The following is a 42,265-nucleotide window of genomic DNA, read 5'->3' as shown; positions in this document are numbered from 1 at the left end:
TCAAACTCTCCGTAGATGAATTCGATACATGGCCGAGAACCGCGAGCTGACACTCGCGACATCATCAACCAAAGGAATCCCAGCACCATCCCACCCACACAAGAGCAGAACAGTGCACGGGGTATTACTTGGCACTGACTTTCGGCACGCTGTTGAGTTCTCAAGGAACGGACGCGCTCGTACTCGGCCCTTTTCAGGGTCTCGTTCGAGGCGGTGTCCCGACTGTACACCGAGCTCCGCAACAGTGGGCCCGCGGGGGGCGCTTCCGGCGGTTGACCAGGCTGGCGGCCCGGTCCGTTCTCGCTTGGTGCAGAGAGGACAGTACACGCCTCGGAGGGGTCGTGCACGGGGGGTACCCGTGGCGCCCCTCACGCTCCCCGGGCGCCTCAGGACGCCCCCGTCGTCCCGCCTGCGGGAGTGCCGGGCGGGGCCGGTCAGAGCACGCCCCGCGGGCGGAACTGGACGCTCACCCGCGGGCCGACCGGCTTGGACGTCTTGGGGATGCAGTGCTCCCAGGTGCGCTGGCAGGAGCCGCCCATGACGACCAGGTCCCCGTGGCCGACGGGGAAGCGCAGGCTCCCGCCGCCACCGACCGGCCGCAGCATCAGCGGGCGCGGCGACCCGAAGGACACGATCGCCACCATCGTGTCGGCCGAGCGCCCCCGGCCCAGCCGGTCGCCGTGCCAGGCGACGCTGTCGCGGCCGTCCCGGTACAGGCACATCCCGGCGCTCACGAACGGCTCACCCAGCTCGGCGCCGTAGTGCCGGTCGAGCGCGGCACGGGCCGCTCCGATGAGCGGGTGCGGCAGTTCCTCGTCGCCGCCGTACCAGCGCAGCAGGCGCGGGACGGCGACCTCCCGGTCGTACATCCGGCGCCGATCGGCCCGCCAGCCGATGTCGCCGAGCAGCACCTCGAGGACGGCCTCGGAACCGGTGACCCAGCCGGGCAGGTGATCCACCCAGGCGCCGCGCGACAGGTGGTGGCGCTCCACCCGGCCGGCCAGCCCGGTGAGCGCCGGCTCCTCTACCAGGTCCCACATCGAGGGCTGGCGCGCTAGCGACATGGACAGAGGCTACGCCATGTTTCGCACAGCTGTTCGAAACCCTGTGGATTCAGGCGGCGAGCGCCAGCGCGAAGGGCAGGACGCGGGAGGCGCCGGCGAGCCGGAGCTCGCGGCCGGCCACGGTCATCGTCCAGCGGGAGTCGGCCAGGTCGTCGACGAGCAGCACCGGCACGGGGCCGAGCCCGCCCAGGCGCTCGCGGAGCTCCGACCCGACCACGAGTCGCTGCCACACGCCCGCCAGGCGGAAGGCGCTGTTGCCCCCGGGACCGCCGGTCGGGCCGCCATGGGCCAGGGACAGCTCGCCCAGGTACGGCAGGCGACCCAGCCGTGCCATGCCCTCCGCCAGTCCGGTCACCAGCCGGGGGCGGCGCCGCGAGGGGACCGCCACGACGGCGGCCGGCCGCTCGGCCCAGTCCCAGGCCCCCAGCACGCGGGCGCACGCACGGAGGAGCTCGTCGTCCGGGGGGACGTCGTTCACCGATCGCTGCACCGGCACGTCGAAGGCCGCGTCCGGGTCCTCCTCGAAGCCGGGCGCCTCGAGGTCGAGCGTCACGGTGCCGCCGACGCCGTCGTCCCCGAGCAGGGTGCGCAGCCGCTGGCCCCAGCCGAGGTCGGTGAGGCGGGCGACCGCCCGCCCGGGGTCGAGCTGCTCGGCCGGGACGATCTTCCCCTTCACCGACACCCCGAGCCGGTCGGCGCCGGTCGGCCACTGGGCGCGCGGCGGGAGCTCGACGCCGGGCCGGTCGAGCGCCGCGGACGCCGCGTCGGCCGCACCCGCGGGGATCTCCGTGGAGTACCAGGGACCGGCGCACACGTCGCAGCGGCCGCAGGGCGCGGCGGTCGGGTCGTCGAGCGCCTCCTGCAGGAAGGCCATCCGGCACTGCGCCTCGTCGACCGGCCGGGCGTAGGTGATCATCGCCCGCTGCTCGGCTTCCCGGGTGCGCGCGACCCGGCCGTAGCGGTCGGCGTCGTACACCCACGGCCGCCCGGTGGACCGCCAGCCGCCCTGCACCCGCTCCACCGCGCCGTCGACGGCGAGCACCTTGAGCAGCAGCTCCAGCCGGGACCGGCGGACGTCGGCGACCGTCTCCAGCCGGGCCACCGACCACGCCTGGCCGTCGGCCATCGCGGAGAGGACGGCGGCCGCGTGGTCCTCCCGCGGCATGGAGGAGGTGGCGAACCACTGCCAGATGGCGAGGTCCTCCGGGCCGGGCAGCAGCAGCACGTCGGCGTGCTCGACGGCGCGGCCGGCGCGGCCGACCTGCTGGTAGTAGCTGACCGGCGACGACGGTGCCCCCAGGTGCACGACGAAGCCGAGGTCGGGCTTGTCGAAGCCCATGCCCAGCGCCGAGGTCGCGACCAGCGCCTTGACCCGGTTCTCGCGCAGCGCCTCCTCCGCGTCCTTGCGGTCGGCGTCGTCCAGCCGGCCGGTGTAGGCGCGCACCTCGTGCCCGGCCTCGCGCAGCAGCGTCGCCGTCTCCTCGGCCGCGGCGACGGTCAGCGTGTAGACGATGCCGCTGCCCGGGAGGTCGCCGAGGCGGGCGGCCAGCCAGGCCAGGCGGGCGCGGTCGGTGGGCAGCCGCAGCACGCCCAGGCGCAGCGAGTCGCGCGCCAGCGGGCCGCGCACCGTGGTCACCTCGACGCCGCCGGCGCCCAGCTGCTCGGCGACGTCGTCGACCACCCGCTCGTTGGCGGTGGCGGTGGTCGCCAGCACGGGGGTGCCGGCGGGCAGCGTGCCGAGCAGGTCGCGGATGCGGCGGTAGTCGGGCCGGAAGTCGTGACCCCAGTCCGAGACGCAGTGCGCCTCGTCGACGACGAGCAGTCCGCAGCGGGCGACCAGGCCCGGCAGCTGCTCCTCGCGGAACCGCGGGTTGGTCAGCCGCTCGGGGGAGACCAGCAGGACGTCGACCTCGTCGGCGGCCAGCCGGGCGGCGACGTCGCCCCACTCGGTGACGTTGGAGCTGGAGATCTCCACGGCCCGGATCCCCGCCCGTGCGGCCGCGGCCACCTGGTCGCGCATGAGCGCGAGCAGCGGGCTGACCAGCAGGGTGGGGCCGGCGCCCCGGCGGCGCAGCAGCGCGGTGGAGACGAAGTAGACCGCCGACTTCCCCCAGCCGGTGCGCTGCACGACCAGCGCCCGCTGCGAGCGCTCGACCAGCGCGGCGACCGCGGCGTCCTGGCCCTCGCGGAACTCCGCGTCGGGCCGGCCGGTGAGCTCGCGCAGCACCGCCAGCGCCTCGGCGGCCACGTCGGACGTCGGCGGGGCTGTCGTCATGCGCCCGACAGTAGGCACCGACGCCGACATCCCGCGGCGCCGCTGTGGACGGCGCGAGAGAGGATGGGGTCGATGCCGCCTCGCCGTGACCCGAAGCCGGACCAGACGCCGCCACCCGACAACCACGTCCACACCGGGTGGTCGTGGGACACCGCCACCACCTCGACGATGGCGCGCGCCTGCGAGCGGGCCGTCGCGCTGGGGCTGCCGGCGATCGCCTTCACCGAGCACCTCGACTTCACCGTCTGGGATCCCGACGACCGCGCCACCGACGAGGGGCTGGTCGAGCGGCACGCGAGCCGGCACGCGGAGATCGACGTCGAGGGCTACTTCGCCGAGCTGGAGGAGGTGCGCGACCGCTTCCGCGAGCTCCGCATCTGGTCGGGCGTGGAGGCCGGCGAGCCGCACCTGTTCTCCGCGAGCATCGCCGCCCACCTGCGCCGGGGTCCGGTGGACCGGGTGCTCGGCTCGCTGCACTCCCTGCCGCAGGGCACCCGTCTCTACGGCGTCGGCCACCTGCTCTGGGAGGACGCCGACGGCACGATGCGGCGCTACCTCGCCGAGGTGGTCCGGATGATCGAGGGCAGCGACGTCTTCCAGGTGCTGGCGCACGTCGACTTCCCGCGCCGGTACTGGCCCGGCGGCACGCACCGGTACGTCGAGAAGGACTACGAGGAGGAGTACCGGGCGGTGTTCCGCGCGCTCGCCGGGACCGGCCGGGCGCTCGAGGTCAACACCAGCAGCCCGCTGGCCTCGGTCGACCAGGTGCGCTGGTTCCGCGAGGAGGGTGGCGAGGCGATCAGCTTCGGCAGCGACGCCCACCAGCCCGGCGCCGTCGGCCAGCGGTTCGACCTCGCGGTGGACGTCGTCGAGGCGGCCGGCTTCCGCCCGGGCCGCGACCCGTTCGACTTCTGGCGGCGCTAGCCACCGTCGGCGAGCCAAGCACCCACAGCTGCACGCCGGCACTGCCCTCCTTCACGACGGCGCAGTCCTGGCCGTGCTCGCGCACCTCGTACTTCGCGGGGTCGAGGCTCGTCGACCACACCTCCAGCCGGCGGTCGGTGACGTCGCTGAAGGCGGCGCGGACCTGCTCGGGGGTCGCGCGGGTCTCGAAGTCGAAGCGGACCAGCACGGGGGCCTCCTCGGGGGAGGACGCCGATCGTGCTCGCCGGGACGAGGCGGACGACAGGGTCGTCGGTCGCCGGATACTTCAGCGCTGAGCAAGTTCTCGCTAGGGTCGCCGGGATGACCCTCCCGCGCCGCGCCGTCGTCGCGCTCGGCGGCAACGCCATGACCGGCCCGGACGGGTCGGCGACCCCGGGCGCCCAGCGCGCGGCCCTCGCGGTGGCGGCCGGCCACGTGGCCGAGCTGGTGGCCGCCGGCGTCGAGGTGGTGCTGACCCACGGCAACGGCCCGCAGGTGGGCAACCTGCTGGTGAAGAACGAGCTCGCCGCGCACGAGGTCCCGCCGGTCCCGCTGGACTGGAACGTCGCGCAGACCCAGGCCACGATCGGGTTCACCCTGGCCGACGAGCTCGACGCCGCTCTGGCCGCCCGCGGGCTCCGGCAGCGCACCGCCGCGCTGGTCACCCGCACGCTCGTCGACGCCGCCGACCCCGGCTTCGCCACGCCCACCAAGCCGGTCGGCCGCTTCCTGCCCCGCGAGCAGGCCGAGCGCTTCATCGCCCTCGGGCAGACGTGGGAGGACCGCGGCCCGCGCGGCTGGCGCCGGGTGGTCGCCTCCCCCGAGCCGCTGTCGGTCGTCGACGGTCCGGCGATCCACGCGCTGGCCGCGGCCGGCTTCGTCGTCGTCTGCGCCGGCGGCGGCGGGGTGCCGGTCGTCGACGACAGCACCGATCACCCCACCCACCCGGCGCTGCGCGGCGTCGAGGCGGTCATCGACAAGGACCTGACGGCGGCCGTGCTCGCGCGCGACGTCGCCGCCGAGGTCCTGGTCGTCGCCACCGACGTCCCGCACGTGATGGTCGGCTACGGCACGCCGGACGCCCGGCCGCTGGGCCGGGTCACCCCCGCCGAGCTGCGCGCCCACGCCGCGGCCGGCGAGTTCGCCCGCGGGAGCATGGCCCCGAAGGTCGAGGCCGTCCTGCGGTTCGTGGACGGTGGCGGCGGCCGCGCCGTCGTCACCTCGCTCGAGCACATCACCGACGCCGTCACCGGTGACGCCGTCGGCACCGTCGTGCAGGAGGACCCTCCTGCCCCCCACCGCTCGCAGGCTCGCGGCGGGGCCCTGCAGGAGGGCCGCACAGCCCCGAACACAGAGGAGAAGTGAGCGAATGCCCGCACCCATCGAGGTCCGCAAGGTCCCCCTGCACAACGTCAGCGACGCCTCCGAGCTGGCCAAGCTCATCGACGAGGGCGTGATGGAGGCCGACCGCGTGGTCGCCGTGATCGGCAAGACGGAGGGCAACGGCGGCGTCAACGACTACACGCGGATCATCGCCGACCGCGCCTTCCGCGAGGTGCTCCTGGAGAAGGGCAGCCGGTCGAAGGAGGAGGTCGGGGAGATCCCGATCGTCTGGTCGGGCGGGACGGACGGCGTCATCAGCCCGCACGCGACCATCTTCGCGACCCTGCCCGAGGACGCCGTCGAGAAGACCGACGAGCCGCGGCTGACCGTCGGCTACGCGATGAGCGACGTGCTGCTGCCCGAGGACATCGGCCGCATCTCCATGGTCGAGAAGGTCGCCGAGGGCGTGAAGCGGGCCATGGAGGCCGCGGGCATCACCGACCCGGCCGACGTCCACTACGTGCAGACCAAGACGCCGCTGCTGACCATCGAGACCATCCGCGACGCCAAGAGCCGCGGCCAGGACACGTACTACGACGAGCCGCACGGCTCCATGGACCTGTCCAACGGCACGACGGCCCTGGGCATCGCGGTCGCGCTCGGCGAGATCGAGCTGCCGAAGCAGGAGCAGGTCATGCGCGACCTGTCCCTGTACAGCGCGGTCGCCTCCTGCTCGTCGGGCGTGGAGCTGGACCGGGCACAGATCGTCGTCGTCGGCAACGCGCGCGGGCACGGCGGCAACTACCGGATCGGCCACTCGGTGATGACGGACGCGTTGGACCAGGACGGCATCTGGGACGCCATCCGCCAGGCCGGGCTCGACCTGCCCGAGCGCCCGCACGTCAGCGACCTCGGCGACCGGCTGGTCAACGTCTTCCTCAAGTGCGAGGCCGATCCGACCGGCTACGTGCGCGGGCGGCGCAACGCGATGCTCGACGACTCCGACGTCTTCTGGCACCGCCAGATCAAGGCGACCGTCGGAGGCGTCGCGGCCTCGGTCACCGGTGACCCGGCGGTGTTCGTCTCCGTGGCCGCGGTGCACCAGGGCCCCTCGGGCGGCGGCCCCGTGGCCGCGATCGTCCGGGCCTGAGGCCGTCGCGATCACGGGCTCGTCGCCGCAGGCGCGCGCAGACGCGTCGGCCGGAGCGGCGACGAGCCCGTGATCGCGGGGAGCCGGGCCCCGACGGACTCCTCCGTCACAACCGCCCCAGCCGCCTGCGCGTCGCCGAGCGCCTCCCCGGTCGGGCCACCGCGCGGGCTACCTTCGGCGGCCATGACCTCGGTTCGCACCGTCGCCAGGAGGGCCGCCGACCCGGTCCTGACGCGCATCGCCCACCGCGCCGCCGCCCTCACCCCCCGGCCGGTCGCCGAGCCGCCGGACGACGTGACGGTCGAGCTGCTGCACGGTCCGGCCGCGCGGCTCAACGACCGCCGCGTCACGCGCGGGCAGATGGCCGACCTCGCCGCCCAGGTGGCCGCGGTGGCCGGTGTCGAGGACCCGGCCCCGCACCTGGCGCAGGCCTACCGGCTGCTCGCGCACCTGGAGAGCGGGGGGATCGGCCGCCTGGCGGGTACCACGAGCAACATCCTCGGGAAGCTGACCACCGCGCCGCTGCTGCTCGGTGCGGGGCCGCAGGCCCGGGTCCTGGAGATCGGCACGCTCTTCGGCCTCTTCGCCGCCGGGCTGCACCGCCAGCTCCTGCGCTACGGCCGCGAGCACTCGCTGGTCGTGGTCGACCCGCTGGAGGCCGTGCAGCTGCAGCCCGAGCGCCCCCGGGCCACCGACCCGAGCGGCACGCCGGTGACCGAGTCGACGGTGCGGGCCAACCTGCGCTTCGCCGGCGTGGACCCCGCCGCCGTGACCGTCCACCGCGGCGTCTCGACCGACCCGGCGGTGCGCGGGACCGTCGGCGGCCCCTACGACCTGGTGGTGATCGACGGCGACCACTCCCGCGAGGGCGTCGCCGCGGACCTCGCCTGGGTGGAGACCATCGCCGCCCCTGGCGCCGTCGTCGTCATGGACGACTACGGCGACCCCGGCTGGCCGGGGGTGTCGCAGGCCCTCGACGACCACCTCGCGGCCGGGTCGTCGATGCAGTTCCTGGGCGCGGTCTCCACCTCGGCCTTCCTCCGGATGCCCTGACGCCGACGCGGGCGGCAGGGAGACCCGCCGCCCGCAGGATCAGCGGGAGTAGTACTCCACGACCAGTTGCTCCTCGCAGACCACCGGCACCTCCTCGCGGGCCGGGGTGCGCTCCACCCGGCACACCAGGTCCCCGATCGCCACCGACAGGTAGGCCGGCGGGTCGGCGTGCGCGCCGGAGGAGGCGACGACGAAGGGCTCCTTGGTGCGCGAGCGCGCCGCGACCTGCACGAAGTCCCCCGGCCGCAGCCGGTAGGAGGGCCGGTCGACGCGCCGGCCGTTCACCAGCACGTGCTGGTGGGTGACGAACTGCCGCGCCTGGTAGATGGTGCGGGCGAACCCCGCGCGCAGCACGGTGGCGTCCAGCCGCGACTCGAGGTCCTGGATCAGCGCCTCGCCGGTCTTGCCGCCGGACCGCCTGGCCCGGTCGAAGGCCCGCCGCAGCTGCGTCTCACTGATGTCGTACTGCGCCCGGAGGCGCTGCTTCTCCAGCAGCCGGGTCGAGTAGTCGCTGGCCTGCTTGCGCTTGCGGCCGTGCTCGCCGGGCGGGTAGGGCCGGCGCTCGACGTACTGCACGGCCTTGGGGGTGAGCGGCAGCCCGAGCCGGCGGCTCAGCCGGATCTTGGGACGAGGAGTGTTCACGGGACCTCCGGTTTGGTTAGGCTCACCTTACTACCGGTCGACAGTCGCGAGGGAAGCCCATGGACGCACGCCAACCGACCCGGACCCCGCAGCGGGGCGCCGGCGCCCCGAGCCCGGCCGAGCGGGCCCGCACGGTGGCGACCTGCGCCACCGCCTGCGTGCACGCCCTGGGGCAGGGGACGGCGCCGCTGCTCGCCGCGACGACGACGGCGGGCGGCGAGGTGCTGCTGGTCGTCCCGCGGTCCGGCGGCCTGGCCGACGCCGTCCGGCGGTCCCCGCTGGGTGACCTGCCGGCCCGGCTCACGGTGACCCGCCGCTCCGCGCTCCCGCTGCGCGACCCCGTCCGCGGCCGGCTCGAGCTGGCCGGCTGGCTGACGCCGGTGGCGCCGCCGGCGGAGGCCACGCTCGTCCTCGACTTCGCCGAGGCCTGCGCGGCCGACGTCCTCCTCGACGTGGGCCTGACCGCGACCCTGCTCCGGTTGGACGTGGCGGAGGTGCTGCTGGAGGAGCACGGCAGCTGCACGCCGATCGAGCCGGAGGACTTCGTCGCCGCCCGCCCCGACCCGCTGGCCGTCGACGAGGCCGACCTGCTCGGCGAGCACGCCGGACCCCTGGCCGAGCTGGGCGCGCGGGTACGGCTGTGGGCCGGCGAGGACGACGGTGTGCACCTGCTCGGCCTCGACCGCTCCGGCGTCCTGTTCCGGGTCGAGTGCCCGGCCGCCCACTACTACGACCTGCGGGTCCCGTTCCCGGCGAACGTGACGGACCGGTCCGGCGTGGGGCCGGCGCTCGCGGAACTGCTCCGGTGCGCCCCGGCTTGAGCTGACGCGGCCACGGCCCGGCGGCAACTACCCTCGCCGTCGACGCGCGCCGACCGGCCGCAACCGGTCCGACGAAGGAGCCGCGGTGATCACCCGCACCACCGCGCGCACCCACGCCCTCCCGTCCGGAGCCCTGGCCGCCGTCGCCGCCGCCGACCTCCTGCTCGGCCGCGACCAGGTGCTCATCGGGCTGGCGGTGGTCTCCCCGATGGTCGCCGCGACGGTGCTCGGCCGCCGCGCGACCGCCGGCTACGGGGCCCTCGCCGTGCTCGCCGCCGTCCTGCTGGGCGTCTTCGACGAGCAGTACACCCAGGGCATGCTGGCCGCCCAGGTCGTCCGCATCGTGGGCGTGGCCGTCGGCGCGGTGGCGGCGGTGGCCGCGTCGGGGCTGCGCCAGCGCCGCGAGGGCCGGGCCCGGGAGGCGGCGGCGAGCGCGGCCGCCGACCGGGCCGTCATGGAGCTCGCCGAGACGCTGCAGCGCAGCCTGCTCACCGCTCCCCCGCAGCTGGCCCGGGTGGCCACCGCCGTCCGCTACCGGCCGGCCACGCGGGGTGCCCACGTGGGTGGCGACTGGTACGACGCCTTCGCCGTCCCCGACGGGACGACGCTGCTGGTCATCGGCGACGTCGCCGGGCACGACGCCGTCGCCGCGGCGGCCATGGCCCAGGCGCGCGGGCTGCTGCGCGGCCTCGCGCAGTCGGTGGTCGGGTCGCCGGCCGCCGTCCTGTCCGCGCTGGACCGGGCGCTGCACGACCTCGGCATCGGCGCGCTGGTGACGATCACCGTCGCGACGGTCGACGAGCGGTCGGCCGACGGCGTGCACCTGCGCTGGTCGAACGCCGGTCACCCGCCGCCGGTGCTGATCGGCGCCGACGGCCGGGCCGACCTCCTGGAGCGGCCGGTCGAGCGGCTGCTGGGCGTCGAGCCCTGCGGCGCTCGGGCCGACCACGGCCTGACCCTGGGCGTGGGCGACACCCTGCTGCTCTACACCGACGGGCTGATCGAGCGCCGCGGCGCCTCCCTGGACGCCGGCCTCGCGGCGCTGCTCGAGCAGGCGCGCCGGTCGGCGGGCCGGCCGCTGGAGCAGCTCTGCGACGACGTGCTGGCGGGGTTGCCCGAGCACGCCGAGGACGACGTCGCGCTGCTGGCCGCCCGCGTGCGCGGCTGAGCGTCCGCAGCCGGCCGGCCGGGGTGCTCAGCCGGCTGCCCGGGACTCCTGCGCCAGCGCCGCCAGCGCCTGCTCGAAGCACTCCCGCGGCGGCTGCACCAGCCCGGCGCCGACCTGCCCGGTGCCGGCGACCCGCCCGGCCATGCCGGTGTTGATCTGCGGCAGCCACCCGGTGCGGGCGACCGAGACGACGTCGATGCCCGTCGGGGAGCCGCGGAAGCCGAGGATCGGGATGGCCATCGCCGGGTTCTCCGCGAGGGTGAGCTGGTACATCCGCTCGGTCGTGGCCAGCGCGTCGGGCACGGTGCCGCCCACGAAGCGGACGATCGCCGGCGCCGCGGCCATCGAGAACCCGCCGACGCCGTAGGTCTCCATGATCGCGGAGTCGCCGATGTCGGGGTTGGCGTCGTCGGGGCCGTAGTCGCCGAGGAACAGCCCGACCGGCGTCTGCGCCGGCCCGGTGAACCAGCGGTCGCCGGTGCCGGCGGTCCGGATGCCGAACTCGGTGCCGTTGCGGGCCATGACGGTGACCATCGTCGAGCCGGGGACGTCGCCGGCGGCGTCCATCGCCAGCTTGGCCGTCGGCATGCCGAGGTTGAGGAAGAAGTGCTCGTTGCCGCCGATGAAGCGCAGCACGGCGGCGACGTCGGAGGACGGGGCGTCCACGCCGACGACGGCCGGGGAGAGCTCGCGCAGCGCCATCAGCGACCCGGCGCGGTTGCGGTTGTGCCCCTCGTCGCCCATCTGCAGCATCTGCGCGAGCACGGCCTTGACGTCCAGCGGGTCGCTCATCGACCGCACGGCGGCGGCCAGCACCGGCCCGAGGACGTCGCGCATCCAGGCCAGCCGGGTGAGCACCTCCTCGCTGAAGGCGCCCATCCGCAGCACCTTGCCCAGGCCCTCGTTGAGGTTGCAGTACGCCTTCCCGCCCTGGACCGGGTCCGCCAGGCACCACATCCACATCGACGGGCTGGTGACGCCGGCCATCGGGCCCACCGCGGAGTGGTGGTGGCAGGGGTCGAGGGCGATCTCCCCGGCGGCGAGGAGCCGCTCGGCCTCCTCGACCGTCGACGCCCAGCCCTCGAAGAGGGTCGCGCCGATGAGGCCGCCGCGCAGCGGGCCGCTGGCGTCGGACCAGGCGATCGGGGGCCCGGCGTGCAGGATCGTGCGGTCGGGCAGGCCGAGCACCTCGCGGGCCGGGCGGACGTCGGTGAGCACCGAGCCCGCGGCGAGCACCCGCTCGACCGCCGTCCGGTTGGCCGCGGCCCGGCGCGGGTCCAGGGCCAGCTGCGCCAGGTCGTCGGCGTTCCCGAGGCCCGGCGGGCGCCAGTCGACGTCGTGCACGTCGGCGCCCTGGGCGCGCAGCGCACCGGAGAAGACGTCGACGCCGGCGGCCACGACCGCGGGCGGGCCGGACAGCAGGTCGGCGAGGCTCATGCCGCCGCTCCGATCAGGTCGAGGGCGAACCGGGTGGCCGCGGCGTTGGAGGCGAACACGTGCGCGCCGGCCGCGGCGAGGGCGTCGGCCTGACGGCTCCAGCCCTGCGGGTCGGCCTCGGTGCCGACCAGCGCGACGACCACCGGCAGCGTCGTCCGCGCGCGGGCGGCGGTGAGCGCCGGGGCGAGCGCGCCGGCCGGGTCGGGGTCGGCGCCGTACCCGAGGACGACGTCGAGCAGCAGCACCGCGGGCTCGCCGGCCGCCGCCAGCCCGGCGACGGCCTCCAGCCGCAGCGTCGGGTCGATCATCGGGTGGGCGCGGCCGACGGTCAGCGCGTCATCGCCGAAGTCGACCACCACGTGCCCGCGGGCGGCCAGGTCGGTGCCCAGGTCGAGCTCCGGCCGCAGCGGGGTGTTCGACCGGACGTCGCCCAGCAGCGGGGCCGCCAGCAGCATCGCCTCGTCGGCGAGCGTGCCGCCGGAGTAGAACCCCTTGAGGACGGCGCCGGGCAGCGCGGCCTCCGCCGGCCCGGGGCGCGCGGGCCACCGCGGAACGGCGACGCCGAGGTCGCCCAGCAGCGCCTCGACGGCGGCGGTGAGGTCGGGCGACTGCGCCGACAGCGCCGCGGAACGGACCGGCACCGACAGCCCGGCCGCGGCCTCCTCGACGCGAGCGGCCACCGACGGCGCCGGCGGCTTGGACACCAGCAGCACCCGCTCGGTGGCCGGGTCGGCGTCGAGCGCGGCGAGGGCGTCGAGCGTGGCCAGCCCGCCGACGGCCTCGGACAGGTCCCGGCCGCCGACCCCGAGCACGTGCGACACCCCGACGCCGGCCATGTCCAGCAGGCAGGAGACCTGCTGGGCGCCGGTGCCACTGGCCGCCACCAGCCCGACCGGCCCGCGGCGGACGACGTTCGCGAAGCCCAGCGCGAGCCCCGACACGATCGCCGTCCCGCAGTCGGGGCCCATGACCAGGACCCCGGCCTCGTGCGCGGCCCGCTTGAGCGCGACCTCGTGCTCGACCGGCACGCCGTCGGAGAAGACCAGGACGCTCTGCCCGGCGGCGATCGCGTCAGCCGCCTCGGCCACCGCGTACGGCCCGGGAACGCTGACGATCGCGAGCGCCGGGCCCGCCTCGGGCAGCGCGTCGAGCCCCGCTCCGACGGTCCGGGCCGGGATCGCCTCGGCCGCGCCGGTGGACCGCTGACGCTCGGCCAGGGCGGCGTCGACGGCGGCCACCGCGGCGGCGAGCGCGGCGTCGTCCTCGGCGTGGATCCCGACGAGCAGCTGCTCGGGGGTGGCCGGCTCCTCGGGGGCGAGCCCCATGCCCGCGGCGAGCTCCAGGTTCAGCGGCGTCGCCATCGCGACCACCACCGCGGTGACCCCGTCGCGGGCCCCCACGTCCCGGCTCACCTGCATCAACCGCACGGAATCGGCGTAGACGCCGCTGCGGAGCACGACGGACCGGACACCGGAGCGGGGCGGTGGGCTCACGGACCGAACGCTACCGCCGGGAGTTGCTCAGCGGTGAGGCATCTCGGCGATAACGATTTAGCGGTGAGCTACTTCCGCTCCCCCACCGGGCGGGTGTCAGATGGTCCCTCCCGGGTGCGGCGAGAGGCGCCTGCCCCGGATCCCACGGGAACGAGCACGTGAAGGAGAGCCGTCCAATGGCGTTCGGCTGGAAGCTCTACGGAGACGGGAAGACCCCGCCGCTGGGCGAGGCGGTCGCCCCCGACGAGCGGCTGTCGTGGCCGCGCACCGCCGGCATCGGCGCCCAGCACGTGGTCGCCATGTTCGGCGCCACCTTCGTCTTCCCCCTGATCATGGGGTTGGACGCCAACCTCGCGATCATGATGAGCGGCATCGCGACGATCGTCTTCCTGCTCATCGTGAAGAACCAGGTGCCGAGCTACCTGGGCACCAGCGCCGCCTTCGTCGGCGGGGTCGCGGCCATCAGGCTCAACGGCGGGGACTCCAGCGACGTCGTCGGCGCCCTGCTGGTCGCCGGCGTCGTCCTGGCGCTGGTCGGCCTGCTGATCCACTTCTCCGGGCTCGGGCTCATCAACACGGTCCTGCCCCCGGCGGTCACCGGCGCGGTGGTCATGCTGATCGGCTTCAACCTGGCGCCGGTCGCCGCCACCATCTACTGGCCGCAGGACCAGTGGGTCGCGCTCGCCACGATGACCTTCGTCATCGTCGCCTCCCTCGCGCTGCGCGGCTTCATCGCCCGCATCTCGATCCTGCTCGGCCTGGTCTTCGGCTACCTGCTCTCCGTGCTCCTGGACGCCACCTCGGGCCAGATCACCTCGTTCGACCCGAACACCCCCGACGGCTCCGAGACCACCCGCGACCGGATCAGCTTCGACGCCGTGGGCGACGCCGACTGGTTCGGCCTGCCCGACTTCACCGCACCGTCCTTCTCGCTCAGGTTCAGCCTGCTCGTGATCCCCGCCGTGATCGCGCTCGTCGCGGAGAACGTCGGCCACGTCAAGGCGGTCGCGGAGATGACCAAGCGCGACCTCGACCCGGTGATGGGCAGGGCGGTCTTCGCCGACGGTGTCGGCACCGTCATCGCGACCTCCGTGGGTGGCTCGCCGACGACCACCTACGCCGAGAACATCGGCGTCATGGCCGCCACCCGGGTCTACTCGACGGCCGCCTACTACGTCGCCGCCGCCGTCGCGATCCTGCTCGGCCTGATCCCCAAGTTCGGCGCGCTGATCAGCATCGTCCCCGGCGGTGTGCTGGGCGGGATCACCGTCGTGCTCTACGGGATGATCGGCCTGCTCGGGGCCAAGATCTGGAAGGAGAACCGGGTCGACTTCGCCAACCCGATCAACCTGGTGCCCCTGGCCGCGGGCATCATCATCGGCATCGGCAACGTCACGCTCGACTTCACCGAGGACTTCTCGCTGACCGGCATCGCCCTCGGCTCGATCGTCGCCGTCGCCGCCTGGCACATCGCCCGCGCGCTGGCGCCGGCGGACATGAAGGCCGCGCTCACCCGCGAGGGCGCCCACCCGGCCGCCGGCAGCACGTTCGGCCACGGCGACGAGGTCTCCCCCGACCCGTCGTCGGTGGACGAGGTCGGCCGGCCCGGCGTCACCGGGTCGGCCACGCCGCGGAAGGGGTCCCGCAACCGGTGAAGCCCGCGCCCTTCCGCTACGCCGACCCCGGCTCCCTCGACGAGGCGCTCGCCGTCCTCGCCGACGAGGGAGACGGCGCCAAGGTGCTCGCCGGTGGCCAGTCGCTGCTCCCGCTGCTGTCGATGCGGCTGGCCGCGCCGACCACCCTGGTCGACATCAACCGGGTCCCGGGCCTCGACACCGTCGAGGCCACCGGGGACGGCGTGCGGGTGGGGGCGCTGGTCCGCCACGCGGGGCTGCTCGCCGATGCCGCCGCCGCCCGGGTCCAGCCGCTGCTGGCCCGGGCGACGGCTAACGTCGCCCACCCGGCCATCCGCAACCGCGGGACGACGGTGGGCTCCATCGCGCACGCCGACCCGTCGGGCGAGATGACCTCGGTGCTGGCGCTGACCGACGGGACGGTGACCGTGGCGACGCCGTCGGGCCGCTCGAGCGTCGGCTGGCGGGACCTGTTCGTCGGGCCCCTGGAGACCTCGGTGCACGGGCCGGCGGTCGTCGTCGACGCCTTCTTCCCGGCGCTGCCGGAGCGCTCCGGGACCGCGTTCGCCGAGATCGCGCGCCGCAAGGGTGACTACGCCGTCTGCGGCGCGGGCGTCGTCGTCACCCTGTCCGAGGACCGCACCGTCGAGCGCGTGACGGCGTCCTACCTCTCGGTGGGCCTGGTGCCCGAGGTGCACGACCTGACCGAGGCGGTGCACGGGCAACCGGCCGACACCGCGGACTGGGCCGCCGCGGGTGAGCTGGCCCGCTCGCTGGTCGACCCCGACGGCGACCTGCACGCCAGCGCCGACTACCGCCGCCTGCTCGTGGGCGTGCTCACCGAGCGGACACTGGCCACGGCCGTGACCGAGGCACTGGAGAGGACCGCCGCATGACCTCCGTGGACACCGAGCGCTCGATCACCGTGACGGTCAACGGTGTTCCACGTGAAGCCACCGTGCCGGTGCGCCGGCTGCTGTCGGACGCGCTGCGCCACGACCTCGGGCTGACCGGCACCCACGTCGGCTGCGAGCACGGCGTCTGCGGCGCGTGCACGGTGCTGGTCGACGGGGCCCCGGTGCGCTCGTGCCTGGTGCTCGCCGTCCAGGTGGACGGCGCCGCGGTGACCACCGTGGAGGGGCTGGCCCGCGACGACCACCGGGGCGGGCAGGTGCTGCACCCGGTGCAGGAGGCGTTCCGCGAGTGCCACGCGCTGCAGTGCGGCTTCTGCACGCCGGGCTTCCTCGTCACGATCGCCGCCGGCCTCGAGGCGCGGGACGGGTCGGCGGAGATCACCGACGACGAGGTCGAGGAGATCGTCGGGGGCAACCTCTGCCGCTGCACCGGCTACGCCAACATCAAGAAGGCCGTGAAGCACGCGGCCGCCGCGATGGCCACCGACCGCCACAGTGGCCACTTCGGCGGAGGGGACGGCGCCTGGTGACCACGAAGCTGTTCGGCGAGCCGGTCCGCCGCCGCGAGGACGCCCGCCTCATCACCGGGAAGGGCCGCTACCTCGACGACATCGGGCACGACGCCCTGGCCGCCGCCTTCGTGCGCAGCCCGCACGCGCACGCCCGCATCGTCGACATCGACGTCGAGGCCGCGCTCGAGGTCGAGGGCCTGGTCGCGATCTACACCTACGAGGACCTGACCGGCCCGATGGCCGAGCCGCTGCCGGTGCTCATCCCGCACCCGCAGCTGCACGCGCCGCGCACCGGCTACCCGCTGGCCGACGGCGAGGTGAACCACGTCGGCGAGCCGGTGGTCATGGTCGTGGCCACCGACCGCTACGTCGCCGAGGACGCCGCCGAGCGGATCGTGGTCACCTACGAGGAGCTGCCGGTCGTCGTCGGGGTGGACGCCGCCCGCGCGGCTGCCGCCGCCGTCCACGACGAGATCCCCGACAACGTCGCGGCGCGCCACCACCAGGAGACCGGGGACGTCGAGGCGGCACTGGCCGGCTCCGCCCGCACGCTGAGCTTCACCCAGTACATCGAGCGCAGCGCCTGCATGCCGCTGGAGGGCAAGGGCGTGCACGCGCGGTGGGACCCGGCGGACTCGTCGCTGCGGGTCTACTCGAGCACGCAGGCCTCGACGTCGGTCCGGGCGGCGATCGCGGCGAAGCTGGAGCTGTCGCTGGACGCCGTCGAGGTGATCGCGCCCGACGTCGGCGGCGGCTTCGGCGTGAAGATCGTGCACCCGTGGCCGGAGGAGCTGCTGGTGCCGATGGCCGCGATCAAGCTGGGCCGCGAGGTGAAGTGGGCCGAGGACCGGCGGGAGCACTTCATCGGCAGCGCGCACGAGCGCCAGCAGCGCCAGGAGATCACCGTCGGGTTCGACGACGACGGGCGGATCACCGCGCTGGACGTGCACGCCTGGCACGACAACGGCGCGTACACGCCCTACGGGATCATCGTGCCGATCGTGACCGCGACCCAGCTGGTCGGGCCGTACGCGATCCCCGTCTACCGGGTGGTCGTGGAGAGCGTCTACACGAACACGGTCATCGTGACGCCCTACCGCGGGGCCGGGCGGCCGCAGGGCTGCTACGCGATGGAGCGGACGATGGACCGCATCGCCGACGCGCTCGGCCTGGACCGGGCCGAGGTGCGGCGGCGCAACCTCATCCAGCCCGACCAGTTCCCCTACGACCACCACCTGACGTTCCAGGACGGCCGGCCGGTCATCTACGACTCCGGCGACTACCCGGGGCTGCTGGACAAGCTGACCGCGCTGGTGGACTGGCCCGGGATCGAGGAGCGCCGGGCCGAGGCCGCCACGCGCGGAAAGCTGCTGGGCGCCGGGATGGCGCTGTACGTGGAGGGCACCGGACCCGGGCCGTACGAGGGCGGGCACGTGCAGGTGCTGGGCAGCGGCAAGGTGCTGGTCGCCACGGGCCTGACGTCGCAGGGGCAGGGCCACGAGACGTCGTTCGCGCAGATCGTCGCCTCCGAGCTCGGCGTCCCGATCGAGGACGTCGAGGTCACCACCGGCGACACCCGCCGGTTCCCCTACGCCGTGGGGACGTTCGCCTCCCGGGCCGCGGTGATGAGCGGCAACGCCATCGCCCTGGCCGCCCGCGGGGTGCGGGAGAAGGCGCTGCGGATCGCCGCGGAGGTGCTGGAGGCCGACCCGGGCGACCTGGAGATCGTCGACGGCGTGGTGGGGGTGAAGGGCACCCCCGGCGCCACGCTGCCGCTGCGCACGGTCGCCGTCCTGTCCAACCCGCTGCGGTACGCCTTCGACGAGGCGGCCAAGCAGGCGACCCAGTTCGCGCGGGCCGGGTCGGACGACAAGCCGCCGGTGGCCCCCGGGGACGCGCCGGGGCTGGAGCACCGCGACTACTACTCGCCGATCCGCTCGACGTTCGCCTCGGGCGCGCACGCCGCGGTGGTGGAGATCGACCCGGCCACCTGGGAGATCGACGTCGTCTCCTACGCGGTCGTGCACGACTGCGGCAACGTGGTGAACCCGATGATCGTCGAGGGTCAGGTGCACGGCGGGGTCGCGCAGGGCGTGGCCGGGGCGCTGTACGAGCGGATGGCCTACGACGCCGACGGGCAGCTGCAGAACGCCTCGTTCATGGACTTCCTGATGCCGTACGCCTCGGAGGTGCCCGACGTGGCGATCGACCACCAGCAGACGCCCTCGCCGCTGAACCCGCTGGGCATCAAGGGCGCCGGCGAGGCCGGCGTCATCCCCGGGACGGCCGCGATCGCCTCGGCGATCGAGGACGCGACGGGACGGCGGATCGCGGCGATGCCGATCTCGCCGACCGAGCTGTACGACGTGATGCGCTCCCCGGATGCGGAGCTGACGGCGGCCGCGGGCCGCAGGACGGGAGTGGGTGCGTGAAGCTCGACGGGTCGGCGGTGCTGCAGGGGACGCCGGAGCAGGTGTGGTCGGTCATCACCGACCCGGCGGTGCTGGCGCGGACGATCCCGGGCTGCGAGTCGCTGGAGCTGACCGGCCGGGACGAGTACCGGATGAACGTCTCGGTCGGGGTCGGCGCGATCCGCGGGACCTACGCCGGCGAGGTGCGGCTGACCGACCAGCAGCGGCCGACGTCCTACGTCATGCACGCCTCGGGCGCCGGAGCGCCGGGCAACGCGCGGGCCAAGGTGCTCATCTCCCTGGCCGGGGACGGCGACGGCGGGACGACGACGCTGACGTACTCGGCGGACGCCGTGGTGGGCGGGCCGGTGGCCGGTGTCGGGCAGCGGATGATCACCGGCGTCGCCAAGCGGATGGCCGGCCAGTTCTTCTCGGCCGTCGACGGCGAGCTGACCGGCGCCGCTCCGGTCCCGGCGGCGGAGGAGCCCCGCGCGACCTCGGCGGCGGTGAGCTCGACGACCGCTCCGGCCGCGGAGGGCGCTCCCGCGGGGACGTCGGCGGCGCCGCAGGTCTTCGCCGGCCGCGCCGCGCCCGCGGCGCCGGCCGGCACCACGCTGGACCTCCGCTCGTTCCTGGTCGGTGCCGCGTCCGGTGGGCTGCTCACCGCGTGGGGCGTCGCCCTCGGCTACCTCCTCGGCCGCCGCCGCTGACCCGGCCGGGCGGGACGGCGGAACGGTCCTGCCACTGTGCAGTTGTCCACCACACGGCGCACGGGCGAGGTGGAGATGTGCACACCCATGGGACGCCGGCGCGCCCTTGACCCGAAAGGCTAAGGATCATAGCTTTGTGGCTATGGACATTAGCTACCTGACCGTCGACGGCCGCCGCATCGCCGCCGAGGTGCGCGGGGCCGGGCCGCTCGTCGTGTGCTCGCCGGGGATCGGCGACACGCGGGATGCGTTCGGACCGCTCGCCGACCGGCTCGTCGCGCACGGCTTCCGCGTCGCCCTGCTCGACCTGCGCGGCCACGGCGACAGCGACACCGGCTTCCCGCGCCACGGCGACGAGGCCACCGCCGACGACCTCCTCGCCGCCGTCGACGCGTTCGGCGAGGACGGCGGGCCGGCCTTCCTGGCCGGCGCCTCGCTCAGCGCCGCCGCCGCCGTCGTCGCCGCCGGACGCCGGCCCGAGGCGGTCACGGGCCTGGTGCTCCTCGGGCCGTTCCTCCGCAACGGCGCCGGACCGCTGGCGCGGCTGGGACTGCGCGTGCTGCTGACCCGGCCGTGGGGGCCGGCGGCGTGGCGGCTGTACGCGGCGAAGCTCTGGCCGGGGCTCGGCGAGGAGGCGCGCACCCGCGCGGCACGGACGACCCGGCTGCTCACCCGGCCCGGGCGGTGGTCCGCCTTCGCCGCCACCGCCCGCACCGACCACGCCGTCGTCGCCCCGTGGATCCCGCGGGTCACGGCGCCGTCCCTCGTGGTCATGGGGGAGGCCGACCCGGACTGGAAGGACCCGAGGGCCGAGGCCGAGTGGGTCGCCGGGCAGCTCGGCTCCGAGGTGCTCGTGGTCCCGGGGGTCGGCCACGCGCCGATGCTCGAGGCCCCCGACGCCGTGGCGCCGCGGGTCCTCGCCTTCCTGGAGGGAGCCGCCGATGCCCCGCGCCGGCCTTGACCCCGACGTCGTCGTGCGCCGGGCGGGCGCGCTCGTCGACGCGCACGGGATCGACGCCCTCACCCTCGCCCGCCTGGCCGGGGAGCTGGGGGTCGCGGCACCGAGCCTGTACAAGCACGTCGGCGGGCTCGACGACCTCCTCGACCGCATGGCCGTGGCCGCCACGGCCGAGCTCGCGGCCCGCCTGGGCGCCGCGTCCCGGGGCCGGGCCGGACGGCGCGCCCTGGAGGCGATCGCCGAGGAGTACCGGCGCTTCGCCCGGGAGCACCCCGGCACCTACCCGCTGACCTCCCGTCCCCGGGACACCGACGCGTGGACGGCGGTCGCGGACGACGCCCTGGCCGCCGTCGCCGCCGCGCTGTCGGGCTACGGCGTCGGGACCGGCGACGTCCACCCCATCCGGGTCGTCCGCTCGGCCCTCCACGGGTTCGTCGACCTCGAGCGCACCGGCGGCTTCGGCCTGCCCGCGTCGGTCGACGAGAGCTTCCGGCACCTCGTCGACGCCCTCGACACGACGCTGCGCAGCCTCGGCGGGCGGGCGGGCGGACCGGCGGAGGGCGGCGGTCAGGCCAGCGAGTCGTACACCGCCTCGACGTAGGCCTGGGCGCGGTTCGAGCCGAGGATCCCGGGCGCCATCGCGTTCATCACGTAGCTGATCGTGAGCCGGCGGTCGAGGTCCATGACGGCCAGCGAGCCGCCCCAGCCGCCCCAGAAGAACGTCCGCCCCGCCGGCACGTACGGCACCACCGGCGAGCCCAGGCAGTAGCCGATCCCGAACCGGAACGGCTCGCCGAGCACCAGGTCGACGCCGTCGGACTGCTGCCGGAACACCAGGTCGATCGTCTCCGGCGAGAGCAGGCGCACCCCGCCGGCGGACCCGCCCAGCGACAGCACCCGCAGCACGTCCAGCACGCCGCGCGCGTTGGAGTGGCCGTTCAACGCACCCAGGTCGGCGGCCCGCCACTCCGGCGTCGTCGTCGCCTTCACCGACATCGTCGGCGCGGTGAACGTCCGCACCGAGATCGAGTTCGGGTCGATCTCCCCGGCCGGCTCGACCGGCGGCGGCGCGACCACCGGGGCGATCCGGTCCCGGTCCCGCTCGCGGGCGCCGACCTGGAAGTCCGCGCCCAGCGGGCCGGCGATCTCGTCCCGCACGAAGCCCTTGAACGTCTTGTTGGTGATCCGCCGGATCACCTCGCCGACGAGGAATCCCTGGTCGGCGGCGTGGTAGCCCGACGCCGTGCCCGGCTCCCACCACGGTCGCTGCGCCGCGAGCCGCTCGGTCGCCGAGGGCCAGTCGTACATGTCGCGCACCGAGAACGGCTGCTCCCACCCGGAGACGCCGGAGGTGTGCGACAGGACGTGCCGCACCAGCACGCCCTTCTTGCCGTTCGCGCAGAACTCCGGCCAGTAGTCGCCCACCGGCGCGTCGACGTCCAGCTCGCCGCGCTCGACCAGCACCAGCGCCGCCAGCGCCAGCACGCACTTCGTCGTGGACCAGACGTTGGTGATCGTGTCCTGCGTCCAGGGCGTCGTCCGCGCCTCGTCCCGGTAGCCGCCCCAGACGTCGACGACGGTCTCGCCGTCCAGGTCGACCGCGACCGACGCCCCCAGCTCGTCCTCGTCGAGGTGGCGCGCCAGCGCGTCCCGCACCCCGGTGAACCTGTCGTCCCACGTCCCGTGCACCTCTGCCACGAGGACCTCCTACCCCGATCCTGCTGTTCAACCGCCCGTAACCTCCTACCGCATGAGCGCCCGTCCCACCGCCCTGGTCACCGGCGCGAGCTCCGGCATCGGCGCGGCCTTCGCCCGGCGGCTCGCTGCCGACGGCTCCGACGTCGTCCTCGTCGCCCGCGACCGCGAGCGGCTGGAGGCCCTCGCCCGGCGGCTGCGCGACGACCACGGCGTCGCGGCCGAGGTCCTCGTCGCCGACCTGGCCGACCCCGCCCAGCGGCGCCGGGTCGAGGCGCGCCTGCGCGACGGCGAGCCGGTCGACCTGCTGGTCAACAACGCGGGCTACGCGACGCCGGGCGAGTTCGCCGACACCCCGCCCGAGGCGCTCGCCGCCAACCTCGAGGTCAACGTCGGCGCGGTGCTCGCGCTGACCCGCGCGGCGCTTCCGGGCATGCAGCAGCGCGGCAGCGGGGCCGTCGTCAACGTCTCGAGCGTCGCCGGCTTCCTGCCCGGCCGCGGCTCGGTCTACGGCGCCGGCAAGGCCTACGTGACCACCCTGTCGCAGAGCCTGGCCCTGTCCGCCGCCGAGCACGGCGTCCGCGTCATGGCCCTGTGCCCCGGCTACACGAGGACGGAGTTCCACCAGCGCCTCGGCCAGGAGCGCTCCGGGCCGGCCTGGCTCTGGATGGACGCCGACCGCGTGGTGGACGACGCCCTCGCCGACCTCGCCCGCGGCCGGGTGCTGTCGATCCCCGGTGCGGTCTACAAGGGCATCTACGCGGCCACCCGCATCGTGCCGCCGAGCCTGGTCCGCCGGCTCGCCGCGCGGTCCGCCCGCGGGCGCGGCTGACGCCCGAGCCGGGCGTTGTCCCTGCGGCGGCCGTACCCGGCCGCCGCACGGCCGGTTCCGGGACAACGCCCGACGGGTCGCCGACCTCCCTACCCGCTGGTGACCTCCTGCGGGGCCGCCGCCGGACGCCGGGCGCGCAGGAGCAGCAGGATGCTCGTGGTGAGCACCCACAGCATCATGAGGACGAACGCCGGGAAGGCGGCCCAGCCCAGGCCGGCCTCGTCGATGTCGGCCTGGAAGACCCCGCCGAGGCTCACGAGGAGCAGCACGGACACCACGGCCGCCCACCAGCCGATCCAGCGCGGCAGGGCGCGCGTGCCGACGATCGCCGCCGCCGCCCCGAGGAACAGGGCCGCCGCGGCGGGCACGCCGGCGAAGCCGACCCAGTCGTTCAGCACCGCCAGGGTCGTGAAGACGGCGGGGTCCTCGGCGATCTCGGCGGTCCCGGTCACCAACGCCAGGTAGAGGCCCTCGGAGACCAGGATCGTGGCGACGAACACCGCGCCGGCGATCGCGACCACCGCCGAGAACAACCCGGCGCGGCCCTCCGCCCGCCGCAGCCTGCTCCACAGGCCGGACAGGAACAGCAGGAACGCGACGTCACCCAGGAAGCCCAGCAGCAGCGACCACTGGTGACCGGTCCGGTCGGCGGCGACGTCGGCGGCGATCGCCGCACCACCCTCGTCGGCCATCGGCGTCCCCGGGGTGAAGAAGCTCGCGACGACGAGGACGAAGAACACCAGCCCCGCCACCGCCGCGACCAGGTCCCAGGTGTGGTCCCTCGCCGGCGTCCCGTCGTGCCGTGGGTCGATCCCGGCCGCGCCCGTCGCGGCGGTCTCGTTCGTGCGGTCCATGACCATCCCCTTCCGTGCTGTCAGGACCAGCTCGCCGGGTGTCTTCCGGCCAGGCGAGTGTGGACCCGCGCGGAGGAGGTGGCGGCGTTCCGTGCGCGCCGTCTCGACGCGCCGGCGTCAGCCCGCCCGGAGTGCCGGGTAGTCGGTGTAGCCCTCGGCGCCGTCGGCGTAGTAGAGGTGCGGCCGCTGCTCGTTCTCCGGGTGGCGCCCGGCCCAGCGCTCGACCAGGTCGGGGTTGGCGAGGGCGGCCCGGCCCACGGCGACGACGTCGGCGTGCGCGCTGTCGATCAGCGCGACCGCCTCGTCCCGCGTGGTGACCGAGCCGAAGCCGCTGTTGGCCATGAGCGGTCCGCCGAAGCGCCGGCGCAGCTCCTGCACCAGGTCGCCGGCGGGCTCGCGGTGCAGCACGGAGAGGTAGGCCAGGCCCAGCGGGCGCAGCCGGTCCAGGAGGTGCCCGTACGTGGCGAGGACGTCGTCGCGGTCGGGCTCGAGGGCGTCCTGGATGCCGTGCTCGGGGGAGATCCGCAGGCCCACCCGGCCGGCGCCGATCGCCTCCGCCACGGCGGTGACCACCTCGACGGCGAAGCGGGCCCGGTTCTCCGGCGAGCCGCCGTACCCGTCCTCGCGCCGGTTGGCCGCCGGGGACAGGAACTCGTGCAGGAGGTAGCCGTTGGCGCCGTGCAGCTCGACGCCGTCCAGCCCGGCCTCGACGGCCCGCCGCGACGCGTCGACGAAGGTCTGCACCCGCTCGCGCACCTCCGCGGTGGTGAGCGCGTGCGGCACCGGGTAGGGGTGCTTGCCGCTCGCGGTGCGGGCGACGCCGCCGATGGCGATCGCGCTGGGCGCCTCGACCCGGCGGCCGCCGTTGATCTCCGGGTGGGTGACCCGGCCCCCGTGCATCACCTGCATCACGATGCGGCCGCCGCGGGCGTGCACGGCGTCGGCGACGCGCCGCCAGCCGGCCACCTGCTCCTCGGTGACGATGCCGGGCTGACCCACGAAGGCCTGCGACTCGTGCACCGGGTAGGTCCCCTCGGTGACGATGAGCCCGAGCCCGGCGCGCTGCGCGTAGTGCTCGACGACCAGGTCCCCGGGGACGCCGAGCGGGCCGGAGCGCATCCGGGTCAGCGGGGCCATCGCCACGCGGTTGTCCAGCTCGAGGTCGCCCAGGGTCACGGGTGAGAAGAGGTCCACGGGAGGTTGTGACGACCAACCGACGGAGGGCATTCCGGAACGCGACCGGCATCACGCCCGGCCCTCAGCGCAGCGGGGTGGGCGGCTCGTCGCGCGCCGACCGCCGGCGGCGGTGCGTCTTGGCGCCGTACATGGCCCGGTCGGCGCGGGCGACGAGCTCGTCGGCGCTCTCGCCGGGCTGCCCCACCGCCGTCCCGATGCTCACGCCCAGGTGCAGCGTCCCGTCCGGCCCGGCGAACGGGAGCGCCAGGCGGGCGGCCACCCGCTGCGCCAGTCCCGCCAGGTCCGCCGCGGTGGCCGCCGGCCACACCACCACGAACTCGTCCCCGCCGAAGCGGGCGACCAGCTGGCCGACGTCGACGAGGCCGGCCAGCCGGCCGGCGGCCTCGGTGAGCACGCGGTCGCCGACGGCGTGCCCGTGCTCGTCGTTGACCGCCTTGAACCCGTCGAGGTCGCAGAAGAGCAGGCCGCAGGGCTCGCCCGCCGCCTGGCGCGCCCGCAGGACGTCGAACAGCACGCCCCGGTTGGCCACCCCGGTCAGGGGGTCGGTGTCGGCCCGCCGGGTGAGACGGGCCTCACGCTGCCGGTCGGCGGTCACGTCCACGCCGACGCACGCGACCGCGTACGGCCGCCCCGCGGCATCGGTGAGCACGGTGTTGCGCATCGCGACCCGCCGTCGCTCGCCCGAGCCGGTCAGCCAGTCGCCCTCCTGCGGGTGGGCCACGCCGGTGTCCATGGCCCGCGCCACGGCGTCCAGTGCCAGCTCGACGTGCTCGGGGACGACGTAGACGTCGGTGAACCGCCGACCCAGCAGCTGCGCCGGCGGGCGCCCGGTGAACCGCTGCAGCGCCGGGTTGACCAGCAGGAGCCGGCCCTCGCCGTCCACCACGCACAGCAGCGCCTCGGTCGACTCGGCGACGGCACGGAGCAGCCCGTCGTCCATGCCGCCGTTCCCGTCGGGGGAGGCGGGACGGGTCGACACCAGGGCGCCTCCCACTGGCTCCGGAACGGGCGCGGCCGGTCGCGCCCGGTCCCGGGAGGCTAGCTCCGCGCCGCCCGACCTGCAGCGTTCCGGTACGGATCCGGCTGCACCGGCTGCTCCCGGCCGTCGCCGACCAGCGTCCCGCCGGCCACGATCGCGGCCTGCGGGTGCCGGTCGGGCACCTCGGGCTCCTCCTGGGTGACCGGGTCGCGGCGGACGGCGGGGACCAGCAGGGCGGCGACGGCGGCGAGTAGCAGACCGGCGGCGGAGAGCAGGAACGCCGTCGTGTAGCCGGACTCCTGCGGCAGCCCCGAGGAGGTGGCGCCCGCCGTGACCACCCCGGCCAGGACGGCGGTGCCGATCGACCCGCCGATGGTGCGGATGTTGGTGTTCATGCCGCTGGCCACGCCGGTCTGCGACGACGGCACGGCGGCGACCACGAGGTTCGCCATGGCGGAGAAGGACATGCCGAACCCGACGCCCAGCAGGACGCAGACGAGGCCGGCCTGCCACAGCGAGTGGCCCAGCAGCGCGAACAGCGCGAACCCCGCCGAGGTGGCGAGGGCGCCGACGACCAGCAGGTTCTTCGAGCCGAACCGCCGGGCCAGCCGCCCGGACGCCAGCCCGATCACGAAGGAGCCCGCGGCCTGCGGCAGGAGCACCAGGCCGGAGGCGGTGATCGAGGCGCCGAGCCCGTAGCCGGTCGACTCCGGCGTCTGCAGGAACTGCGGGATGAAGGTGAAGCCGGAGTACATGGCGGCGCCGAACAGCAGCCCGACCACGTTCGCCGTCCAGACGCCCCGCAGCCGCATCATCCGCATGTCGATCAGCGGCTGCCGCGCGCGCGTCTCGACGCCCACCCAGGTGCCCAGCAGCACCGCGCTGCCGGCGAGCATGCCGAGCACGGGGCCGGAGGCCCAGCCCCACTGCGGCGCCCGGCTGATCGCCAGCAGCAGGCAGACCAGCCACCCGGACAGCAGGAGGGCCGCCAGCGGGTTCAGCGTGCCGCCGGTGCGCGACCGCGACTCCGGCACGACCCGCTGGGCCGCCACCGCGGCGAGGGTCACGAGCAGCATCGGGATCCAGAACAGCCAGCGCCAGCCGAGGACGTCGACGATCGGGCCGGCCAGGACGGTGCCCAGCGCGCCGCCGACCGCCATGAGCGAGGAGATCGTGCCGATCGTCCCCGGCACCCGCTCCGGGGGGAACTCGTCGCGGATGATGCCGAAGGTCAGCGGCAGCACACCGCCACCGGCTCCCATGAACAACCGGCCGACGATCATCAGCGGCAGCGACGTCGCCAGCGCCGCGAGCAGGCCGCCGACGGCGACCGCCCCCAGCGCGAGGACGAAGACCCGCTTCTTGCCGTACATGTCGCCCAGGCGGCCGAGGATCGGGGTGAACACCGCGGTCGCCAGGAAGTTGGCCGTGATCACCCAGGTGATGTCGGCCTGCGTGGTGCCCAGCTCGCGCTGCAGGGTGGGCAGGACGGGCGCCACCAGGCCCTGCTGCAGGACGAAGGCGACCACGCCGAGGGCCAGGACGGCATAGGTCACCTGGTAGCGGACGCGGGCCGGGGCGGGAGCTGCGACGGTCACGGCGGAGCGGATCCTCCGTTCAGGTTGCCGAACGCAACCGACGGTACGGTACGGCTTGCGGTAGGGCGGATCCAGCCGCTGCGGCGGGTCTGTGGGGGCTACGGATCGCTCGGCAGAGGGGCCAGCGGCGACGCCGCCGCCTCCGGCGCGCCGCGGGACCGGCGCACCCGGCGGGGCGCGGGCATGGCCCGGGTCGCGAGGGCGGCGGCCACCATGCCGAGCGTGAGCAGCAGGAAGCCGGTCGTGTAGCCGCTCTCGGTGGGCAGCCCGCCCGGCGGGGCCGACGACGTCACGACCGTGGCCATGACCGCGGACCCGATCGCGCCGCCGATGGTGCGGATGTTGGCGTTCATGCCACTGGCCACGCCGGTCTGCGCGCGCGGCACCGCGGTCACCACCACGTTGGCCAGCGACGCCTGCGTCGCGCCGGTGCCCAGGCCCATGAGCACGAAGGCGACGGCCAGCTGCCAGTGCGCGTCGTGGGCGACGGTGACCAGCCCGTAGGACAGCGCGGTGAGCAGCGTGCCGGCGGTGACCACGTTGCGCGGGCCGAACCGCTGCCCCAGCCGCCCCGCGACCAGGCCCGCGCAGAAGCCGGCGGCGGTCTGCGGCAGCAGCGCGAGCCCGACCTCGCCGATGGAGGAGCCGAAGCCGTAGCCGGCCTCGGGGGGCGTCTGCAGGAACTGCGGGATGAAGGCGAACGCCGCGAAGATCGTCAGCCCGACCAGGAAGGCGATCAGGTTCGCCGTCCAGACCGCGCGCAGCCGCATCATCCGCATGTCGATCAGCGGCTGCGCCGACCGCGTCTCCACCGTGATCCACAGCGCGAGGAGGAGCACGCCGGCGGCCAGCAGGCCGAGCACCGCCGGCGACCCCCAGCCCCAGGCGGTCGAGCGGCTCACGCCGAGCAGCACGCAGACCAGCCAGCCCGACAGCAGCAGCGCCGCCGGCCAGTTGACCCGCCCGGGCGTGCGCACCCGCGACTCCGGGACGACCCGGAACGCCGCGCCCGCCGCGGCCAGCGCGGCTCCCATCGGCAGCCAGAAGAGCCAGTCCAGCCCGAGGGCGGAGTCGATCGGGCCGGCGACGACCAGCCCGAGCCCGGAACCCGCGGCGATGAGGGACGACAGCGCCCCGATGGCGCCGGCCACGGCGCCGTCGGGGTACTCGTCGCGCAGGATGCTGTAGCCCAGCGGGACGACGCCGCCGCCCACGCCCTGCAGCACGCGGCCGACGACCATCAGCGGCATCGCGGTGGCCAGCGCCGACAGCAGGCAGCCGACGGCGAGCACCAGGAGCACGGCCACGACCATGCGGCGCTTGCCGAACATGTCCCCGAGCCGGCCCACGATCGGCGTGGCGACCGCGGCGGCCAGCAGGTTCGCGGTGAGCACCCAGGTGACGTCGGACTGGGTCGTGCCGAGAGCGGCCTGCAGCGCGGGCAGCACCGGGATGACCATCGACTGCAGCAGCGAGTAGGCGCACAGGCCCGCGGCGAGGACGAGGAAGGTCGCGCGCGGCGACGTCCGGGCGCCGTCCGTCGCCATGCGCCCCTCCCATCGCCCGGAGACCCTCCAGGTGGTTGCTACCGGCAACTCAGCACTCTGGCAGGCGCCCGCTCCGGGGCCAACGCGGGGCTCCGGCGCGTCGCCGGGGTGCCCCGTCGGGGTGAGGCGACTCGGGTCCCGGGGGACGGGTGCCGATGGGGAGGGGACACCTCCGGAAGGGGCTCCCCGTGCGTCGACACCGCTCGGCCGCCGATCAGCAGATCGCCGACCTCCTGGCCACGGCACGGAGGTCGCTCGGGATGAGCGTCGCCTTCCTCAGCCGGTTGGACGGGACCACGCAGCACCTGGAGGTGGTCGAGGCCGCCGCCCCGGCCCGGGTGCTCGTCCACGAGGGCGCGCGGGTGGCTCAGGAGACCTCCTTCTGCCAGGCGATCCTCGACGGCCGACTGCCCGCCGTGATCCCGGACGTGGCGCGCTCGCCGCTGGCCATGTCGCTGCCCTCGGCGCGCATCCCGCGCATCCGCAGCTACGTCTCGGCGCCGGTCCGGCTCAGCGACGGCCGCCTGTACGGCACCTTCTGCGCCTTCGGGTTCACCTCCGACCCCGAGCTCGGCACGCGCGACCGGGCGCTCATGGACGTCCTCGCCGGGGCCGCCGCGGTCGTCGTCGAGCCCGAGGTGCGCGAGCAGGAGCGGCGCAGCGACATCGACTCCCGGCTCGACCCGGTCGTGGCCGGGGGCGGGCCGGTCGTCGTCCTGCAGCCCATCGTCGACCTCGCCACCGGGGAGCGGGTGGGCGCCGAGGCGCTCAGCCGCTTCCCCGCCGACTGGGCCAAGGCGCCCGACGTCGTCTTCGCCGAGGCGCACAGCGTCGGCCGGGGCCACGAGCTGGAGCTGCTCGCCCTGCGCGGGGCCGCGGCGCACCTGGACCGGATCGGCGGGTACGTCGCCATGAACGTCTCCCCCGCCACCCTGCTGACCCGGCCCTTCACCGAGCTGCTGGGCGCGCTCCCGCTGGACCGCGTGCTGCTCGAGCTGTCCGAGCACGACCCGGTCGAGGACTACGACGCCCTGACCTCGGCCCTGCTGCCGTTCCGCGCGGCCGGCCTGCGGCTGGCGGTCGACGACGTCGGCGCCGGCTTCTCCTCGCTGCGGCACATCGTCGTGACCGCGCCCGACGTCCTCAAGCTCGACCGCAGCATCGTCGCCGGCGTCGGCACCGACCCGGTGCTGCGCACCCTCGTGGGGTCGCTGGTCACCTTCGGGCACGGCTGCGGCGCCACGCTGGTCGCCGAGGGCGTGGAGACGGCGGACGACGCCGCGACCCTGCTCTCCCTCGGCGTCGACCTCGGTCAGGGCTGGTTCTTCGGCCGCCCGGGGCCGGCCGAGGCGCTGGCCCCGGCCGCTCAGCTGTCGTACTCGGGCCCGATCGCGCCGGTCTCGACCTCGCCCGCCCGGGTGTAGGTGGTCAGGACGACGCCGGCCGGTGTCGTCCGCGACGTGGCCGGCCGCCAGCCGCCGGGGCGCGCACCCGCGCCGAACAGCCGCTTGCCCCCGGCCAGGACGACGGGGGCCACGACGAGCCGGAGCTCGTCGACCAGGTCCTCGGCGAGCAGGGTCTGGACGAGTCCCGGGCTGCCGTGCACCTGCAGCTCGCCGTCGCCGTCGGCCTTCAGCTGCCGCACCGCCGCGGGGACGTCGTCGCCCAGCAGCGTCGACCCGGCCCACCCGAGGGGGCCGCGCAGGGTGCGGGACGCGACGTGCTTGGGCAGCCCGTTGAGCGCCTTCGACACCGGGTCCTCGACAGGGACCTGCGGCCACGAGCCGGCGAAGATCTCGTAGGTCCCGCGGCCCAGGAGGAACGCCGAGGCAGGCTCGAACCAGGCGTCGATCTGGGCTCCGAGCGCCTCGTCGACATGCGGGACCAGCCAGCCGCCGTACCGGAAACCCCCCGAGGTGTCCTCGTCGGGACCGCCCGGGGCCTGCACCACGCCGTCCAGGCTCGTGAACATCGTGACCACCAGCGGGCGCACGGCTCTCCCTCCCGCGCCCGCGCGGTGCGGGCGACGTCAGGGCAGACGGCCCGGACCGCCGCGACTCATCGGCAGCGGGGTAGACAAGGGGCATGTCGAAGACCTGGTTCATCACCGGCGCATCCCGCGGCTTCGGGCGGGAGTGGGCCGCCGCCGCGCTCGAGCGGGGCGACCGCGTCGCGGCCACCGCCCGTGACGTCGCCACCCTCGGCGACCTCGTGCAGCGGCACGGGGACGCCGTCCTCCCCATCGAGCTGGACGTCGCCGACCGGGCGGCCGACATCGCCGCCGTCCGCCGGGCCCACGACGCGTTCGGTCGCCTGGACGTCGTGGTGAACAACGCCGGCTACGGCCAGTTCGGCATGGTCGAGGAGGTCAGCGAGGCCGAGGCGCGGGCGCAGCTCGACGTCAACCTCTTCGGCGCGCTGTGGATCTCCCAGGCCGCGCTGCCGCTGATGCGCGCGCAGGGGTCCGGGCACATCCTGCAGGTGAGCTCGATCGGCGGCATCGTCGCGCTGCCCAGCGTCGGCATCTACAACGCCAGCAAGTGGGCGCTGGAGGCGTTCAGCCAGTCGATGGCCATCGAGGTCGCCCAGTTCGGCATCAAGGTCACGATCATCGAGCCGGCCGGGTACTCCACCGACTGGTCGGGCTCCTCGGCCAAGCACGCCGAGCCCGACCCGACCTACGACGAGTACCGGGCCAAGGTGCAGGCCACCCGGGCGAAGGCGGCGCAGTCCGCTGGCGACCCCGCCGCGACGGCCGCGGCCGTCCTCCGGCTGGTCGACGCCGAGGAGCCGCCGCTGCGCGTGTTCTTCGGCAAGGCGCCGCTCGCGATGGCGACCAAGGAGTACGAGCGCCGGCTGGCCACCTGGCGGGAGTGGGAGGAGCTGTCGATCGCCGCGCACGGCGGCTGATCGCGGCCACCTCCTGACACCTGGTGGCCCTACGGTCGCGCCATGACGACCACCGCGGCCCAGGTCCTCGGTGCCCGCGTCCGCGCGCAGCAGCTGGACCGGGACGCCGGCACGGTCGCCGGCACCGCCGTCCTGGACATCGGCGTCCAGGACTCCGGCACGGACGGCGGGGCGTGGGCCCTGGCCCTGCGCGGGGTGGTACTGCAGCCGGGCGAGCTGGCCGCCGTGTGGAGCATCCGCGGCGCCCCGCACCTCTACCGCCGGGCCGACCTCCCGGACGTCGCCGCGGCCACGGCTCCCTTCTCGGAGGCCGACGCGGCCAAGCGGGTCTTCGACGCGGCGCGCCCGCTCAGGGCGGCGGGCATCCCGGTGCTCACCGCGCTGGACACCGTGGCGGCGGCGATGCGGACGATCGCGACCGGGCCGGTGGTCAAGGGCGAGATGTCCAGCCGGCTGACCGCAGTGCTGGACCCGCCCTACCTGCGCGAGTGCCGGCCGTGCGGCGCCGTCCACACCTTCGAGCAGCCGTTCCGGCTCGCCGCGCTGCGGGCCGGGCTGGAGCTGCAGCCGGGCACCTCGCCGCCGGTGCTCCGGCCGGTGCCGGGGTTCGCACCGGCCGGGACGGCGCCCGAGCGCCTGGACGTCGTCCGCGCCTACCTGCGGCTGCTGGGGCCGGCCACCCCGCAGCACGTGGCCGCCTACCTGGACGCGCCGGTGACGGACGTGAAGGCGCGCTGGCCGGACGACGCCGTCGAGGTGACCGTCGACGGCGGGCGGCGGTGGACCCTCGATCCGGAGGGGCTCGCCGGCGACCCGCCGGAGGGGACCCGGCTGCTCGGGCCGTTCGACCTGTTCCTGCAGGCCCGCGACCGGGAGCTGCTCGTGCCGGACGAGGCGCGGCGCAAGGCGATGTGGCCGGTGCTCGGACGGCCGGGCGCGGTGCTGTCCGGCGCGCAGCTCGTCGGCGCCTGGCGCCCGCGCAAGGCCGGGTCGTCCCTCTCGGTCGCCGTGGACCCGTGGGTGCGGATGACCGGCTCGCTGCGGACGGCGGTCGAGGAGCAGGCCGAGCGCCTGGCGGCGTTCCGCGGAGTCCGGCTGAGGGCCGTCGAGTACTCCTGACCCCCCGTCAGCCGTCGGTGGCCTTCGGGATCTCCGCGCCCGAGGGCAGGCCGGTCGCGACGTGCGCGGCGTAGACCGGCTGCCAGTCGTCGCCGTCGTCCCCGTGCGGGCCGCTTCCGGGCCGCCCGTCCAGGAGCCTCGCCAGGGAGCGCAGGCACACGAACCAGCCGCTGGCGTTGCGTGCGGCGGCCGCGCGGTCGTCGAGCACGTTCAGCAGCGTGAGCCGGCAGCCGCCGTCGGCCTCCTCCAGCGTCAGGTGCACCTCGTCCTCGTACCAGGAGAAGGCCAGCCGGTGCGGGGGCTCCCAGGCGAGGACGACGCCCTCGGCGTCGACCGCGTAGGGGTCGGCGGAGAAGGTGATCCGCCCACCCTCGCGGGGCTCGATCGTGACGGTCGAGGGGAACCAGTGCGCCAGCTCGGCCGGGTCGCTCACCGCGCGCCAGACGCGCTCGACCGGGTGCGGGTAGGTCCGCACGAACCGGACGGCGGGCCGTCCGTCGTGCTCGACGTAGGTGCCCAGGTCGGTGCTCGGGACGGCGTCCATCAGCTCTCCTCCGGCTCGGCGGTCGCGTCCAGGTGCGCTCCGACGGTGTCGAGCGCGGGGTTCCACAGGTCGCGGTAGGGCGCCAGCCAGGCGTCCAGCTCGGCCAGCGGCACGGGATCGAGGGCGTAGATGCGTCGCTGCGCCTCCGGAAGCACCCGGACCAGCCCGGCCTCGCGCAGCACGCGCAGGTGCTTGGAGGTGGCCGGCTGGCTCAGCCGGAGCTCACCGACGAGCTCGCCGACCGCCCGGGGGCGGCGGCGGAGCAGGCCGAGCACCGCCCGCCGGTTCGGGTCGGCCAGCGCCGCCCACGTCGCCTCCCGCATGACCGCGAACATGCCTCGCCGGACATATGCCTGTCAAGGCATATGTCCGGTCCCATGGTGTGGGCCCTTCCCGACCTTGCCGGGGGATCCCGCCCGCAAGGTGGGGAAGCCGCCCGCAGAGCCGACCCGGGCGGGCGCCGCGGCGGATCGTCAGGCCGAGACCGGCAGGTGCGGCGCCAGCGCCTCCATGATCGCCCAGCCGGGGCGGCCGCCCACCAGGGTCAGGACGAGCTCGCCGCCGACGAACAGCCCCATCGTCGGCATGCCCATCACCTGGTAGCGCCGGGTCGTCTCGGGGTTCTCGTCGACGTCGAGCACGACCACCCGGAGCCGGCCGGCCTGGTCGTCGGCCAGCCGGTCGAGGGTCGGGGCGAGCATCCGGCAGGGTCCGCACCAGGTGGCACTGAAGTCGACCAGGACCGGGAGCGGGCTGCGCAGGACGTCCTCGGCGAAGGTGGCGTCGGTGGTGACGGCGGCGGGCATCGCAGACCTCCTGGGCGGACGACGGGGTGTCGGCGTCCAGCGTCCGCGCGGGCACTTGCAGCCGACTTGCGGCCGGCACCGGCGTCGGCGCCGCGTCGAGGCCGGGTCAGCGCGGAGCCACGAACGGGACGAGCACCTCGTCCACGACCTGCGTGACGACCTCGTCGGTGATCGGGTCACCGGTGATCAGGAACCGGTGCCAGAGCAGGCTCTGCCCGAGCTCGCGGGCGATCTCCACCGGCACGTCGGGACGCACGTCGCCCCGGGCGATCCCCCGCTGCAGGAGAGCGGCCATCTCCTGCTTCCGCCAGCCGATGGCCCCCTCGCGGAAGGCCGCCGCGAACTCGGGGTCGGCGGCCATCGCCGCGACGACCGCCCGCAGGACCGGGGAGGCCGGCCCGGTGAGCACGGCCGCCCAGCCACGCATGATCGCCAGCATGTCGGTCCGGTAGCTGCCGGTGTCACCCGAGGGGATCGCCGCGGTCGCCTGCCGGAGGAGCACGTCGCGCAGGAGCGCCGCCCGGTCGGGCCAGCGCCGGTAGAGGACCGGCTTGCTGGTCCCCGCTCGCGCCGCGACCGCCTCCATCGTCACCGCGGCCGGACCGCGCTCGACCACCAGCGCCACGACGGCCTCGGCGATCGCCGCCTCCAGCGCGGCACCCCGCCGCCGCGTGACCGCCATCCGACCCCCGCGAGAGAAACGCTTGCGTGTCTTGTCCAGGGAGCCTACCGTCCGCGCCACAAGAAACGGACACGTATCTCTGGAGCGGTCATGGACCTCCCCCTCCTCACGGCCCTGCGCACCGTCGCCAGCGCGACGGTGCGCTTCGAGGCGCATCCGCACGGCCGGCGGCGGGTGACGATCGACCACCGCCCGCTGGACGGCGTGACGCCCGCCGGGCTGCTCGCCTGGTTCGGCAACCTCGGCGCGGACATGGACTACGACGGCCGGCGGGTCCCCCGCTACCTCGCCTGGCACCCGCTCGACCACGTCCGCTGGGAGCTCGCCCGGCGCGCCCCGGACGGCGGAGCCGGCGAGGGCGCCCGGTTCCGGATCGTCGAGCGGTTCGCCGGCCGCCCGGAGTACGCGATCGACGTCGTCGACCGCGTCGAGAAGCTGGACGGGACGGGCATCCGCCTCGTGCAGCGGGTCGCCGGCCGGATCGTCACCAGCCTGGAGCACACGTGGTCGGCCGGGCGGGGCCGCACGCACTACGTGAGCGTCCTCGACCTGGGCGCGCGGGGGCCGCTGGCCCGCCCGGTCAACGCCGTCCTGGGCCGTCGCTTCCCCGACGACATGGTGCGCGCCTGGGTGCGGCACAACGTCGAGGAGGTCGGCCGCCTGGAACTCCTGCTCCCCCTGCTGTCCGGCGGAGCCCTCCCCGCCGGCGCATCCGCCGGGAGTGCGGCGTGCGGATAGCCGTGGTGGGCGCGGGGATCGGTGGGCTGGCGACCGCGGTGGGCCTGCAGCGCGCCGGCGCGGAGGTGGTGGTCCTCGAGCAGGCGCCCCGGATCCGCGCCGTCGGGTCGGGGTTGTCGCTGTTCGGCAACGGTCTCACCGCGCTCGACGCCCTCGGGCTCGGCGCTGCGGTGCGCGCCCTGACCGTACCGGGGGACCCGGACCTGCAGGCCGGGCAGCGGCGACCCGACGGGAGGTGGCTGCTCCGGACACCCCCGGCGGCGGTGGGCCGCCTCCGCGTCGTCCACCGCGCCGACCTGCACCGGGTGCTGGTGGACGCCCTGCCCCGGGACCGGCTGCGCACCGGGGCGGCGGTCGCCTCCGTCTCGGCGGACGGCGAGGTGCTCCTGACCGACGGCTGCCGCGGGCAGTACGACCTCGTGGTCGGCGCGGACGGCATCCACAGCCGGGTGCGCGCCGGCTGGCCGGGGGACCCGGGCCTGCGGTACGCGGGCTACTCGGCCTGGCGCGGGGTGACCGAGCGCCCGGTCGACCTGCGCGGCGCGGCCGGGGAGACCTGGGGTCGCGGGCTGCGCTTCGGCACGGCCCCGCTGCGCGACGGGCGGGTCTACTGGTTCGGGGTCGCCTGCCTGCCGGCGGGAACGGTGCTGCCCGACGAGCACGGCACGCTGGTCCGGTCCTTCGCCGGCTGGCACGAGCCGATCGCCGAGCTGATCGAGGCCACACCTCCCCCGGCGGTGACCCGCACCGACGTGCACGACCTCGCCGGCCGGCTGCCGACCTTCGTCCGTGGCCGGGTCGCCCTCCTCGGCGACGCGGCGCACGCCATGACCCCGGACCTCGGACAGGGCGCCAACCAGGCGCTGGAGGACGCCGCGACGCTCGGTCGGCTGGCCGCGGGGATCGCGGCCGAGGAGCAGCCGCGCGCCGGCGCCGTCGAGGAGGTGCTGAGGCGCTACGACGCGCTCCGCCGCCCGCGGACGCAGGCGCTGGCCCGGCGGGCCCGGGCGGCCGGCGCCGTCGCCCAGGCGCGGGGCCGGGCCACCGCCGGCCTCCGGGACGCGCTGCTGCGGCTCGCGCCGCCGTCGGCCCTGGCCCGGCCGCTCGCCCGGATCCAGGACTGGCGACCCCCGGCCGAGGTCACCATGCTGGGCGCGCCGCCCCGTCCGGGAGACGGCCCGTACCCCTCCCGCCGACAGGTACCTCAACGCTAAGGTTTCTCTCCATGACCGCAGCGCCCGCGCGCCGGATCCGGATCGGCATCGACACCGGGGGCACGTTCACCGACGTCGTCGCGGTGGACGAGCAGACCGGCCGGACCACCACCACCAAGACGCCGTCCACGCCGGCCGACCCCGCCGAGGGCTTCCTCGCCGGCGTCCGCAAGGTGCTCGACCTGATGGACCTGACCGGCGGGTCGGTCACCGCCGTCAGCCACGGGACGACGGTCGCGACCAACCAGCTGCTCGAGGGCAAGCTCGACCGGATCGGCTTCATCACCACCGAGGGCTACGAGTCGGTGCTGGAGATCGCCCGCCAGTCAGTGCCCGACGGCTACGGCAACAGCTACTTCTGGGTGAAGCCGCCGCGGATCGTGCCGGCCGACCTGGTCCGCACGGTGCGCGGCCGGCTCGACGTCAAGGGCGAGGAGGTGCGGCCGTTCGACGTCGACGACGCGCGCGCCGCCGCCCGGTTCTTCCGCGACGCCGGGATCACCACCGTCGGCGTCTGCTTCCTGCACGCCTACGCGAACGACGCGCACGAACGGGCCATGCTCGACGTGCTGCGCGAGGAACTGCCCGGCGCGGTGGTGTCGCTGTCCAGCGAGGTGCTGCGCGAGTACCGCGAGTACGAGCGGTCGGTCACCACCCTGGTCGACGCGGCGGTCAAGCCGAAGGTCGGCGCCTACGTGACCAACATCCGCACCCGCCTGGACGAGATCGCCCCGGGCGTGCCGTTCTACGTGATGAAGAGCAACGGCGGGGTGCTGTCGGCCGAGGAGGTCGTGCACCAGCCGATCACCACGATGCTCTCCGGCCCGGCCGCCGGAGCGCTGGGAGCCGCGCTGATCGCCGGGGCGGCCGGCTTCGACCGGGTGCTGACCTGCGACGGCGGCGGCACCTCGACCGACGTCACGGTCGTCGTCGACGGCGAGCCGACGCTGACCACCGAGGGCTCGGTCGGCGACTACCCGAGCAAGATCCCGATGATCGACGTCGTCACCGTCGGCGCCGGCGGGGGCTCGATCGCCTGGCTGTCCCCGGAGGGCTCGCTCAAGGTCGGCCCGCAGTCGGCCGGCGCCGACCCCGGCCCCATGTGCTACCCCGCGGGCGGCGACCGGCCGACGGTCACCGACGCCCACGTCGTCCTCGGCCGCATCCCCCCGCACCTGCTGGGCGGGGAGATCCCGCTGTCGGTGGACGCCGCCCGGGCGGGGCTGGAGCGCCTGGGCGAGCAGCTCGACCTCTCCCTCGAGCGCACCGCCACCGGGATCCTGGAGATCTCGGCGTGGAACCAGGCCAACGCCCTGCGCCAGGTGACGGTCGCCCGCGGCCTCGACGTCCGCGACTTCACGCTCACCACGTTCGGCGGCTCCGGCTCGCTGCTGGCCTGCCGGCTCATGGACGTCCTGGGCCTCCCCCGCACGCTGGTGCCACCGAACCCGGGCAACGTCAGCGCGTTCGGCCTGCTCACCGTCGACGTCCGCAACGACTACGTGCAGACCGTGGTGTCCAGGCACGCCGACCTCGACCTGGACCGGGTGCGCACCGTGTTCGCCGGCCTGGAGGACCGCGCCCGCTCCGCCCTCGACGGCGAGGGCTTCGCCCGCGCCGACCAGCGGATGCAGCGGACGGCGGACCTGCGCTACGTCGGGCAGGCGTTCGAGGTGCGCGTGCCGGTCACCGACGGGGACCTGGACCGGGCGGCGATCGACCAGGCCGCCGAGCAGTTCCACGCCGCGCACCGGCAGCTCTACGGCTACGACTTCGCCGACGACCCGCGCCAGGCCGTGGAGTGGGTGAACCTGCGGGTGAGCGGCATCGGGCCGATCCGCCGTCCCGACCTCGTCGAGCTGCCCCCGGCCGAGGGCGGGACGGACCGGGCCGTCACGGGCTCCCGGCGGGTCTTCTTCGACGACTGGACCGACACCCCCACCTACGACCGGACCCGGCTCGCACCGGAGGACGTCGTGGCCGGACCGGCCATCATCGAGGAGTTCGGGTCCACCGTCCCGGTGCACCCGGGTTTCGCCGCCACCGTCGACGCGCACGGCAACCTGCTGCTGACGAAGGAGTCCGACCGATGACCAGCCAGAACGGCCACTCCGGCGGAACCGGCCAGCAGAAGGTCGAGGCCGACCCCGTCCTCGTCGAGATCGTCGCCGGCACCCTCGCGGCGATCGAGCGCGAGGTGGAGACGGCGATCGGGCGGACGTCGAGATCGCCGATGATCCGGGACGCCCACGACTTCCGCGCCGGGATCCACGACCGGCAGATGCGCAAGCTCACCGGCCGCTCGTACTCGGCGCTGGTGCAGCCCGTGGTGCGCGACTACCCGATCGAGACCATGAACGTCGGCGACGTCTACTTCCACAACGACGTCTACCTCTCCGAGGGCGGGATCGGCCATCTGCCCGACCTGTGCGTCACCGTGCCGGTCTTCGCGGGCGACCCCGAGACCGGCCGGCCGGAGGTCGTCGCCTTCGTGCAGGCCTTCGGCCACCACGACGACATCGGCGGCGCGGTGCCCGGCTCGATGCCCTCGGCGGCCACCTCGGTGTTCGAGGAGGGCCTGATGGTCCCGCCGATCAAGCTGTGGGACCGCGGGGTGCCCAACGAGAGCGCGCTGAAGATCATGACGCGCAACTCGCGGATGCCCGACTCCCTGGCCGCCGACCTCGACGCCGAGTGCTCGGCCTGCCTGGCCGGGGCACGGCGGCTGGGCGAGCTGTTCGACCGGTACGGCGTGGCCGCGGTCGAGGCGTGCTTCGAGGCGATCCTGGCCGGGTCGACCGAGGTCTACCGGCGGGAGATCCTGTCGCAGATCCCCGACGGCACCTACGTGTGGGAGGACTACGCCGAGCACGACGGGGTCGAGCAGCCCCAGCTCCACCGGCAGCGGATCACGCTCACCATGGACTCCACCGCCGAGGTCCCGCTGGTCATCGACTTCACCGGCACCGGCCCCCAGGCCAAGGGCCCGATCAACCACTGCGGCGACTACGCCGACGGCAACTTCCTCAAGAAGTGGCTGGCGCCGATCCTGCGCAACCTCGCCGCGACGCCGGAGCGGATGGCCCAGCTGGACGTCAACGAGGGCGTCGTCCCGCTGATCGAGATGCGGTTCCCGGAGAAGGGGACCCTGCTCACCCCGATCTTCCCGGCCCCGACCAACGCCCGGACCTTCGTCATCCTGCGGCTGCTGGGCGTGCTGGCCGGCGTGCTGGCCAAGGCCACCGGCGGCCGGATGCCGGCCGACCAGGAGACGATCCGCTACACCGGCGTCTACGGCACCGATCACGACGGGCAGCCCTACCTGATGCGCGAGGTGCTCGGCGGGGGCTCGGGCGGCCGGTACTACGCCGACGGCGAGGACACCATCCACGTCGTCCCGGACTCGCGGAACCTGCCGACGGAGTTCACCGAGTCCCGCTTCCCGCTGCGGGTGGAGCGGCTGGGCCTGGCGGTGGACTCCGGCGGACCGGGGCGCTACCGCGGGGGTTGCGGCTACGAGAAGCACATCCGGGTGCTGCGCGACGCGCACTTCATGTCCATCGCCGACCGCTCGATCCTCGCCTGCTGGGGCGTGAACGGCGGCAGGGCCGGGCGGCCGTTCTCGATCACGGTGGACCCGGGCGGCCCGGACGAGCACGAGGTCGACGCGCTCGCCGACGCCGAGCCGCTGCCCGCCGGCACCGTCGTGCGGATCCGCACCACCGGCGGCGGGGGCTGGGGCGATCCGCTGGACCGGCCGGTCGTTGAGGTGCTGCGCGACATCGCCTGGCGCAAGGTGTCGGTGGCCGGCGCCCGCGAGGACTACGGCGTCGTCGTCCGGGACGACGGCAGCGCCGACGAGGAGGCCACGACGGCGCTGCGCGACCGGTTGCGGGCCGCCCGCACCGGGGACGAGCCGTTCTTCGACCGCGGTCCCGGCTACGCGCTGCTGTCCGGCGGGGCCGCCTCCAACGAGTTCGACGTCCTGTGAGCGCGGTCCCCCGGTCACGGGGCAGGCTGGACCCATGAGCGAACCCCGCGAGGCGAACGAGACCGAGGGCAACAACCTGCGCCCGGGCCAGCACGACGAGGGCGGCCACGGCGGCATGGCCACCCGCGAGCTGGAGGCGGAGGACAGGGCCGCGCAGGCGGAGGACGGGGCCGGCCGGGCGGAGGACTCAGCCGGCTGACGCGGCCCGCAGCGCGTCGGCCGTCGCGGTGTCGGCCGGCAGGAACGCCTCCACGCTGAGCTCGGCCGCCGTCACGTCGACGGCGGTGCCGAAGGTGGTCACCGTGCCGACGAACGACAGCACGCCCGCGCCGGTGCGCAGCCGCAGCGGGACGACGATGCCGTCGGGCGTCGTCCGGTCGGTACCGCCGGGCAGGGCGGCCAGCTCCCGGTGCAGCGCCGCCAGCGCGGGATCGCCGGTCAGCTCCACCTCGCGGCCCAGCCGGTGCAGCACGTGCGCCCGCCACTGCGGCAGGTTGCCGATCCGCGGGGCGAGCCCGTCGGGGTGCAGGCTCAGCCGCAGGACGTTGACCGGCGGCTCGAGCAGGTGCGCGGCCACGCCCTCGGTGAGCAGCGCGACGGTCGCGTTGGCCATCACGAGCTCCCACGCGCGGTCGACCACCAGCGCCGGGTAGGGCTCGTAGGCGCGCAGCACCAGGTCCAGGGCGCGGGTGACCGCGGCCATGTCGGGGTGGTCGAGGCCGCGCTGCCCGTACGCGGGGGCGAAGCCGGCCGCGAGCAGGAGCTCGTTGCGCTCCCGCAGCGGTACCTCCAGCTGCTCGGCCAGGTGCAGCACCATGTCCCGGCTGGGCCGCGCGCGGCCGGTCTCGACGAAGCTGAGGTGCCGCGTCGAGACGCCGGCGTCGCTGGCCAGGTCGAGCTGGGAGAGCCGGCGCCGGCGGCGCCAGTCGCGCAGCAGCTCCCCCACGGGCGGGCGGACGGCGGTGGTCACCCGTTGCTCCTATGTCAAGCCGCGGCTGGAAGGCACGTTCCAGCCGCGGTGTCGGTCGGTCGAAGCAGGTTGAAGACGATGCGAGCCAGGCGGCGCTTGA

The 42,265-nt window shown here is 75.1% G+C and carries 39 protein-coding genes; 22 read left to right on the top strand and 17 right to left on the bottom strand.

Annotation, left to right across the window (positions count from 1 at the left end; translation table 11 throughout):
- Nucleotides 1-434: 434 nt before the first annotated feature.
- Both ACK586_RS19225 and ACK586_RS19220 read right to left on the bottom strand, forming a co-directional pair.
- Nucleotides 435-1,064: an alpha-ketoglutarate-dependent dioxygenase AlkB gene (locus ACK586_RS19225; RefSeq protein WP_409332109.1), complete on the bottom strand. Its 630-nt coding sequence runs from the start codon at nucleotides 1,062-1,064 to the stop codon at nucleotides 435-437.
- A 49-nt stretch (nucleotides 1,065-1,113) separates the two neighbouring features.
- Nucleotides 1,114-3,339 (bottom strand): RecQ family ATP-dependent DNA helicase, encoded by a 2,226-nt coding sequence (locus tag ACK586_RS19220; RefSeq protein WP_409332108.1) that lies wholly within the window; start codon nucleotides 3,337-3,339, stop codon nucleotides 1,114-1,116.
- Between the two features lie 72 nt (nucleotides 3,340-3,411).
- Here ACK586_RS19220 and ACK586_RS19215 point away from each other — a divergent pair, with 72 nt between their 5' ends.
- From ACK586_RS19215 to ACK586_RS19200, 4 genes are all read left to right on the top strand, one after another.
- Nucleotides 3,412-4,263: a PHP domain-containing protein gene (locus ACK586_RS19215; RefSeq protein WP_409332107.1), complete on the top strand. Its 852-nt coding sequence runs from the start codon at nucleotides 3,412-3,414 to the stop codon at nucleotides 4,261-4,263.
- A 321-nt stretch (nucleotides 4,264-4,584) separates the two neighbouring features.
- Nucleotides 4,585-5,628, top strand: a complete 1,044-nt coding sequence (locus tag ACK586_RS19210; protein ID WP_409332106.1) for a carbamate kinase — start codon at nucleotides 4,585-4,587, stop codon at nucleotides 5,626-5,628.
- A 4-nt stretch (nucleotides 5,629-5,632) separates the two neighbouring features.
- Entirely contained in the window at nucleotides 5,633-6,736 is a 1,104-nt protein-coding gene (bar, locus tag ACK586_RS19205) for a barbiturase (RefSeq protein ID WP_409332105.1), read from the top strand.
- Between the two features lie 183 nt (nucleotides 6,737-6,919).
- A complete protein-coding gene (locus tag ACK586_RS19200) occupies nucleotides 6,920-7,789 on the top strand; it encodes a class I SAM-dependent methyltransferase (protein ID WP_409332104.1) in 870 nt (289 codons plus the stop codon).
- A gap of 39 nt (nucleotides 7,790-7,828) precedes the next feature.
- Here ACK586_RS19200 and rpsD read toward each other — a convergent pair whose 3' ends face one another.
- Nucleotides 7,829-8,431: a 30S ribosomal protein S4 gene (gene rpsD, locus ACK586_RS19195; RefSeq protein WP_409332103.1), complete on the bottom strand. Its 603-nt coding sequence runs from the start codon at nucleotides 8,429-8,431 to the stop codon at nucleotides 7,829-7,831.
- Between the two features lie 59 nt (nucleotides 8,432-8,490).
- Between rpsD and ACK586_RS19190 the strand changes: the two genes are divergently transcribed.
- Both ACK586_RS19190 and ACK586_RS19185 read left to right on the top strand, forming a co-directional pair.
- Complete coding sequence (locus ACK586_RS19190; protein WP_409332102.1) at nucleotides 8,491-9,252, top strand: DUF2470 domain-containing protein; 762 nt, start codon at nucleotides 8,491-8,493, stop codon at nucleotides 9,250-9,252.
- A gap of 85 nt (nucleotides 9,253-9,337) precedes the next feature.
- Nucleotides 9,338-10,420, top strand: a complete 1,083-nt coding sequence (locus tag ACK586_RS19185) for a PP2C family protein-serine/threonine phosphatase (protein ID WP_409332101.1) — start codon at nucleotides 9,338-9,340, stop codon at nucleotides 10,418-10,420.
- A gap of 27 nt (nucleotides 10,421-10,447) precedes the next feature.
- On the opposite strand, the gene ACK586_RS19180 is transcribed toward ACK586_RS19185, so the two are convergent.
- Both ACK586_RS19180 and ACK586_RS19175 read right to left on the bottom strand, forming a co-directional pair.
- The gene (locus tag ACK586_RS19180) at nucleotides 10,448-11,857 is read right to left on the bottom strand and encodes a YlbE family protein (RefSeq protein ID WP_409332100.1); all 1,410 of its coding nucleotides are present in this window, start codon (nucleotides 11,855-11,857) and stop codon (nucleotides 10,448-10,450) included.
- Nucleotides 11,854-13,350, bottom strand: coding sequence for an AllF/FdrA family protein (locus ACK586_RS19175; protein WP_409332099.1), 1,497 nt, complete (start codon nucleotides 13,348-13,350; stop codon nucleotides 11,854-11,856). The genes ACK586_RS19180 and ACK586_RS19175 overlap by 4 nt, the downstream gene beginning before the upstream one ends.
- A gap of 176 nt (nucleotides 13,351-13,526) precedes the next feature.
- Here ACK586_RS19175 and ACK586_RS19170 point away from each other — a divergent pair, with 176 nt between their 5' ends.
- From ACK586_RS19170 to ACK586_RS19140, 7 genes are all read left to right on the top strand, one after another.
- Nucleotides 13,527-15,005, top strand: coding sequence for a uracil-xanthine permease family protein (locus ACK586_RS19170; protein WP_409332098.1), 1,479 nt, complete (start codon nucleotides 13,527-13,529; stop codon nucleotides 15,003-15,005).
- Nucleotides 15,002-15,880, top strand: a complete 879-nt coding sequence (locus ACK586_RS19165) for an FAD binding domain-containing protein (RefSeq protein ID WP_409332097.1) — start codon at nucleotides 15,002-15,004, stop codon at nucleotides 15,878-15,880. The genes ACK586_RS19170 and ACK586_RS19165 overlap by 4 nt, the downstream gene beginning before the upstream one ends.
- Nucleotides 15,877-16,428 carry a (2Fe-2S)-binding protein gene (locus ACK586_RS19160; protein WP_409332096.1) on the top strand — a complete coding sequence of 184 codons (552 nt, stop codon included), beginning with the start codon at nucleotides 15,877-15,879 and terminating at the stop codon, nucleotides 16,426-16,428. Before ACK586_RS19165 ends, ACK586_RS19160 begins: the two co-directional genes overlap by 4 nt.
- Nucleotides 16,425-18,842 (top strand): aerobic carbon-monoxide dehydrogenase large subunit, encoded by a 2,418-nt coding sequence (gene cutA, locus ACK586_RS19155; RefSeq protein ID WP_409332095.1) that lies wholly within the window; start codon nucleotides 16,425-16,427, stop codon nucleotides 18,840-18,842. The genes ACK586_RS19160 and cutA overlap by 4 nt, the downstream gene beginning before the upstream one ends.
- Nucleotides 18,839-19,531 (top strand): SRPBCC family protein, encoded by a 693-nt coding sequence (locus tag ACK586_RS19150; protein WP_409332094.1) that lies wholly within the window; start codon nucleotides 18,839-18,841, stop codon nucleotides 19,529-19,531. Before cutA ends, ACK586_RS19150 begins: the two co-directional genes overlap by 4 nt.
- Before the next feature lie 142 nt (nucleotides 19,532-19,673).
- Nucleotides 19,674-20,492: an alpha/beta fold hydrolase gene (locus ACK586_RS19145; RefSeq protein ID WP_409332093.1), complete on the top strand. Its 819-nt coding sequence runs from the start codon at nucleotides 19,674-19,676 to the stop codon at nucleotides 20,490-20,492.
- The gene (locus tag ACK586_RS19140) at nucleotides 20,473-21,090 is read left to right on the top strand and encodes a TetR/AcrR family transcriptional regulator (protein WP_409332092.1); all 618 of its coding nucleotides are present in this window, start codon (nucleotides 20,473-20,475) and stop codon (nucleotides 21,088-21,090) included. The genes ACK586_RS19145 and ACK586_RS19140 overlap by 20 nt, the downstream gene beginning before the upstream one ends.
- On the opposite strand, the gene ACK586_RS19135 is transcribed toward ACK586_RS19140, so the two are convergent.
- Nucleotides 21,057-22,187: a serine hydrolase domain-containing protein gene (locus tag ACK586_RS19135; RefSeq protein WP_409332091.1), complete on the bottom strand. Its 1,131-nt coding sequence runs from the start codon at nucleotides 22,185-22,187 to the stop codon at nucleotides 21,057-21,059. The genes ACK586_RS19140 and ACK586_RS19135 overlap by 34 nt on opposite strands.
- Nucleotides 22,188-22,239: 52 nt before the next feature.
- Here ACK586_RS19135 and ACK586_RS19130 point away from each other — a divergent pair, with 52 nt between their 5' ends.
- Nucleotides 22,240-23,016 (top strand): SDR family NAD(P)-dependent oxidoreductase, encoded by a 777-nt coding sequence (locus ACK586_RS19130; protein WP_409332090.1) that lies wholly within the window; start codon nucleotides 22,240-22,242, stop codon nucleotides 23,014-23,016.
- 89 nt (nucleotides 23,017-23,105) lie between these two features.
- Here the strand turns inward: ACK586_RS19130 and ACK586_RS19125 are convergent, their stop codons facing one another.
- The 5 genes from ACK586_RS19125 to ACK586_RS19105 form a co-directional block, all read right to left on the bottom strand.
- Nucleotides 23,106-23,870, bottom strand: a complete 765-nt coding sequence (locus ACK586_RS19125; protein WP_409332089.1) for a hypothetical protein — start codon at nucleotides 23,868-23,870, stop codon at nucleotides 23,106-23,108.
- Nucleotides 23,871-23,987: 117 nt separating this feature from the next.
- Nucleotides 23,988-25,097 carry an alkene reductase gene (locus ACK586_RS19120; RefSeq protein ID WP_409332088.1) on the bottom strand — a complete coding sequence of 370 codons (1,110 nt, stop codon included), beginning with the start codon at nucleotides 25,095-25,097 and terminating at the stop codon, nucleotides 23,988-23,990.
- 31 nt (nucleotides 25,098-25,128) lie between these two features.
- Nucleotides 25,129-26,046, bottom strand: a complete 918-nt coding sequence (locus ACK586_RS19115; protein WP_409332087.1) for a diguanylate cyclase domain-containing protein — start codon at nucleotides 26,044-26,046, stop codon at nucleotides 25,129-25,131.
- A gap of 59 nt (nucleotides 26,047-26,105) precedes the next feature.
- Nucleotides 26,106-27,644 (bottom strand): MFS transporter, encoded by a 1,539-nt coding sequence (locus ACK586_RS19110; RefSeq protein ID WP_409332086.1) that lies wholly within the window; start codon nucleotides 27,642-27,644, stop codon nucleotides 26,106-26,108.
- A 98-nt stretch (nucleotides 27,645-27,742) separates the two neighbouring features.
- Complete coding sequence (locus tag ACK586_RS19105; RefSeq protein WP_409332085.1) at nucleotides 27,743-29,191, bottom strand: MFS transporter; 1,449 nt, start codon at nucleotides 29,189-29,191, stop codon at nucleotides 27,743-27,745.
- A gap of 188 nt (nucleotides 29,192-29,379) precedes the next feature.
- On the opposite strand from ACK586_RS19105, the gene ACK586_RS19100 reads away from it, so the two are divergent.
- The gene (locus tag ACK586_RS19100; protein WP_409332084.1) at nucleotides 29,380-30,615 is read left to right on the top strand and encodes a sensor domain-containing phosphodiesterase; all 1,236 of its coding nucleotides are present in this window, start codon (nucleotides 29,380-29,382) and stop codon (nucleotides 30,613-30,615) included.
- Here ACK586_RS19100 and ACK586_RS19095 read toward each other — a convergent pair.
- Nucleotides 30,558-31,184, bottom strand: coding sequence for a dihydrofolate reductase family protein (locus ACK586_RS19095; RefSeq protein ID WP_409332083.1), 627 nt, complete (start codon nucleotides 31,182-31,184; stop codon nucleotides 30,558-30,560). The genes ACK586_RS19100 and ACK586_RS19095 overlap by 58 nt on opposite strands.
- 92 nt (nucleotides 31,185-31,276) lie before the next feature.
- Here ACK586_RS19095 and ACK586_RS19090 point away from each other — a divergent pair, with 92 nt between their 5' ends.
- Nucleotides 31,277-32,101, top strand: a complete 825-nt coding sequence (locus ACK586_RS19090; protein ID WP_409332082.1) for an SDR family oxidoreductase — start codon at nucleotides 31,277-31,279, stop codon at nucleotides 32,099-32,101.
- 42 nt (nucleotides 32,102-32,143) lie between these two features.
- Complete coding sequence (locus ACK586_RS19085; RefSeq protein ID WP_409332081.1) at nucleotides 32,144-33,220, top strand: winged helix DNA-binding domain-containing protein; 1,077 nt, start codon at nucleotides 32,144-32,146, stop codon at nucleotides 33,218-33,220.
- 7 nt (nucleotides 33,221-33,227) lie between these two features.
- Here the strand turns inward: ACK586_RS19085 and ACK586_RS19080 are convergent, their stop codons facing one another.
- From ACK586_RS19080 to ACK586_RS19065, 4 genes are all read right to left on the bottom strand, one after another.
- Entirely contained in the window at nucleotides 33,228-33,764 is a 537-nt protein-coding gene (locus ACK586_RS19080) for an SRPBCC family protein (protein WP_409332080.1), read from the bottom strand.
- A complete protein-coding gene (locus ACK586_RS19075) occupies nucleotides 33,764-34,087 on the bottom strand; it encodes an ArsR/SmtB family transcription factor (protein WP_409332079.1) in 324 nt (107 codons plus the stop codon). Before ACK586_RS19075 ends, ACK586_RS19080 begins: the two co-directional genes overlap by 1 nt.
- A 150-nt stretch (nucleotides 34,088-34,237) precedes the next feature.
- A complete protein-coding gene (locus tag ACK586_RS19070) occupies nucleotides 34,238-34,570 on the bottom strand; it encodes a thioredoxin family protein (RefSeq protein ID WP_409332078.1) in 333 nt (110 codons plus the stop codon).
- A gap of 106 nt (nucleotides 34,571-34,676) precedes the next feature.
- The gene (locus ACK586_RS19065) at nucleotides 34,677-35,252 is read right to left on the bottom strand and encodes a TetR/AcrR family transcriptional regulator (RefSeq protein ID WP_409332077.1); all 576 of its coding nucleotides are present in this window, start codon (nucleotides 35,250-35,252) and stop codon (nucleotides 34,677-34,679) included.
- A gap of 90 nt (nucleotides 35,253-35,342) precedes the next feature.
- Here ACK586_RS19065 and ACK586_RS19060 point away from each other — a divergent pair, with 90 nt between their 5' ends.
- From ACK586_RS19060 to ACK586_RS19040, 5 genes are read left to right on the top strand one after another with little or no spacing between them, the layout of a single operon-like run.
- The gene (locus ACK586_RS19060; RefSeq protein ID WP_409332076.1) at nucleotides 35,343-35,990 is read left to right on the top strand and encodes a hypothetical protein; all 648 of its coding nucleotides are present in this window, start codon (nucleotides 35,343-35,345) and stop codon (nucleotides 35,988-35,990) included.
- Complete coding sequence (locus tag ACK586_RS19055) at nucleotides 35,981-37,204, top strand: FAD-dependent monooxygenase (protein ID WP_409332075.1); 1,224 nt, start codon at nucleotides 35,981-35,983, stop codon at nucleotides 37,202-37,204. Before ACK586_RS19060 ends, ACK586_RS19055 begins: the two co-directional genes overlap by 10 nt.
- An 11-nt stretch (nucleotides 37,205-37,215) precedes the next feature.
- Nucleotides 37,216-39,297 (top strand): hydantoinase/oxoprolinase family protein, encoded by a 2,082-nt coding sequence (locus ACK586_RS19050; RefSeq protein ID WP_409332074.1) that lies wholly within the window; start codon nucleotides 37,216-37,218, stop codon nucleotides 39,295-39,297.
- The gene (locus ACK586_RS19045) at nucleotides 39,294-41,195 is read left to right on the top strand and encodes a hydantoinase B/oxoprolinase family protein (RefSeq protein ID WP_409332073.1); all 1,902 of its coding nucleotides are present in this window, start codon (nucleotides 39,294-39,296) and stop codon (nucleotides 41,193-41,195) included. The genes ACK586_RS19050 and ACK586_RS19045 overlap by 4 nt, the downstream gene beginning before the upstream one ends.
- A 34-nt stretch (nucleotides 41,196-41,229) precedes the next feature.
- Nucleotides 41,230-41,394 carry a hypothetical protein gene (locus ACK586_RS19040; RefSeq protein WP_409332072.1) on the top strand — a complete coding sequence of 55 codons (165 nt, stop codon included), beginning with the start codon at nucleotides 41,230-41,232 and terminating at the stop codon, nucleotides 41,392-41,394.
- Here the strand turns inward: ACK586_RS19040 and ACK586_RS19035 are convergent.
- A complete protein-coding gene (locus ACK586_RS19035) occupies nucleotides 41,383-42,165 on the bottom strand; it encodes an MmyB family transcriptional regulator (RefSeq protein WP_409332071.1) in 783 nt (260 codons plus the stop codon). The genes ACK586_RS19040 and ACK586_RS19035 overlap by 12 nt on opposite strands.
- Between the last annotated feature and the right edge of the window lie 100 nt (nucleotides 42,166-42,265).

Source organism: Trujillonella humicola (assembly GCF_046233715.1).
Taxonomy (GTDB): domain Bacteria; phylum Actinomycetota; class Actinomycetes; order Mycobacteriales; family Geodermatophilaceae; genus Trujillonella; species Trujillonella humicola.
Note: the sequence above shows the minus strand (reverse complement) of the source record. Positions and strands in the feature narration are given on the sequence as shown.

Bases quoted from the DNA above. Each gene is read 5' to 3' on its own strand.
- ACK586_RS19225 (WP_409332109.1), bottom strand. From the start codon at position 1,064: ATGTCGCTAGCGCGCCAGCCCTCGATGTGGGACCTGGTAGAGGAGCCG.
- ACK586_RS19220 (WP_409332108.1), bottom strand. From the start codon at position 3,339: ATGACGACAGCCCCGCCGACGTCCGACGTGGCCGCCGAGGCGCTGGCG.
- ACK586_RS19215 (WP_409332107.1), top strand. From the start codon at position 3,412: ATGCCGCCTCGCCGTGACCCGAAGCCGGACCAGACGCCGCCACCCGAC.
- ACK586_RS19210 (WP_409332106.1), top strand. From the start codon at position 4,585: ATGACCCTCCCGCGCCGCGCCGTCGTCGCGCTCGGCGGCAACGCCATG.
- bar (WP_409332105.1), top strand. From the start codon at position 5,633: ATGCCCGCACCCATCGAGGTCCGCAAGGTCCCCCTGCACAACGTCAGC.
- ACK586_RS19200 (WP_409332104.1), top strand. From the start codon at position 6,920: ATGACCTCGGTTCGCACCGTCGCCAGGAGGGCCGCCGACCCGGTCCTG.
- ACK586_RS19190 (WP_409332102.1), top strand. From the start codon at position 8,491: ATGGACGCACGCCAACCGACCCGGACCCCGCAGCGGGGCGCCGGCGCC.
- ACK586_RS19180 (WP_409332100.1), bottom strand. From the start codon at position 11,857: ATGAGCCTCGCCGACCTGCTGTCCGGCCCGCCCGCGGTCGTGGCCGCC.
- ACK586_RS19170 (WP_409332098.1), top strand. From the start codon at position 13,527: ATGGCGTTCGGCTGGAAGCTCTACGGAGACGGGAAGACCCCGCCGCTG.
- ACK586_RS19160 (WP_409332096.1), top strand. From the start codon at position 15,877: ATGACCTCCGTGGACACCGAGCGCTCGATCACCGTGACGGTCAACGGT.
- ACK586_RS19145 (WP_409332093.1), top strand. From the start codon at position 19,674: ATGGACATTAGCTACCTGACCGTCGACGGCCGCCGCATCGCCGCCGAG.
- ACK586_RS19140 (WP_409332092.1), top strand. From the start codon at position 20,473: ATGCCCCGCGCCGGCCTTGACCCCGACGTCGTCGTGCGCCGGGCGGGC.
- ACK586_RS19130 (WP_409332090.1), top strand. From the start codon at position 22,240: ATGAGCGCCCGTCCCACCGCCCTGGTCACCGGCGCGAGCTCCGGCATC.
- ACK586_RS19125 (WP_409332089.1), bottom strand. From the start codon at position 23,870: ATGGACCGCACGAACGAGACCGCCGCGACGGGCGCGGCCGGGATCGAC.
- ACK586_RS19120 (WP_409332088.1), bottom strand. From the start codon at position 25,097: ATGCCCTCCGTCGGTTGGTCGTCACAACCTCCCGTGGACCTCTTCTCA.
- ACK586_RS19105 (WP_409332085.1), bottom strand. From the start codon at position 29,191: ATGGCGACGGACGGCGCCCGGACGTCGCCGCGCGCGACCTTCCTCGTC.
- ACK586_RS19090 (WP_409332082.1), top strand. From the start codon at position 31,277: ATGTCGAAGACCTGGTTCATCACCGGCGCATCCCGCGGCTTCGGGCGG.
- ACK586_RS19085 (WP_409332081.1), top strand. From the start codon at position 32,144: ATGACGACCACCGCGGCCCAGGTCCTCGGTGCCCGCGTCCGCGCGCAG.
- ACK586_RS19080 (WP_409332080.1), bottom strand. From the start codon at position 33,764: ATGGACGCCGTCCCGAGCACCGACCTGGGCACCTACGTCGAGCACGAC.
- ACK586_RS19075 (WP_409332079.1), bottom strand. From the start codon at position 34,087: ATGCGGGAGGCGACGTGGGCGGCGCTGGCCGACCCGAACCGGCGGGCG.
- ACK586_RS19070 (WP_409332078.1), bottom strand. From the start codon at position 34,570: ATGCCCGCCGCCGTCACCACCGACGCCACCTTCGCCGAGGACGTCCTG.
- ACK586_RS19065 (WP_409332077.1), bottom strand. From the start codon at position 35,252: ATGGCGGTCACGCGGCGGCGGGGTGCCGCGCTGGAGGCGGCGATCGCC.
- ACK586_RS19060 (WP_409332076.1), top strand. From the start codon at position 35,343: ATGGACCTCCCCCTCCTCACGGCCCTGCGCACCGTCGCCAGCGCGACG.
- ACK586_RS19050 (WP_409332074.1), top strand. From the start codon at position 37,216: ATGACCGCAGCGCCCGCGCGCCGGATCCGGATCGGCATCGACACCGGG.
- ACK586_RS19045 (WP_409332073.1), top strand. From the start codon at position 39,294: ATGACCAGCCAGAACGGCCACTCCGGCGGAACCGGCCAGCAGAAGGTC.
- ACK586_RS19040 (WP_409332072.1), top strand. From the start codon at position 41,230: ATGAGCGAACCCCGCGAGGCGAACGAGACCGAGGGCAACAACCTGCGC.